This window comes from Paenibacillus radicis (ex Gao et al. 2016) (assembly GCF_014641555.1).
Taxonomy (GTDB): Bacteria; Bacillota; Bacilli; order Paenibacillales; family Paenibacillaceae; genus Pristimantibacillus; species Pristimantibacillus radicis.
Genome location: NZ_BMHY01000007.1, coordinates 157782 through 215452 on the forward strand (window position 1 = coordinate 157782; position 57671 = coordinate 215452).

The 57671-nt window shown below is 49.6% G+C and carries 54 protein-coding genes, 1 pseudogene and 1 riboswitch (1 of these 56 only partly in view); of the genes and pseudogenes, 48 read left to right on the plus strand and 7 right to left on the minus strand.

The genetic code is table 11. The features are described 5' to 3' along the window. From IEX98_RS29235 to IEX98_RS18615, 13 genes and pseudogenes are all read left to right on the plus strand, one after another. Positions 1-129, plus strand: a pseudogene (locus tag IEX98_RS29235) (peroxiredoxin); the annotation flags it as partial. 181 nt (positions 130-310) lie between these two features. Beyond that, positions 311-727 (plus strand): hypothetical protein, encoded by a 417-nt coding sequence (locus tag IEX98_RS18560; protein ID WP_188890689.1) that lies wholly within the window; start codon positions 311-313, stop codon positions 725-727. Between the two features lie 159 nt (positions 728-886). Further along, on the plus strand, positions 887-1702 hold the full coding sequence (gene sigI, locus IEX98_RS18565; RefSeq protein WP_188890690.1) for an RNA polymerase sigma factor SigI: 816 nt from the start codon (positions 887-889) through the stop codon (positions 1700-1702). Then, positions 1699-3042 (plus strand): anti-sigma-I factor RsgI family protein, encoded by a 1344-nt coding sequence (locus IEX98_RS18570; RefSeq protein WP_188890691.1) that lies wholly within the window; start codon positions 1699-1701, stop codon positions 3040-3042. Before sigI ends, IEX98_RS18570 begins: the two co-directional genes overlap by 4 nt. A 234-nt stretch (positions 3043-3276) precedes the next feature. Then, the gene (locus tag IEX98_RS18575; protein ID WP_188890799.1) at positions 3277-4656 is read left to right on the plus strand and encodes an ATP-binding protein; all 1380 of its coding nucleotides are present in this window, start codon (positions 3277-3279) and stop codon (positions 4654-4656) included. A 56-nt stretch (positions 4657-4712) separates the two neighbouring features. Then, positions 4713-6218, plus strand: a complete 1506-nt coding sequence (locus IEX98_RS18580; protein ID WP_188890692.1) for a leucyl aminopeptidase — start codon at positions 4713-4715, stop codon at positions 6216-6218. 56 nt (positions 6219-6274) lie between these two features. Continuing rightward, the gene (locus IEX98_RS18585) at positions 6275-6619 is read left to right on the plus strand and encodes a YojF family protein (RefSeq protein ID WP_188890693.1); all 345 of its coding nucleotides are present in this window, start codon (positions 6275-6277) and stop codon (positions 6617-6619) included. A gap of 30 nt (positions 6620-6649) precedes the next feature. After that, complete coding sequence (bshB2, locus tag IEX98_RS18590) at positions 6650-7321, plus strand: bacillithiol biosynthesis deacetylase BshB2 (RefSeq protein ID WP_188890694.1); 672 nt, start codon at positions 6650-6652, stop codon at positions 7319-7321. 607 nt (positions 7322-7928) lie between these two features. Next, entirely contained in the window at positions 7929-8618 is a 690-nt protein-coding gene (locus IEX98_RS18595) for a hypothetical protein (RefSeq protein WP_188890695.1), read from the plus strand. Between the two features lie 210 nt (positions 8619-8828). Further along, positions 8829-9518 carry a hypothetical protein gene (locus IEX98_RS18600; RefSeq protein WP_188890696.1) on the plus strand — a complete coding sequence of 230 codons (690 nt, stop codon included), beginning with the start codon at positions 8829-8831 and terminating at the stop codon, positions 9516-9518. 717 nt (positions 9519-10235) lie between these two features. Next, entirely contained in the window at positions 10236-10595 is a 360-nt protein-coding gene (locus tag IEX98_RS18605; RefSeq protein WP_188890697.1) for an IDEAL domain-containing protein, read from the plus strand. After that, a complete protein-coding gene (locus IEX98_RS18610) occupies positions 10567-10773 on the plus strand; it encodes a hypothetical protein (RefSeq protein WP_188890698.1) in 207 nt (68 codons plus the stop codon). The genes IEX98_RS18605 and IEX98_RS18610 overlap by 29 nt, the downstream gene beginning before the upstream one ends. Before the next feature lie 195 nt (positions 10774-10968). After that, positions 10969-11676 carry a DNA alkylation repair protein gene (locus IEX98_RS18615; protein ID WP_188890699.1) on the plus strand — a complete coding sequence of 236 codons (708 nt, stop codon included), beginning with the start codon at positions 10969-10971 and terminating at the stop codon, positions 11674-11676. 102 nt (positions 11677-11778) lie between these two features. Here the strand turns inward: IEX98_RS18615 and IEX98_RS18620 are convergent, their stop codons facing one another. Continuing rightward, complete coding sequence (locus tag IEX98_RS18620) at positions 11779-12381, minus strand: DJ-1/PfpI family protein (RefSeq protein WP_188890700.1); 603 nt, start codon at positions 12379-12381, stop codon at positions 11779-11781. Positions 12382-12627: 246 nt separating this feature from the next. On the opposite strand from IEX98_RS18620, the gene IEX98_RS18625 reads away from it, so the two are divergent. The 5 genes from IEX98_RS18625 to IEX98_RS18645 all read left to right on the plus strand — a co-directional run bounded on the left by IEX98_RS18625 (position 12628) and on the right by IEX98_RS18645 (position 19238). Beyond that, complete coding sequence (locus IEX98_RS18625) at positions 12628-14448, plus strand: sensor histidine kinase (protein WP_188890701.1); 1821 nt, start codon at positions 12628-12630, stop codon at positions 14446-14448. Continuing rightward, on the plus strand, positions 14426-15763 hold the full coding sequence (locus IEX98_RS18630) for a response regulator (protein ID WP_188890702.1): 1338 nt from the start codon (positions 14426-14428) through the stop codon (positions 15761-15763). The genes IEX98_RS18625 and IEX98_RS18630 overlap by 23 nt, the downstream gene beginning before the upstream one ends. A 96-nt stretch (positions 15764-15859) precedes the next feature. Then, positions 15860-16789, plus strand: a complete 930-nt coding sequence (locus IEX98_RS18635; protein WP_374705362.1) for a carbohydrate ABC transporter permease — start codon at positions 15860-15862, stop codon at positions 16787-16789. A 2-nt stretch (positions 16790-16791) separates the two neighbouring features. Next, positions 16792-17667, plus strand: coding sequence for a carbohydrate ABC transporter permease (locus tag IEX98_RS18640; protein ID WP_188890703.1), 876 nt, complete (start codon positions 16792-16794; stop codon positions 17665-17667). A gap of 122 nt (positions 17668-17789) precedes the next feature. Beyond that, positions 17790-19238 carry an ABC transporter substrate-binding protein gene (locus tag IEX98_RS18645; RefSeq protein ID WP_188890704.1) on the plus strand — a complete coding sequence of 483 codons (1449 nt, stop codon included), beginning with the start codon at positions 17790-17792 and terminating at the stop codon, positions 19236-19238. A 512-nt stretch (positions 19239-19750) separates the two neighbouring features. On the opposite strand, the gene IEX98_RS18650 is transcribed toward IEX98_RS18645, so the two are convergent. Then, positions 19751-20767, minus strand: coding sequence for a LacI family DNA-binding transcriptional regulator (locus tag IEX98_RS18650; protein WP_188890705.1), 1017 nt, complete (start codon positions 20765-20767; stop codon positions 19751-19753). 143 nt (positions 20768-20910) lie between these two features. On the opposite strand from IEX98_RS18650, the gene IEX98_RS18655 reads away from it, so the two are divergent. The 17 genes from IEX98_RS18655 to IEX98_RS18735 all read left to right on the plus strand — a co-directional run bounded on the left by IEX98_RS18655 (position 20911) and on the right by IEX98_RS18735 (position 37609). Next, positions 20911-22701: an L-fucose isomerase gene (locus IEX98_RS18655; RefSeq protein WP_188890706.1), complete on the plus strand. Its 1791-nt coding sequence runs from the start codon at positions 20911-20913 to the stop codon at positions 22699-22701. A gap of 102 nt (positions 22702-22803) precedes the next feature. Next, entirely contained in the window at positions 22804-23463 is a 660-nt protein-coding gene (locus IEX98_RS18660) for a class II aldolase/adducin family protein (protein WP_042164109.1), read from the plus strand. A gap of 19 nt (positions 23464-23482) precedes the next feature. Next, entirely contained in the window at positions 23483-24973 is a 1491-nt protein-coding gene (locus IEX98_RS18665; protein ID WP_188890707.1) for a rhamnulokinase, read from the plus strand. Positions 24974-25027: 54 nt separating this feature from the next. Beyond that, a complete protein-coding gene (locus IEX98_RS18670) occupies positions 25028-25456 on the plus strand; it encodes an RbsD/FucU family protein (protein ID WP_188890708.1) in 429 nt (142 codons plus the stop codon). Between the two features lie 253 nt (positions 25457-25709). After that, entirely contained in the window at positions 25710-26594 is an 885-nt protein-coding gene (locus IEX98_RS18675; protein ID WP_188890801.1) for a LysR family transcriptional regulator, read from the plus strand. A gap of 166 nt (positions 26595-26760) precedes the next feature. Further along, the gene (locus tag IEX98_RS18680) at positions 26761-27621 is read left to right on the plus strand and encodes a transporter substrate-binding domain-containing protein (protein ID WP_188890709.1); all 861 of its coding nucleotides are present in this window, start codon (positions 26761-26763) and stop codon (positions 27619-27621) included. Between the two features lie 41 nt (positions 27622-27662). After that, positions 27663-28430: an amino acid ABC transporter permease gene (locus IEX98_RS18685; RefSeq protein WP_188890710.1), complete on the plus strand. Its 768-nt coding sequence runs from the start codon at positions 27663-27665 to the stop codon at positions 28428-28430. Positions 28431-28436: 6 nt separating this feature from the next. After that, a complete protein-coding gene (locus tag IEX98_RS18690; protein WP_188890711.1) occupies positions 28437-29147 on the plus strand; it encodes an amino acid ABC transporter permease in 711 nt (236 codons plus the stop codon). After that, positions 29144-29896, plus strand: a complete 753-nt coding sequence (locus IEX98_RS18695) for an amino acid ABC transporter ATP-binding protein (protein WP_042164089.1) — start codon at positions 29144-29146, stop codon at positions 29894-29896. Before IEX98_RS18690 ends, IEX98_RS18695 begins: the two co-directional genes overlap by 4 nt. 32 nt (positions 29897-29928) lie before the next feature. Next, positions 29929-30942, plus strand: coding sequence for an LLM class flavin-dependent oxidoreductase (locus IEX98_RS18700; protein WP_188890712.1), 1014 nt, complete (start codon positions 29929-29931; stop codon positions 30940-30942). Positions 30943-30971: 29 nt separating this feature from the next. Beyond that, positions 30972-32159 carry an amidohydrolase gene (locus tag IEX98_RS18705; protein WP_188890713.1) on the plus strand — a complete coding sequence of 396 codons (1188 nt, stop codon included), beginning with the start codon at positions 30972-30974 and terminating at the stop codon, positions 32157-32159. Beyond that, positions 32156-33304 (plus strand): N-methyl-L-tryptophan oxidase, encoded by a 1149-nt coding sequence (gene solA, locus IEX98_RS18710; RefSeq protein ID WP_188890714.1) that lies wholly within the window; start codon positions 32156-32158, stop codon positions 33302-33304. Before IEX98_RS18705 ends, solA begins: the two co-directional genes overlap by 4 nt. A 77-nt stretch (positions 33305-33381) precedes the next feature. Continuing rightward, on the plus strand, positions 33382-33855 hold the full coding sequence (locus tag IEX98_RS18715) for a DinB family protein (RefSeq protein ID WP_188890715.1): 474 nt from the start codon (positions 33382-33384) through the stop codon (positions 33853-33855). A gap of 149 nt (positions 33856-34004) precedes the next feature. Then, positions 34005-34538 (plus strand): GNAT family N-acetyltransferase, encoded by a 534-nt coding sequence (locus tag IEX98_RS18720; RefSeq protein ID WP_188890716.1) that lies wholly within the window; start codon positions 34005-34007, stop codon positions 34536-34538. Positions 34539-34621: 83 nt separating this feature from the next. Next, a complete protein-coding gene (locus IEX98_RS18725; RefSeq protein WP_188890717.1) occupies positions 34622-35950 on the plus strand; it encodes an LLM class flavin-dependent oxidoreductase in 1329 nt (442 codons plus the stop codon). Positions 35951-36127: 177 nt separating this feature from the next. Continuing rightward, positions 36128-36631: an RrF2 family transcriptional regulator gene (locus IEX98_RS18730; RefSeq protein ID WP_188890718.1), complete on the plus strand. Its 504-nt coding sequence runs from the start codon at positions 36128-36130 to the stop codon at positions 36629-36631. Between the two features lie 435 nt (positions 36632-37066). Then, complete coding sequence (locus tag IEX98_RS18735; protein WP_188890719.1) at positions 37067-37609, plus strand: GNAT family N-acetyltransferase; 543 nt, start codon at positions 37067-37069, stop codon at positions 37607-37609. 85 nt (positions 37610-37694) lie between these two features. Here IEX98_RS18735 and IEX98_RS18740 read toward each other — a convergent pair whose 3' ends face one another. Next, positions 37695-38096 carry an acyl-CoA thioesterase gene (locus tag IEX98_RS18740; RefSeq protein ID WP_188890720.1) on the minus strand — a complete coding sequence of 134 codons (402 nt, stop codon included), beginning with the start codon at positions 38094-38096 and terminating at the stop codon, positions 37695-37697. A gap of 214 nt (positions 38097-38310) precedes the next feature. After that, complete coding sequence (locus IEX98_RS18745) at positions 38311-39528, minus strand: aspartate aminotransferase family protein (protein WP_188890721.1); 1218 nt, start codon at positions 39526-39528, stop codon at positions 38311-38313. 235 nt (positions 39529-39763) lie between these two features. On the opposite strand from IEX98_RS18745, the gene IEX98_RS18750 reads away from it, so the two are divergent. Both IEX98_RS18750 and IEX98_RS18755 read left to right on the plus strand, forming a co-directional pair. Next, the gene (locus IEX98_RS18750; protein WP_188890722.1) at positions 39764-40279 is read left to right on the plus strand and encodes a DUF6886 family protein; all 516 of its coding nucleotides are present in this window, start codon (positions 39764-39766) and stop codon (positions 40277-40279) included. 37 nt (positions 40280-40316) lie between these two features. Beyond that, on the plus strand, positions 40317-40829 hold the full coding sequence (locus IEX98_RS18755; RefSeq protein ID WP_188890723.1) for a GNAT family N-acetyltransferase: 513 nt from the start codon (positions 40317-40319) through the stop codon (positions 40827-40829). 109 nt (positions 40830-40938) lie between these two features. Here IEX98_RS18755 and IEX98_RS18760 read toward each other — a convergent pair whose 3' ends face one another. After that, entirely contained in the window at positions 40939-42066 is a 1128-nt protein-coding gene (locus IEX98_RS18760) for a stalk domain-containing protein (RefSeq protein ID WP_188890724.1), read from the minus strand. 256 nt (positions 42067-42322) lie between these two features. Between IEX98_RS18760 and kduI the strand changes: the two genes are divergently transcribed. From kduI to nikR, 4 genes are read left to right on the plus strand one after another with little or no spacing between them, the layout of a single operon-like run. Next, positions 42323-43156, plus strand: coding sequence for a 5-dehydro-4-deoxy-D-glucuronate isomerase (gene kduI, locus IEX98_RS18765; protein ID WP_188890725.1), 834 nt, complete (start codon positions 42323-42325; stop codon positions 43154-43156). A 1-nt stretch (position 43157) separates the two neighbouring features. Next, positions 43158-43913, plus strand: a complete 756-nt coding sequence (locus tag IEX98_RS18770) for a DeoR/GlpR family DNA-binding transcription regulator (RefSeq protein WP_188890726.1) — start codon at positions 43158-43160, stop codon at positions 43911-43913. Positions 43914-43969: 56 nt separating this feature from the next. Then, entirely contained in the window at positions 43970-44725 is a 756-nt protein-coding gene (gene kduD, locus IEX98_RS18775) for a 2-dehydro-3-deoxy-D-gluconate 5-dehydrogenase KduD (protein ID WP_188890727.1), read from the plus strand. 52 nt (positions 44726-44777) lie between these two features. After that, a complete protein-coding gene (nikR, locus tag IEX98_RS18780) occupies positions 44778-45245 on the plus strand; it encodes a nickel-responsive transcriptional regulator NikR (RefSeq protein ID WP_188890728.1) in 468 nt (155 codons plus the stop codon). A gap of 119 nt (positions 45246-45364) precedes the next feature. Here nikR and lepB read toward each other — a convergent pair whose 3' ends face one another. Beyond that, entirely contained in the window at positions 45365-45976 is a 612-nt protein-coding gene (gene lepB / locus IEX98_RS18785; RefSeq protein WP_188890729.1) for a signal peptidase I, read from the minus strand. A 222-nt stretch (positions 45977-46198) separates the two neighbouring features. Between lepB and IEX98_RS18790 the strand changes: the two genes are divergently transcribed. Genes IEX98_RS18790 through IEX98_RS18810 form a run of 5 tightly spaced genes read left to right on the plus strand, consistent with a single transcriptional unit; the run spans position 46199 to position 51229 of the window. Next, the gene (locus IEX98_RS18790) at positions 46199-47833 is read left to right on the plus strand and encodes an ABC transporter substrate-binding protein (protein WP_229692252.1); all 1635 of its coding nucleotides are present in this window, start codon (positions 46199-46201) and stop codon (positions 47831-47833) included. A 35-nt stretch (positions 47834-47868) separates the two neighbouring features. After that, positions 47869-48843, plus strand: coding sequence for an ABC transporter permease (locus tag IEX98_RS18795; RefSeq protein ID WP_229692265.1), 975 nt, complete (start codon positions 47869-47871; stop codon positions 48841-48843). Then, positions 48844-49689, plus strand: coding sequence for an ABC transporter permease (locus tag IEX98_RS18800; protein ID WP_188890731.1), 846 nt, complete (start codon positions 48844-48846; stop codon positions 49687-49689). An 18-nt stretch (positions 49690-49707) separates the two neighbouring features. Next, a complete protein-coding gene (locus IEX98_RS18805; RefSeq protein WP_188890732.1) occupies positions 49708-50637 on the plus strand; it encodes an ABC transporter ATP-binding protein in 930 nt (309 codons plus the stop codon). After that, positions 50627-51229, plus strand: a complete 603-nt coding sequence (locus tag IEX98_RS18810) for an ABC transporter ATP-binding protein (RefSeq protein WP_188890733.1) — start codon at positions 50627-50629, stop codon at positions 51227-51229. Before IEX98_RS18805 ends, IEX98_RS18810 begins: the two co-directional genes overlap by 11 nt. Before the next feature lie 1423 nt (positions 51230-52652). On the opposite strand, the gene IEX98_RS18815 is transcribed toward IEX98_RS18810, so the two are convergent. Beyond that, the gene (locus IEX98_RS18815) at positions 52653-54005 is read right to left on the minus strand and encodes a TrkH family potassium uptake protein (protein WP_229692253.1); all 1353 of its coding nucleotides are present in this window, start codon (positions 54003-54005) and stop codon (positions 52653-52655) included. A gap of 150 nt (positions 54006-54155) precedes the next feature. Here IEX98_RS18815 and IEX98_RS18820 point away from each other — a divergent pair, with 150 nt between their 5' ends. After that, complete coding sequence (locus tag IEX98_RS18820; protein WP_188890735.1) at positions 54156-55391, plus strand: DUF445 domain-containing protein; 1236 nt, start codon at positions 54156-54158, stop codon at positions 55389-55391. A gap of 103 nt (positions 55392-55494) precedes the next feature. Further along, positions 55495-55701: riboswitch (cobalamin riboswitch) on the plus strand. 157 nt (positions 55702-55858) lie between these two features. Then, positions 55859-57671 carry the 5' portion of a 5-methyltetrahydropteroyltriglutamate--homocysteine S-methyltransferase gene (gene metE / locus IEX98_RS18825; protein ID WP_188890736.1) on the plus strand. It continues 491 nt past the right edge of the window, so the window shows 1813 of its 2304 coding nt (coding positions 1-1813); it begins with the start codon at positions 55859-55861; its stop codon lies beyond the right edge, outside the window.

Sequence of the window (57671 nt, forward strand, 5' to 3'; positions counted from 1 at the left end):
CAAGTTGTTAACCACAACGACGTAGGCCGCAGCGTTGATGAAACGCTTCGCGTACTGCAAGCTTTGCAATCCGGCGGTCTGTGCCCAATGAACTGGAAACCAGGCCAACAGCATTTGACTGCGAAGTAAGATTTGAAGAGAAAGCCCGTGCCTTCCGGCACGGGCTTTTTTTTGGTTTTACTAGACCTTATCCGGGTAAATGTGCTTGTAAAGCAGGAATTTCGACCTCCGGCCTCGAATAAGTTTATTGAAACGAATCATTATCGTTCGCCGGCGTTATGCAGGCAGGCGTATAAGGAGGGAGCCGTCAATGAGCTTCTGCTGCGGTGCAAGTATGATCGGCACGAAGGGAACGTTAAAGCATTTTCGGACCCATATCCATAATGTGCCTATTATGTTCTGTCCGGTGTGTCACCGGGTAGAAATTCATTATCTCATCGAGAACGAATATGAAATATTAGCAGAATACGCGCACGGCGACGGCGCCGCGGAAGTGGATTTTCAAGAGTATGTTGAACAGGAAAACAAAGCGCTGCTGGAAAACTGCGTCAATCACGAGAACGAGGATCCAATGGACGTCGTGCTTAGCCAGATTGATATGGCGCTGGATTTGCTGAGCTTTGCAGGACAGATCGGCGATATGGAATGGCAAGACCAATTGAAGAAACGGTTAGGCACCTTAAACGGCAGACGCAATAAGTTGAGGCAGAGAAGAACTTCTGTTTAATGTTGTTGATTGACCTGTGATGCCTCCTTTTACGGGAGGCTTTTCATTTGCCGCCGCGAGGCGGCAAATGTCCGTTTAAGCCTATTCTCATAAATTTAATATATTACCCCCTAAATCCATAAAACGTTATCGATACATATAACAGAGAGGTGGAGCGGTTTGCTACTCTTATTGTTCAAACGGTTTTTCGGAAAGACCGCTTCTCCGAAATCGGCAAATATGAAACAAAATAAAGCTCCTGAAGCCATTGTGACTCAGATTAGGCAAGGCGATGACAGCTTGCGGGAGCAATTTATTTCCGATTACAGACCGTATATCGCCAAAGTAACCAGCCGGTTCTGTAAACGGTATGTAGACCCGACAAGGGATGATGAATTCAGCATTGCCTTGACGGCTTTTAATGAAGCGATTAATCAGTTCTCAACGGAATCTGGCCGATCCTTTCTTGGCTTTGCCGAGACGGTCATGAGACGCCGGCTGATCGACTTCGTGCGCAAGGAGCAAAGGCATACCCAATCGTTGCCATACAGCTCTTTCGAGATGCAGGATGAGGATGATCAGACCTACAATCCGATTGAGACAAGACAGGCTTTGCAAGCCTATGAACTGAAGCTCGCTTCCGATGAGCGGAAGATGGAAATTCATGAATATAGCAAGGAGCTTGAAAGCTTCGGCATCTCATTCATGGAACTGGTAGACAGCTCGCCCAAGCATGCAGATTCCAGGCAAATGCTGCTCGGCATTGCCTCTACGCTTGCAGGCGAAACGCATCTGTTCGAGCATCTTCGCGCAAGCGGCAAGCTTCCGGTCAAAGAGCTGACAGAGCTTTGTGGCGTATCGCGAAAAACCGTCGAACGCAATCGGAAATATATAATTGCAGTTTCTTTTTTATTACAAGGGTCGTATCCCTATTTATACGATTATTTGAACATACCGGGACAAGAGAGAGATATGAGTGAGGAGGCGGGAAGATGAATCGCGGTGTCGTAATGCAAGTAAACGGGAAACAGGCAGTCTTGATGACAGCGGACGGCAGATTCGTATCTATCCCGCTGAAGGAGAAAGTCCAGATTGGCGAAGAGATTCTCTTCGAAGCGAATACAGGGGCGGGCACCGGTGTTGCCGCTCATAAGCCGAGAAGAAAGCGCAGCTACTGGTACGCTGGAGCTGCAGCCGCGATCATCCTGCTCATCCTGCCGATCCTCTTTTTCGTCCAAAGCGATAGTCATCCTGTTGTCGCTTATGTCAGCATGGATATCAATCCGAGTATCGAAATCGGTGTTGATGCGAAGAAAAAAGTGTGGGAACTGCGTGCTCTGAATGAAGATGGCAATAAAATCATTGAAAATATAGCTTTTAAGGGCAAGCCGATCGAACAGGTTGCCGATTCGATTATGCAAAATATTGCGGGAGCCCATTATTTGAGCGGCTCGGAGAAAGATATCGTTATTACAAGTTTGCTCCTGAATCCGAGTGTTGGTCCCGATTTTGAAGCTGCTTTGGCACTGCAAGTCGACCAAGCGATCAAACGAATGATAAGCCAATTGACGCTCGATACGAAAACTACGATTACGGCGCTGTCGATTCCAGTCGAACTCCGCGATGAGGCGGCTATTAATGGAATCTCCTCAGGAAAGATGGCCGTCTATTTGATGGCAAAGGCAGAAGGCTATGCGATACCAATAGAGTCCTTAAAGCAGCAGTCCATCGATAAGGTGACAGAGCCGATCGGCGGGGTGAATACGATTGTCGAGCAGTCCGATCATACAAGCAAAGAAAAGCTGAAGGAGCTTGTGGACAAAGAGAAGCAGGAGAATGCGGCAAAGAAAGACAAGGGAAATACAGTGCCAATTCCGGTCAAACCAGCAACCGACGGCGGTAAGCAGGCGACCGCAACGATTACGAACAAACCGGGTAAGCCGTCTGCTACGCCCGGCAAATCACCTGTGCGCAAGCCGGAAACGCCGCATAAACCGAATAAGCCAAAGGAACCAGACAAAAAAAGTGACTGGAAGGAACAAAAGGACAGGCATAAAGCAGGAGGATCCGGCAAAGAACGCGAAGGTAAAACCAGAGGCGATCACCGGACCTGGGATGGGCACAAGCGTGATAAAAAGGATAAAGAGGTCCGGGGGAGCAGGAGCGGCGATCACGACTGGAACACGGGCAATGGGAAAGACAAGGGCAAACAAAAGGATAAGAGAGAAGATCAGGACAAGGGGCATAGTAGAGGGAGCGGCAAAAACGGTAAAAACTCGGATAACGAACGTAAGGGAAAAGGCCGTCAACATGGCAATGGAGAAAGAGTCGCGTAGCATGAAATTGTAAAAAATATTAGGCTTGCAGGGGGAAATTTCCTTTATAACGAAACATTCCTAGTACCCTTTAAGTCTAGTATAGGTGTACAGTCACAGGAAAAATGTCACCCATCTATTTCTATCATAACCATATTTCGACAAAGTTTCCGATTGACATCTATTGTTAACAAAATTTATGATTAAATAAATATTTGCAATGATGTCTACAGATTTGCCGGGGAGGAGTTTATGATGCAGCTGATTCGAAAGCGCTATTTCCCGGCGCTTGCCGAATATGTTAAAAGTGGAAAAGAAGTGTCCCTTTACAAGGCATCGGAGCTCGGTACTGATTTGCATGGCATGCATCCAGAGGAAGTTATCGCTATACATGAAGAGTGCATGCTAATCATCGTGGCGAATGTCGATTCCGACGAAGCGATCCAGCTTTATAATCGTTCTTTTATTTTTCTGATTGAAGTAATCGTCACTCTGCGTTTGCATGGTATTCCGGAAAAATCGTCGGAACAGCGTTTTACCGAAATGCGCGAAATGCTGTTTCGTTCCAATCGTTCGTTCGAAATGGTTAAAAATAAATATGAAAATGTGTTGCAGCATATGGATAACGGCATTGCGTTGTTTGACAGCGATGGAATTCTATCTTTTATCAACGTTCAAATGGCAAAGATGCTGGATATACCACGCAAGACTCTAATTGGCTGCAACCTTAATGAAATTTTGACGCATAGGCAGCTCAGTACGGCCACCAAGAAAGTGATCGTGCGGCTTTACAAGGAAATGTTTCTACGCCGAAGCGGGTATTATGAGTTTCAGGACAAGGATGGCAAGCATTTGCTTGTCACCGTTACATACGGCGATCAGCTGGAAGGCGATTTTTTGATCAACGTCAAGGATGTCTCTGAATACAAACAAATCGAGCAAACAGCGCTGCAGAACGACAAGCTGGCTATGCTGGGACGGATGTCCGCAGCTATTGCCCATGAAATAAGAAATCCGTTAACCTCCATCAGAGGTTTTATCCAGCTTCTCCGTCCCTACTTAATGCAGCTTGGCAAGGAAGAGTATGCGCGTATTATACTTGCGGAAATCGACCGGGCCAACGATATCATTTATGAATTTCTGAACTCATCCAAACCTTCTGCTCCTATGAAAAAGTCTGTATCGATCAACCGTCTGATTAATGAAGTGGTATTGCTTTCTGAGAGTGAAGCGTTAATGCGTAATTGTCATTTCCAAGTTGAAACCTATGATGAGGATACCGAAGTGATGGTATCGATCGACGTCAAGCAAATTAAACAAGTGATTCTGAACATTTTGAAAAATTCATTAGACGCCATCGATGAAGTCAGTGACCAGCGAAGGGGGAGAATTGATATCATCACCCGTTCCGACGGTCAGAACGCCGAGATCACAATAAGAGACAACGGCAAAGGAATGGACAGAGCGACATTGGCTCGCCTATTTGATCCGTTCTTTACGACAAAGGAAGCGGGAACCGGTCTGGGTCTGTCGGTAAGTTACCGAATTATCCGCAATCACGGGGGCTCTATCCGTGTCGATAGCCTGGAAGGAAGCGGCACATCGTTTACAATCTATTTGCCATTAACCGAATAAACGATTAGAATCGGGGTATACACCCCGATTTTGTTTTTGAAAGAGAGGAATTTTTGATGAGCACATCATTTACATATGAGACAACGGCTTCGGCCGGTTCGGCAGAAGCTATCGTTCGTCTAATTAGCCCTTCTGAACTGAAGGATCAGGCTGCGCAATGGGTACAGCCGCAAATCGACAACGCTTTACGCGCCGCTCAAACAAAAGGGCTGTTCAGAGGCGAGCTTGAACAAGCGGAGACATTCGCTACGCTGGGACTCCATTCGGCCAACCATATCGTATTCGTTGGCATAGGCGAGGAGGCAGGGCTTGACGAACTGCGGCTAGCAGGTGCTGTTGCAGCTAAAGCGATTATGAAACTTAAAGCGCAATCGGTACAGCTGCTGCTGCCGCAAAGTATTCTGGCAGGCAAGCTGTCGCCGGGAGCTGCAGCCCAGGCGTTGACGGAGGGTCTAAGGCTGGCGGTGCATGACAGGCTGCCTGAGCTGCGTAACGAGAAGCAGCGCTATTCGCTTGCGAAGCTAACCTTTGCTCCAGCAGCTGAACTTGCTGATCCCGAAAGCTTTGCCCGTCAATGGGCGAACGGTATCGCGCTGGGCCATACGGTGGCCGATGGCGTTATTGCAGCTCGTGATTTAACGAATATGGCTGGAAACCGTCTTCTTCCAGAAGGCTTAGCTACCTATGCAGAGGATTTGGCCCGGGAATATGATTTGGATATTGAGATCATCGATGAATGGACAGCACTTGAGCAAGGGATGGGCGGCTTGCTCGCCGTTGGTCAAGGTAGCGTCCACCCGCCGCGAATGATCGTGCTTCATTATAAAGGAGCTCCCGATGATGCAGAGACTTGGGGACTGATCGGCAAGGGCATTACGTTCGATACGGGCGGCATCTCGCTGAAAAAAGCAGCGGGCATGGAGGAGATGATCTCCGATATGGGCGGTGCAGCAGCGGTATTGGGCGCGATGCGCGTCATCGGTGAGTTGAAGCCTTCCGTTAATATTATCGCGGTAGTGCCTACAGCTGAGAACATGCCTTCAGATCGCGCATTCAAACCGGGCGATATCATTAAGATGATGAACGGTTTGACCGTTGAAGTCGTCAACACCGATGCAGAAGGACGTCTAGTCCTTGGCGATGGCTTGACGACAGCAATCCGCCGCGGCGCCACCAAGCTCGTCGATATTGCGACGCTGACCGGTGCTGTTCTGGCTGCGCTTGGCATTGAAGCGACAGGTGCGATAACGAACAATGAAGCACTGATGGAACAAGTGAAGCGGGCTTCGGAGCGGAGCGGCGAGCGGGTATGGCAGCTTCCGGCTTATCCGGAATACAAGAAGCAGTTGAACAGCGACGCTGCCGATTTGAAAAACAGCGGGGGCCGCTATGCAGGCACGATTACCGGCGGCTTGTTTGTCGGTGCATTTGCTGAGGATCTGCCTTGGGTTCATCTGGATATCGCGGGAACCGCCTTTTTGGACCGCAGCAGAGGCTGGGAGCCAAAGGGAGCTACTGGTGTAATGGTGCGTACTTTAGTGGAATTGGTAACGGAAAATTAAATAGGCGGCGGCCTTCTGGCCGCCGTTCAATATTGGCTTTGGGAAGGAGCAACGGCATGCAGCTCATTAATCAGAAGAGAGTCCAGCAACGAATCGATGCCTGGAAGGATCAGTCGCTATATGTACATGTCGAGATGACATCGGGAGCTTATGCAGCTCATAATGACAGTTCGAAGCATCCGGCGGCTACTTTTATTACGAATGCTGTTATTCACTATTCGGCAGGCTCTATTGCAGGAGAAGGTCCGTATCGAGTGGGGCTTAAAGCCGCGACCGGCTGGATCTATTCCGAAGGATTGACGCATTGGGACGAGCTGGATGAAGAACGGCTCATATTAGCTGGTCATGATAGTCAGGGTAAGCTTGTAGTTGCTTTACAGCTAAGTCCAAGCCCGTTTTAGAGAAACAAGGTAAGAGAGGAGCACATATCGATGGCAACTTTTCAACCGTATCAACGCATTCTCGTCATTTTGCCGCATCCGGACGATGAAGCCTTCGGGCTGTCAGGAACGCTGGCTAAAGCGATCGAGAATGGCGCGCATGTCACCTATGGCTGCTTAACGCTTGGCGAAATGGGCCGGACGATGGGAATTCCGCCTTTTGCCAACCGCGTAACACTGCCTAAATTCCGCCAGAAGGAGCTGGAGGAGTCTTGTCTTGCGATTGGTATCCAAGATTTAAGGCTGCTTGGCTTTCATGATAAAATGATTGAATTCGAGGATCAGGACAAGCTGGATGAAACGCTCGATGCATTGATCAAGGAAGTTGCGCCGGAAGTTATCATTACATTCTATCCCGGATACAGCGTCCATCCCGATCACGATGCGACAGGCGCTGCCGTCGTAAGAACAGTGGGCCGGTTGCCAGCCAATGAGCGTCCGCCGGTATTGTGCTTGGCCTTCTCGAGAAATACTGTAGAGAATATCGGTGAGCCTGACGTTCATAATGATGTAAACAACTTTTTGGAGCAAAAGATCGCTTCGGTGCTTGCGCACCGCTCGCAGTTCCAGATCAAGGAGCTTGAAGGGCCTGACAACTGGAAGCGCAAAGAAGTCCGTGAGCGCTTCGGAACTGAACATTTTTGGACGTATAAATTTAAATAAACAACAAGAATCCGCTGGCTGTGAGAGTTGGCGGATTTTTTTTTATTACTAAAGGTATGAAAAGATAGAAGGTTCTTAGCCCATATGCTTCTTTGGGGTGAAAAGCTGCTTTTCCCAACAGATAGTGCATCCGGGAAAAATGGTTACTACTCATACAATGGTCATGGGGATGTAATCTAGATTACGGATAGTACTGGTGCTACTATTAACAAATATGAATATGACATTTGGGGTAACATTTTAACCCAGACAGAAGAAATGTCTAATCCCTTTAAATATACAGGGGAATATTATGATCAACAGAATATCAACAAAGCTATACAAATAACTGTCTTCAGGTCTCAGTAAATATACTGGGGGATGGTAAACTTTATTATGGTGTCGATTTAAACAGATTTCTTAATAGATATGACTACTTGATTCCCAATGCCGCAGCAAATGCATTTGAATCGCTCTTTTACAATAATGCATTTACCAAAGCAGCGTATCGATCGCAGCTAAATAGTGAATACAAATATTATAATAATATGAATTGGTTGAGAAAAAGAGGGACTCAGGCTAAATTTCATATGTTTAGAATTGATATCCTGTTAGGGAGAGAGCCCGGATGATCTCTAGAAGAAACAAACTAATAATAATTGGTGTACTCATTTTGTTGATGCTAGCTATGGTTGTTAGCATACATTTCAGTTTCAAGGGAACGCCTTGGGGGAGAGCGAATTTTACACAAAGGACTGAGCAGTATCTTTCTAAAGTTAATTATAATTTTTCTAGTGAGTATAAGTTATCGACTGTTCACAGTTTTAAAACAGGTGAATATAAGTCGATTATCACACTTCCAAGTGGTATACAGTTTGAAGTGTTAGAGGATTATAGTAATAATTTATTTGATAACTATTATGTTGCCAAAGTAGAACACACTGTATCTAATGAAGCATCCGAAGCTATTAGAGGCATTTTTGATGGTAATCCACGGGTGACTCTACATATCGGGGGAGGGAAGGATACTAATAAAAAACTCACAGAGAGTAGTTCTTATACAAATTTAAATAGCGATATTAAAACACATGCTACCTTTTATGTTAAATTAGAAAATAAATTTACTTTCACGGATGAAAGTATTTTGATTGAACAATGTTCTAAGTTTATTAAATGGATAAAAACTAATAATTATGATGCAAATGTGTTTATATCTTTTAATGACGGATATGTAATAAATATTAGATATGATGAACTGCGGGTGATAAAAGATGGAGATGTTTTGAAACATGCTGTGAAGATTCAGACCAGAGTATAAATCATAGCAGAACGCACATGTGAGCTGTGTTTCCGATGTTAGATGGTACCTAAAAACTGGTGTGCAGCTGAATTGCTCCCTCTAGAATAGACATTGAACTAACCTCCGGGTTTTCCGATGTAATTCTAGGGGGGTATTTTTTATGCTGTTGAAAAAGGTATTCGGAAGAGTTAACGAAATGATTATAAATAAAGGAGGAACTCTTTACTATTGAATAATTGCACTATTAATAGCCAACGCAGGAGCATTGTTCCGATTAGTCATATTTATGAATACGGTAAAGTAAGGGATTTCGCAAAAAACTATATAGGGAATATAGTAACTGGATCAAATTATGCAGATATTACAATTGGAGATGTGACTAATAGATTTTATTTCAATGGAGGTAAAACAAATGCAGGAGGTAGTTATGAGAACGTAAATGGATCATTGATGATGGAACGAGATGATTTTCTTAAAGCAATGGGATTAACATATGAAAAAGGAAAGGATCAGCAGTTTACAATAACTCAAGCCCAAGTCAATTTCGAAAAGGGAGTAGACTATGGAACTGCAATAATTATATCAGCAGTTGGATTTGCTGAGGGATTTGCGATTCCTGCTTTTATAGCAGGTGGGGGGGTTGGATTTTATACTACATTTAGTAAATTTTATAATAGCCCCGGTGACTATACAGTCCATATTTATAAAACACTCTCACCAGATAAAGCTGGCTATACAATAGTTATAGTTGGTTATTATATTGACTCAGATGGTTTGAAGCACGAATATAGAGTTGTGGAGCAGCGTAGTAATATTTCTCCTCTTACGTATCAAGCGTATGTAGTAAATCCTTTTGATGTCAAACCAAAGGAAGAACCAAAGGTTGCGCCGCCACAACCAGGTCCTGGAAGAAGGTGAGAAAGCCTTGATAGGCTTCAATAATCTGATTTGTCCGAAGTGTAATAGTAAGCTTTCTAAAAGGTTGTTGTATAATCCCATACTATTGTCGAATTACAACTGTCATAATTGTAACTCTAAATTGATGTGGAATAAGTTTCGTAGGATTTCCTATTTTTTTCTATCGTTATTGTAATAGGCTATGGGGTTTTCTTGGATAGTATAGTGCATATAAAACATCAAGGTGGACTTTTATATTGGTGCGGTGTTGGTTCCTATATTTTATTAATACTATTATCATATCTACTAACACCGCTGTTATTTCCAAATCCATTACGGGCTGCAGAAAATGACGAGCCTTAACAAAAATTTATGCAACTAAATTTAAAAATAGTGATTAAGTATGTCCGTGAACCATTCTATGTTTGTTTTATAAAAACTAAATAACAGATTAATTATATTTTAGGCTGTTGAGGAATCCCTCCACAGTCTTTTTTATATTCTGATCTTTCAAGTAAATAAAGAATGATAAAGAATATCTTTTATTTTAACAAGTTAATACGTGTTCAACAGTAATGATTTTGCTATCGCATACGTTCTCGTAGCTTAACTTACTTCAAAGTTTAACTTCTTCAAATTTTTCCCCACAACCGCTTGACATCTTCAACTGTGTACTTTATTATTACAGTACTAAATAAAGTTACAGTTTGACTATTCTTGATTAAGGCGGTGGCTGTCATGAAATACGAAGTGAGCGACTGGGTACAGGGGAGAACGGTTAACGGCGAATTCATATTTGGGTTTGTTGAGCAAATAGACGCACTGCAAGGAATCGTGAAGGTCAATGTGGTGAAATCGGATAACGAAGGTTCGATTGGCAAACCGACGGTCGTACGCGAAAAATGGTTGAAAAAACTGCCGGAGCAAATTGAGCAGGATGAGGCTTCCGTCCGCAATCTGATCGATCTTGCGCTTTCGACGTGGGATGAAGCCTGGTTTATGGAACTGACGGAGCAATTGAACATGATCGAAACGGAAGCAAGCCAAAGAAAAGGATATGATGCAGCCTATGAATCGAGATTATCAGCTTTTATTTGAGCATGCTGGCGGCAAGGAAGAATCCCCAATAGCCGGACATGGAGTTGGAACGAACGCCGGACATAAAGGGGCATGCACAACCAAGTCTGCTCCAGGCTCGGAAAACAATTTCAACAAACCCGACCCGATACGGAGAACCGTCGAGCGTACGCCGAACTGGTTCCCAATCGGGGATTAATATAAAAGCTGTCTCGAAACGTTGGATGCAACGGTTTTGAGGCAGCTTTATTATTTTCATCTCGTTGGTAAAACATACGGATTTAACCGGAACATTTGTATTGAGAGAAAGCGCTCTCTCCGATATACTGAACAAGGACAAGCGAACTATTATTATGTTGTTTCGTCAATGGCGAAGAAGGGGACTCGAAACCTAATGACATACGAAGAGGTATTGGAAGCATTAGCTGGAATGGGAACGGAACAAACGAAAAAAACCTACATACGTCATGGGGCAAAAGAGCCGTTCTTCGGCGTTAAAATTGGGGATATGAAGAAGCTCGTTAAGTCTGTTAAAAGGGATCAGCAGCTGGCGCTGCAGCTTTACGAATCGGGGAACCACGACGCGATGTACTTGGCGGGACTGACCGTGAATCCCAAAACCATAACAAAGTCTCAACTTCAAAACTGGGTTGAGAAAGCTTATTGGTATTCTCTTGCTGAGTATACGGTGGCAGGTGTAGCCGCGGAAAGCGCATATGCCCATGAGCTCGCAATTGAATGGATCGAATCACAGGAAGAAATGATTGCGGTATGCGGCTGGAGCACCTACTCCAACTATGTATCGATTACACCGGACGAAGAGCTTGATATCGAAGAAATCCGGGCATATTTGGCTAGAGTACATGCCTCCATCCATACCGAACGGAACCGTGTGCGCTATACGATGAATCAGTTCGTTATTTCGGTAGGCGCTTATGTTAGGGAACTGACGGACCAAGCGAAGGCGGTCGGTGAAGCGATCGGCAAAGTACATGTCGATGTTGGCGATACAGCCTGCAAAGTGCCGCTGGCGAAAGCCTATATCGAGAAAATCGAGACGATGGGCAGAATCGGCAGCAAAAAGAAGACATGCATCTGTTAATCTATTTCTATCAACGGCTAACGGCAGCTAGGGGCGATCTAAATCGAGCATACGCTCATCGCCCAGGCTGCCGTTTATTATGCGGTACGGCGGAAATTTAAGCTACAGCGATAACGCCTCGCTATCACTCTCTTTGCCTGCATTCTCCTCGCGGACAAGCTTCAGAAACTCGCGCATGAAGCCGGGCAAATCCGGCCAAGCATGGCCGCTAACGAGCTTGCCGTCTACGTGAAGCGTATCTTCAGCATAAGTTGCGCCTAGCCGTTCAACTTCTAGCTTGCAGGCGTTATAGGCCGTCAAGGTGCGTCCCTTGAAGTAACCGGTGTCTGGCAGTGCCAAGAATACTTGAGCGCCATGACAAATCGCACCTACCGGCTTGTCTGCGTCAAGGAAATGCTGAACGATGCGCGGCAGCTCCGCATCCTGGCGAATATACTCCGGCGCTCTGCCGCCCGGAATAATTAGCGCTGCGTAGTCGGCGGGGTTCACGTCGGCGAAGCCGATATGGGAGGCGAGCAAATGCGCTGGTTTTTCCGTATAGGTATCCCAGCCTTCGATAAAATCATGAACGACAGTGTGCAGCACTTTTTTCTGCGGGGAAGCGATAACGGCCTCGTAGCCTTCCTCCAACACGCGATAATACGGATAATAGACTTCTAAAACCTCAGCTCCGTCACCGGTTAGAATAAGAATGGGTTTGGACATGGGCTCACACTCCTCTTTATCGATTATCGACATCGAAACAGACTGCCAGAATTATTATGCTTTCTCTGGAAAAGATTGTATATGATTCCAAAGTCACGACTTTGAGGAATGTTTTTTGCTGCATTTGTCGATTGAAGTCGGGATGTGCAAATTCGGTAGAAACAACTACAAAATAAATAAAATTAAACATACTGGATGTTCGCTTTTTTGCTATATTAAGGATAAGAGCTGGGGGTGCAGCACTAGATGAGAGCGGGCTTTAGAAATCCGATGACGAGCATTAAAGTGAGGCAGCAGCTGATTCTGCTGTTTCTGATCCTGGTTATACCGACCTTCCTTCTCCAGTGGTACGGGAACAACAGGGCGGAGCAAATTTTGAAGCGTCATGTAACCAATGCCTATGTCGAGCTCAACAAGCAAAATCATACGCTGATTGAACGGGATATTGATACTGTCAATCGAATTACGACGACAATTATTCAAAATCCGACGACACAGCAGCTGATTCCGAGAGAATCCGATACGGTTATTCAACGCGTACGCAAATATGACAAAATGGATAAGCTGCTTGCCGCCTATTCTACGCCTTTGAACGGCGGAGAGGCGGTCTATTATTCTCTTTATATTTATGATCCGAATGATTACTATTTTTTTGCGCCAAAGCTCCAAGTGACGCCAAGCGGTGTGTATTTCTTTAATAAAGCCAACAAACCTGCATGGTTTGATGCCGCCGTTGAGAAAAGAGGGCAGGGCTTTATGCGCATTACGGAAAGTAATGACATGCTGCTGAAAAGGCAGACGCTCGCTTATGTCCGCGCGGTCTATACAACATCCGAGGGGCACGGCGTCATCGGGGTATTGATCGCCACCAAGATGGAGAAGAAAATTGGCGAGTCGCTGCAGTCGGTCGAGCTGCCGGGCAGTGAAATTTATTTTACCGATACGGATAACAAGGTGCTTGCTTCCAACGAGACGGGCATGATGGGTACGACGCTTTCGCTCCCTGAAAACGTTTACTTGGGCAAAGGTGAGGCTCGTCCCATTATGACGGGTGATTATATTTATGTCATGCATGAGAATGAAACGTCACAGCACCGGCTGATTTATAAAATTCCGGTCAAATCACTGCTTCAGCAGCAGAATGAACTGAAGCGGGTTATTCAATTCATTTCCATCGGATACGCGCTGTTCGGATGTATCCTGATCGTCTATTTCTGGCGATCCCTCATGAGACCGCTTCAGAAGCTGGCTTCCTTCGTTCGCGGCTACGAGCCCGGCAGACGTGTACCGGAGACTCCCGGCGGAGGTCGCAACGATGAGGTTGGTGTTCTCATAGCCGCGATGTACGACATGGCACGAAGATTGAATGTGCTCATCCATAACAATTACAAAATGGAAATTAAACAAAAGGAAAATCAGCTGCAAATTTTGTATCAGCAGATTAATCCGCATTTGCTGTATAACACGCTGGAAAGCATTTATTGGAAAAGCTCGCTGGAAGGCAAGTCCGAATCCGCTGAGATGATTAAGGAGCTGTCCAAGCTGATGAAGATCAGCTTAAGCCGCGGGAGAGAGCTGATCACGCTTGCGGAAGAGCTGGAGCATGCTGCGGCTTACGTCCATCTGCAGTTGAAACGTTATGATTATGATTTCCAAGTGATTTGGTCCGTTCCGGCAGAGATGATGCATCATCTTATTCCGAAGGTCACCTTGCAGCCGTTGATCGAAAATGCGATTTTACATGGTGTGCGGCATATGGGCGAGGATGGGGAGATCGTCATTTCGGCGGCTTACGAGGAAGACAAACTGCTCATTCGTGTAGAGGATAACGGCTATAAGGAAGTGGATTATAAATCCATTGAGGATCTGCTGAATGAAGAACCTTCTAATCCGTCGCCGCTGGGCTACGGAATCCGAAATATACATCAAAGGCTCCGGCTGCATTTCGGCAACTTGTACGGCATTCATTATAGTAAACGCGGCGGCGGCGGTACAATCGTGACGATCGTACTTCCAGCAGCTATTGAAATGGGGGAGCAAAGCGATGTATACGATATTGGTCGTTGATGATGAACCGTTGATTTGTAAAGGGCTTTGCAGCCTTTTGGCCGCTTCCGGCATCGATATTCAAACAATTCACATGGCGCACAATGGATATGAGGCACTGGACTACTTGCGGGCGGAGGATATTGATCTGCTCGTGACTGACATTCAGATGGGAACGATGAACGGCATCGAGCTGATGCAGCAAGCGAAAATGATTAAACCGTGGATTGAAACGATTATTATATCCGCTCATGAGACGTTCCAATATGCACAAATGGCGCTGCGGCTTGGGGCGAAGGATTATTTGATCAAGCCGCTGAACGGCGATCAGTTTCTGGACTCGGTAAGGAATGTACTGCTCAAAATGCGCAAGCCGGAGCCGGCGGGGCAAGATGAACTCATTGCCGGCTTGCGTGAGCATTTCTATATGGCGGAGCCGCTCCCGCAAAGCGTGGATTGGCTGAACCGTCTCGTGGCCGATCCGCGCGGGACAATCGAGCTTGCAGGAAAGCTGGAAGCAAAGCATGGGATCAGGCTGGCTGGCCCATATTTCTCAATGCTGCGTATCAAATTGAACTGGGATGGCGGGCCGGGCGACAGCAAGCGGAAGCTTGTGTCCGGCGACGGCAAGCTGCTGCAGTACGCCGCGCTTAACATTACGAATGAGCTGCTCAACGAGCAGAGAAGCCACACCGCCTTCTATTGCTCCGATCAAGAGATTGGCGTTATTTTGCAATGGAACGAGGAGCAGTACGAGGAAGCGGGAGCCGATCGCGTCAATGAGCTCGATATGATCGGCCGCAGCCTTAATTTCAACATTCATAAGTTTTTAGGCATATCGAGCATGGTCGGCATCAGCCAAATTATGAAAGGGATCGAGTATCTCAATGTGTTGAATGAGCAATCGAATAAAGCGCTGCAGCTTAGCGGGCAGCATCCGGATCATTTCGTCTTTTATTACGGCGATTTCAATTGGAGCCTTTATCCGAAGCAGCCTTCTGAGGAAGAGCTAAGCGCTCAGACGAGCATGATTGTAGACAAAGCGAAGACCTACATCCACGAGCGTTATGCGCAAAAGGGGCTGACCTTGCATGAGGTCGCGCATAACAATCACGTAAGCCCTAACTATTTGAGCTACTTGTTCAAAAAGGAAACCGGTATTAATTTATGGGAGTATGTCATTAAATTGCGAATGGAAGAGAGCCGCAGGCTGCTGCTGCAGACTGATTTGCGGCGCTATGAAATATCGGAGCGGGTCGGGTACGAATCTCCGGAGCATTTTAGCAAAATTTTCAAAAAGTATTTCGGAATTAGCCCTAGCGAGCTAAAGAAGTAAAATCGCCTATCATTAGCTTAGATACGCACCTTATCTAGTAGGGGACTTTTTTTCTACAATGAGATGGAGCGATAGATAAGAAATGAGGGAGACATAATGGAACAATCAACACCAGCTATGTATGGGCCGCCGAATACCGCACCTAAGCGGAAGAGCAGGCTGGCCCGCGGGACAAGGAAATATTTTTGGGGACTCTTATTTCTATTGCCTGCATTTGCGATCTTTATTCTGTTTCTATGGGTGCCGATTGTAAAAGGATTTACGTACAGCTTCTATCACATCGACTTTGTCAAAGGCGACAATTTCGTCGGCTTCGACAACTATAAGGCTGTCTTGAGCGACAGCGATGTATGGATTGCAGTGAAAAATACGCTTTATTATATGTTCTTGGCTCTCGTAATCGGCTTTTGGGTACCGATATTGTTTGCGATTGCCATATCTGAATTGCGCCGGTTTCAAGGGTTTGTACGGGTAGCTGCTTATTTGCCTAACGTCCTTCCCTTGGTCGTTCTCTACGGCCTGTGGCGCTGGTTCTATGATTCTGTTGGACCGATCAACTTCGTAATCACAAAACTGGGGCTTGACCCTGTGGCCTTTATGACCAATACGAAATGGTCGATGATATCGATTGTCATCATGGAAACGTGGCAATCCTTCGGTTCTGCCATGCTAATCTATCTGGCTGCTGTACTCAGCATTCCCCGCGACTGGTACGAGGCGGCAGAGATTGACGGTGCCGGCGTCTGGAACCGGATTCGGTACATTACGCTGCCTTCCATTAGCAAATTAATTGGACTTCTCTTGATTCTGCAAATTATTGCAACGACGCAAGGCTACCAATCTCAATACGCTATGCTTGACGGCGGACCTAACAAAGCGACGCTTACGTATTCACTATACATCGTCAAGAACGCGTTCACGAGACTTGATTTCGGCGTTGCTTCGGCTCTGGGTGTGCTCATGTTCCTCGTATTGGGCGGCATCGGTGTTCTGCAATACAGGCTGCAGCGGAAAGGGGAAAACTAAAAATGAAGCCATTGGATAGGGGGATATTATCCCCGCACGACTTTAAGAGAAGACCGAACCAGATCGGTTACGGCATCATGGTGCTCGTTATTATAGCTATGGTCTTATCCATGCTGTACCCGATATTAATTACGCTGTTCAACGGCTTAAAGGCGAATGTGGAGGTTAACACGTTCCCGCCGCATTTTCTGCCTCAAGATGGATGGCATTTCGAAAATTATAAACGGGCATGGAAATTCATTGAGCTTCCGCTCTTTTTCCGTAATACGATGTTTATCTTCCTGGGGAATATGGCTGTAACCATTGGCGTGCTGGGACTTGCTGCGTTCAGCTTATCCAAGCTTAATGTGCCCCGTAAAAAATTGGTGCAGTTTTTCTTCATGATGACGCTTTTTATTCCTCCAACAACGTACATCATTCCGAACTTCTTGAACCTGAAGGATTTGTCACTTTTAAATACGTTTTATGCACTCTGGCTGCCGGCTGGCGCCAATGCATTTTTCCTGCTGCTGCTTAAAAATTTCTTCGACGATCTTCACTTTGAAATGTTCGAAGCGGCAAGAATCGACGGAGCTTCAGAATGGAGAACGTACACGCAAATTGCCGTACCGTTGTCGCTTCCGATCTTTTCGACACTCGCGATTTTCGTCTTTTCGGCGGCTTGGAATGACTGGTTCTGGCCAATGCTCGTCATGCACAGCAATGAAAAATATCCGCTCGCGACAGCTATTTACAAGTATGTCATTGGCGCACAAAGGCTCGATGTCAACATCCGCTTCGCCATCCTAACGTTTGTCATGCTTCCGCCAATTTTTATATTCTTGCTCTTCCAAAAATACATCATGAGAGGCTTGCATTTGGGCGGAGTAAAAGGTTAATGACAAATTTCACGGAACGTAATGATGCACACAATCGGAATAGGAATACACCTCGTGTTGTATCGTTGCGCTCCATTATGATGAATATGCAACAACATTTCGAAGCGAAAAGGGGAGTTTCCATGCGTAAATACGCAGGCATTTTTATCAGTCTCGTGCTTTTGATCTCCATGCTTTCTGCTTGTAGCGGCGGAAGCAAAAACAACAACGAACCACCAAAAGGGACGGACACGGAAACGCAAAAACCGGCAGCTACGACGGACGCAACGGCAGCACCGGAAGATGACATTACAAAGAAAAAAATTAAAATCAGTATCTACTATCCGCTTCCTGACCAAGTGGAAAACCGCAAGCTGGAAGATGACAAAATTGCTCGTTTTAACGCGGTATACCCAAATGTTGAAATCGTGAAGAGCGATTGGCACTACAAACCAGATGAAATTGGCATTAAAATGGCTGCAAACGAAGCGCCAACGTTCTACAATACATTCGCGACAGAAGCAAGCTTCTTGGTTGAAAAAGGCTGGGCTGCTGATATTACCGATCTGTACGACAAATACGAGTACAAAGATCAAATCAACAGCGTATTGCAAGACACGTTCAACATCAATGGCAAAATTTACGGCGTACCGCAAAAAGGCTATGTAGTAACGACAGTTGTAAACAAAAAAATGCTGGATGAAAAAGGCGTTGCCCTTCCTTCTTATGACTGGACTTGGGATGATATGCTGAACACAGCAATAGGCGTAGCCGACACGAAAAAAGGCATCGCTGGTATCGCTCCTATGGGTAAAGGAACGGAAGCTGGCTGGAACTGGACGAACTTCTTGTTCGAAGCAGGCGGCGATGTGCAAACGGTTGACGGCAAAGTAACAGCTGCATTCAACTCCGAAGCTGGCTTGAAAGCGCTTGAGTTCTATAACAAGCTGAGATGGGAAGCAAACGTTATTCCGCAAGACTGGGCACTGGGCTGGGGCGATGCATTAGGCGCATTTGCAAATGGACGTACAGCAATGGTTATTGCTGGTGCTGAGAACATTCTGGAGCAAGCTTTGAACCAAGGCGGCATGAAAATCGCTGATGTATTAACATACCCGATGCCTTCCGCAGAAAAAGGCGGCAAGCACACAGGTGTATTGGGCGGCGACTACCTAATCATCAACCCGAATGCATCGAAAGACGAGCAAGAAATGGCATTCCGTTATATCACATTTGACTACTTCTCCGATAAGTATCTGCAAGCAATCGAGAAGGATATCCAAGCTCGTAAAGCAGAAGGTAAATTCTACATCCCGCCGCATATCAACTACTATGCTGCTGATTCCGAATATGGTAAAAAAATGCAAGCAATCTTCGATAAATACGACAACGTATACAAATATGATGCCGAATCGAATAAATTGCTGGACGGTAAAGCAGAAGCGCAGTACAACACGCAAGATTACTACGGCGCTATGGCTAACGTCATTCAAGAAGTATTCTCCAAAAAAGGAACTAACCTGCAAGGCCAATTGGATGCTGCAGCTAAGCTTGTTCAAGAGAAATTCTTCGATCCCATTAAAGTTGAGTAGTCTGTTATAAAATGAACCAGGCTGGCCTTTGAGCAGATTTGCTGCTCAAGGGCCAGTCTTTTTTTTTTTTGCTGAGCAGGAGTAAACCAACTACAAGACAGCTATAATGCTGGTTGACACCTCCAGCGAAGCTGCTTCGCTATCTAGCGAAGTCTTATTCGCTATTAGCCTATGTTTGACGCGATGTCGTTCAATTAGCGAAGTGATTTTCGCTCTTCGTGAACCTTGGTTCGCCAATTGCGAAATTCGTTTCGCTCCGCTATGGCAATCACCTCACATTAACTGCTGCAACGAAGTTGTCTTCGTTAAATTGCGAAGCTGCTTCGTTACAAGCCTACCAGCCAGCGGGCAGCCAAGGTTCCCTATTTCATTTACTTGCCTCGAACTAGCTGCGACAAGCGAAAGCGGCTTCGCTTTTTTGCGAAGCCGCTTCGTTATACAGGCATGAGAACGTTAATACAGAAACAGTTTAATTGAGCTGTCCGATTATAAACTGCCCTCCACTGCCTCACTTAGTCCAGCAGCCGCTTCACGGAGCTGCGCACGACGAGCTCGGCAGGGAGAACGATTTTTTTCCAAGGGCCAGCATCCTCACGGTTTTGAATCCGGTCAATGAGCATTTGCATGCCCATGTAGCCAAACTGATAGGCCTGTTGGGCGACCACTGTAATGAAGGGATCGATCTCGGAGTAGGGACCAAAGTCGTCGAAGCAGACAATCGAGATGTCATCAGGGATGCGCAGTCCGCGTTTGCGGAGCAGCCCGATCACTTCGACAGCCAGCACGTTGTTGCCGGCTACGATGGCTGAGGGCATCGGATCCAGCGAGCTGATCCATGCGTCAAGCTCGGTCAGGTCGCTGCGCGGGCCAAAGCTCGTCTCGAACACCCGCTCCTCATGCAGCGGCAGTCCGTTCAGCTTGAGCGCCTCCTCATAGCCTAGCCGCCGCATTCGGGCGCTGGAGACGGAGCTGGAGCCATTGACCAAGGCGATGTGCTGATGGCCTTGGCTGGCTAGCTGATCGACGAGCTGTCTCGCTCCCTCTTTGCTGTCGCCAAGCACGATGTCGCATTCGATGCCTGGCACTTCACGATCGAGCAGCACAAATGGGATATTATGCAGCCTCAGTTGCTCCAAGTGCGGCAGTGAAGGATCGCCAGTAGGGGCGATAAGGACGCCGTCTACCCGTGTTGTCAGAATCGTATTCATGTAGCCGGCTTCCTTCTCCAGATTCTCGTCGCTGTTGCCGAATAGAAGGCGATAGCCGTTTTTCGTAGCGGCATCTTCCGCTCCGCGTGATAATGTCGTATAGAAGGGATTCGTAATATCGGTAATCAGCAGAAATAGAATGCGTGTCTGCTGGAGGACGAGGCTGCGTGCCATCTGATTCGGCACATAGTTCATTTCCTCCATCACTTTCTTGACCTTAGCCTTCGTTTTCTCACTAATTCGCCCTGTGTTATTGATAACTCTAGAAACCGTCATAGCCGATACATTCGCTTTGGCGGCGATATCATAGATCGTAACCATACCGTTAAGCTCCTCGCGTTAAATCATAATTTTATATTACAAGAGAAAGAAGTTGACAGCAAGGTACAGCCTTGATAAATTGGAGTTATCGGTAACGCAAATCATTCGATACCGGCACTCATTTTAACATTGGAGGGTTTATTATGGTGGATACAGCATATCGCTTTCAAAGTGGTTTCCCGAAGATCGGTATTCGTCCAACGATTGACGGTCGTCGCAAAGGGGTTCGCGAGTCGCTTGAAGTACAAACGATGAATATGGCGCAATCGGTCGCCGATTTGATCTCGGAGCACTTGCGCTATCCGAACGGCGAACGAGTGGAATGCGTCATTGCAGACAGCACCATCGGCGGCGTGGCAGAAGCAGCTGCTTGTGCGGATAAATTTGCCCGTGAAAATGTAGGGGTATCGATAACGGTAACGCCATGCTGGTGTTACGGTACGGAAACGATGGACATGAATGCATCGATTCCAAACGCAGTGTGGGGTTTTAACGGCACAGAACGTCCAGGTGCGGTTTATTTGGCTGCGGTATTGTCCGGCTACGCACAAAAAGGCATTCCTGCATTCGGTATTTACGGTCAAGAGGTACAAGAAGCATCTGATACTTCCATTCCTGAAGATGTGAAGGGCAAGCTGCTTTCGTTCGCAAACGCAGGTCTCGTTGTCGCTTACATGCGCGGCAAATCCTATCTGTCGATGGGTTCCGTATCGATGGGTATCGCTGGTTCCATCGTTAATGACGCGTTCTTCCAGGAGTATCTGGGCATGCGCACTGAATATATCGATATGTCCGAATTTGTACGCCGCTTCGAAGAGCAAATCTATGATGTTGCGGAATATGAGAAAGCGCTTGCATGGACGAAGAAGAACTGTCTCGAAGGTCCGGACAACAATCCGGCCAGCATTCAAACGACGCGCGAGCAGAAGGACAAGGACTGGGAGACTGTTGTCAAAATGGCACTCATCGCCCGCGACCTGATGGTCGGCAACCCGCGTCTCGCGGAGCTGGGCTTCGGTGAAGAGGCAATGGGACATAATGCGATCGTCTCCGGCTTCCAAGGCCAACGTCAATGGACGGATCATTTCCCGAACGGCGACTTTATGGAGTCGATCTTGAACTCTTCCTTTGACTGGAACGGCATCCGTCCTCCATTCCTCGTATCGACGGAGAATGACAGCTTGAACGGCGTCGTTATGCTCTTCGGTTACTTGCTGACTAATACGGCGCAAATTTTCGCCGATGTGCGTACGTACTGGAGTCCAGAATCGGTTAAACGTGTGACGGGCCACGAGCTGAGCGGCCATGCTGCCGGCGGTATTCTTCACTTGATCAACTCCGGTTCGGCGACGCTGGACGGCACAGGCGAACAGCAGCGCGACGGCAAGCCGGTGCTTAAGCCATTCTGGGAAATTACAGAGAAAGAAGCAGCCGATTGCTTGTCTGCGACTTCATGGCGTCCGGCTGGCGTGGAATATTTCCGCGGCGGCGGCTACTCCTCGGACTTCCTGACTCGCGGCGGTATGCCGATGACGATGTCCCGTATCAACCTTGTTAAAGGAATTGGACCTGTGCTGCAAATCGCAGAAGGCTATTCCGTTGATCTGCCGGCAGACGTGCACGATACCCTCGACAAACGGACGGACTCCACTTGGCCGACAACTTGGTTTGCACCAATTCTGACAGGCGAAGGCGCGTTCACGACGGTGTATGATGTAATGGACAATTGGGGAGCGAACCATGGCTCGATCAGCTACGGCCATATCGGCGCGGATCTGATTACACTGGCATCGATGCTTCGCATTCCGGTCAACATGCACAACGTGCCGGAAGAGAAGATTTTCCGTCCGCGCGTTTGGGGCTTGTTCGGCACAGAAAGTAAAGAAAGCGCCGATTACCGCGCTTGCAGCAATTTTGGACCTTTGTACAACTAAGCTAGTTTGACGCATGCCGAGCTGTTTCTCCCTACGGAGAGGCGCTCGGCTGCGCTATGCCATTGAACAGATAAACGAAATTAGGGATCGGGGGAAAATAGGATGAGCAGCATGGACATTCGTCAGGAACTGTGCAAATACGCAAAAAAAACGGTAGCTAATAAATTGGTGGTTGGTCCTGGCGGCAATATTAGCGCCAAGCATGAGGGTAAAATGTATCTTTCCCCAAGCGGCTTTGCACTCGATGAAGTGGAGCCGGAGCAATGGGTTGAAGTAGATATAGAGACGGGAGCGATTACAGACATCGGTCTGCGTCCTTCCTCTGAAGTGCTGATGCATCTGTGGGCGTACCGGGCGAACCCGTCGATTGGAGCAATCGTTCATACGCATCCGCCGTATTGCATCGCGTTCACACTCGTGGAAACCGAGCTTCCGATTATGTTCCCGGACCAAGCGGCGCTTGTCGGCAAAACGGTATACGTACCGTACGTATTGCCGACGACAGATAAGCTCGCTGAAGCGCTCGTTGAGAAAGTGAACGACGCAAGCTCGATTCTTCTTGGCAACCATGGACTGGTTACGACAGGCCGTAATTTGCGTGAAGCATATTACCGGACTGAAGTGGTTGAGGAAAGCTCAAAAATTTTCCTGATCGCAAAAGCGATTAAAGAGCCAAAGGTGCTCACTAAAGAAGAGTTTGAGGAAATCGCCTCGCTGGAGAGCGAAGCGTACCGGATTCAACTGCTGCAAAAAATGCAATAAGGAAAGGGGCGGCATAACGATGTTGCTGTCAACCGTATTGGCTTTCGATCTGGGAGCAAGCAGCGGACGGGCGCTAATCGGCAAACTCATGCAAGCGGAGGACGGGCAGCGAGAGCTGAAGGTCGAAGAAATTCACCGTTTTCCGAACCATGCCATTGGGGTCGGCGGCCATTTGCATTGGGATATTTTGCGGCTGCTGCATGAGATGAAGAAGGCGATCCGCAAAGCGTTCCAAGAGGGGCATCGCCCGGAAACGTTTGGCATCGACACCTGGGGAGTCGATTTCGGTTTGATCGATGCGAACGGTGAGCTGCTTGGCAACCCGTATCATTACCGCGATCCGCAGACGGAGGGGCTTATTGAGGAAGTGATCGGCATGGTCGGCAAGGAAGCGCTGTTTCAGCAGGGCGGACTTCAATTCATGCCGTTCAACACGATCTATCAGCTTTACGCGATGCGGAAGGCTGCTTCTCCCAAGCTGGACGCAGCTTCGTCGCTGCTGCTGACGCCGGATTTGCTCGTCTATTTCTTGACGGGCCGCAAGGTGTGCGAGTTTACGATGGCAACGACGACCCAGCTGTACCATCCCGAGCAGCAAGCGTGGAACACGGAGCTGATGGACCGATTAGGTATTCCGTCCGGCATTTTCTTGGATCCCATTCATCCGGGAACACGTATCGGCTCATTGACGCCCGAAGTATGCGAGGAGCTGGACGTGCCGCCGATCGAGGCGGTCGCTGTCGCTACGCATGATACGGAATCCGCAGTAGCCGCAGTACCGGCAGGCGAAGGAGCATTTGCTTATCTCGTGTGCGGAACCTGGTCGCTGCTTGGCACGGAGCTGGATCAGCCGCTCGTAACGGCAGAGGCGATGGCGCATGACTTTTCCAATGAGGGCGGCGCTTTCGGCAAGTACCAGCTGCTCAAAAACATTATGGGCCTGTGGATTTTGCAGGAATGCAAGCGGGAATGGGATGAGAGCGGGAATGTCATTTCGTTCGCCGAGCTTGTTGATTTGGCGAGTCAGGCTATCCCGTTCCGCAGCTTGATCAATCCTGATGATGCACGTTTTTTTGGCCCTTCCGATATGGTTGAGAAGGTCCGTTCGTTTTGCGCGGAGACGTGGCAGCCGGTACCGGAAACGGAAGCCGAGATTGCCCGCTGTATTATGGAGAGTCTGGCGCTCAAGTACCGTCATGCGCTGGAGAAGATGGAGCAGCTGACCGGCAATGCCTACGCTGGGATGCATATGGTCGGCGGCGGTATTCAGAACCGGCTATTGTGTCGTTTGACCGCAGGCGCGCTGGGACGTCCCGTATGGGCCGGTCCGGTAGAGGCGAGCGCAATCGGCAATATGCTGATGCAGCTAGTGGCACAGGGGCATTGCTCCAGCTTGGCGGAAGCGCGCGAGCTGTCGGCAGCTTCTTTCCCTGTGGAGACATACTTGCCGGATGAAGCGGAAGCAGACGTCTGGAATGAAGCGTATGAGGCATACAAGCAATTGCTATAAAATTCTTATTTGAGCATGATGAGTGAATCCAACCCAAAGGAGGCGTGAGATAAAATGCTGATTGGAATCTCCAAGCTGATTTCCCCCGAGCTGTTGAAAATATTGATGGAAATGGGCCATAGCGACGAGATTGTCATCGCTGACGGCAACTTCCCAGGCGCAAGCCATGCGCAGCGCCTTGTTAGAGCGGACGGGCATAACATTCCAGAATTGCTGGATGCCATATTGCAGCTTTTCCCTCTCGATCAGTATGTCGAGAAGCCGGCTGCACTGATGGGTGTCGTGCCAGGCGATACGGCGGAGACACCGATATGGGCGGAGTATGGCGCCATTATTGAGGCGCGTACCGGACTGAAAGAGCCGTTCGAGGAAGTGGAGCGTTTCGCTTTCTACGAGCGGGCAAAAAAGGCCTATGCCGTTATCGCGACCGGTGAAAGCGCGTTGTACGCAAACCTGATCTTGAAGAAGGGCGTTATTCAATAAACGCCGGTGAATAGTTGGAATCCCGTTGACCTTACAAGTCAGCGGGATTTTTTTTATTTACGAAGAACAAGCGTCCAATAGTGCAAAACATTTCTGCCAAAGCGGATTGCCCCAAAGCGGACATTGTCCAGCGTTCACCGGAAATTCCAACTGTTGACACTTTAGCTTACCTGATCTACTATTAATCCAATCAACTAATTCCTAGTTATCTAATTGGAAAAGTGCACAAAGAGCTGGCAAGGGGGAAACGATGATGAATATCGACAATATCGAGGCGTTTGTCTATGTCATACATTACGGAAGCTTTAACAAAGCCGCGGAAATTTTGTTCCTGTCGCAGCCGTCGGTTACGGCACGTATTCAATCGCTGGAGCGGGAGCTGGACTGCAAATTATTCGACAGGCTCGGCAAGCAAATTCAGCTGACGGAGGAGGGCAAGCGGTTTTTGCCTTACGCGCAATCGATCCTTCAAACGCTGCAAAAGGGAAGGCTTCATCTGCATCAGAAAAAAGCGCTCCCGAACGAGCTGCGCATCGGCTGCACCGTATCGGTATCCAATTACGTCCTGCCGCATCTGCTGCCGGCCTTCAAGGAGATCTATCCGGACATACACTTTAAAGTCATTACGAGCGGAACTGACGATATCGTCCATAAGGTGCTGGGCAAAGAAATCGATATCGGCTTCGTGCGTCATACCAATCATCCGAATCTGCAGTCGGTAAAGCTGTACGAAGATCCCATCCGGCTTCATGTATACGAAGGCCATCCGTTCATCGGCGATCCGGATCTGACGATCGAGCGAATCGGTCATGATCCGTTCGTATTCTTCGAATGCGGCGCACTGGATTGGATTCGCATTCACCGCGCTTTCGAAGAGTTGAATGAGCCGCCTGCAATCGTCTATCATACCGATAATTTGGAAACGGCCAAAAAACTCGTGCTGGAGAAAGCGGGCATCAGCTTCCTGCCCAGTCTGTGCGCATTCGAAGAAGTGAGCAGCGGTAAGCTGTTCCCCATCGACTTCCCGGAGGTCGCCGGCATATCGCTGCAGACGAATATGATCGCGCTCGGCGGCGAGCATACGACGTACTTTAATTCGCTTCAGAAGCTGGCTAAAGAGCATCCTTTTTTCCGCTAACATCAAGCCCTGACAGCCTGTATTGGATTGTTGAATTCTCTTATAGAAAAACTCTATTATCTGGCTTATTGACGGCGGAGATGGCGGATGATAAATTATTGTCAAATCAATTCTTACAAAAACAGTAGGAATTATAGGTTTAATAAAAGTTCATGGGGGAATTGAGATGAAAAAGTTTTCGATAGCAGCGGCATTGATCGTATTGGCACTGGTCGTGTCCGCTTGCGGAGCGAAGAGCGGAGGCGGCGACGGTTCAAGTGCTGCATCGGGTTCAGGCAATAATGGCGGAACGAAGGCAGTTAAAAAAATTATCGTCGGCACCGGCACACAGTTTCCGAATGTTTGCTTTATCGACGACAGCGGTAAGCTGACCGGGTTTGACGTTGAGCTTGTCAGAGAGTTGGACAAACGTCTGCCGGAATATGAGTTCGAGTTCAAGACGATGGATTTCTCCAATCTGCTGCTGAGTCTGGAAACGAATAAAATCGATTTTATCGCCCATCAAATGGAGAAAAACCCGGAGCGGATCGAGAAGTTCCTGTTCAACAAAGAGCCTTACAGCATTTTCTTGACGAAGGTAGCTGTAGATAAAAACAATACAACCATTCATTCAATCGAAGATTTGAAAGGCAAGAAAGTATATACAACGCCAACGAGCAACGCGGCCTATTTCCTAGAGCAATACAATAAAGACCATGACAATGCGCTTAACATCGTTTACTCGAGCGGTGCAGCCAACGACCTTGTCAATATTATTCAGAGCAAACGCGTCGACGCTACCATGTCAACCGACTTTGCATTGGCGTTCTATCCTGGAGCGGACGGCCAGCCGGCTTTGAAAACAGTAGGCGAACCGCTTATCCAATCCGATGTGCTGTTCGTACTTCGCAAAGACGGCCAAGAGTTGTCCGATAAGCTGGACGAGGCGATCAAATCGGTGAAGGAAGACGGTACGCTGTCGAAGCTTAGCATTCAATGGCTAGGTCAAGATTTCACGAAATCATTGGACGAAGCAACGACGAAGTAAGAGGTTAGCTTAATTATTTGGGTATAAGGTGAGGTGTGAAAATGGGCAAAAAATTCGACATAAACTACGTGCTCGACTTTATACCCAAATTGCTGTCTTATTTGGACATTACGTTGTTTATCGTTGCAGCGTCGCTTGTGTTTGGACTGCTAATCGGCTTTCTGGTGGCGCTCCCGAGGATGTACAACGTTCCGGTACTGAAACGCATATCACAGGTTTATGTATCCTTTTTCCGCGGCACTCCGATTCTTATTCAGTTGTTCCTTGTCTATTACGGCGTGCCGGAGCTGTTCAAACTGGTGAATATTGATCTATCCCGGACAGATGTACTTGTGTTTGTTATTCTATCGTACTCGCTGCACAGCGGTGCCTTCATTTCCGAAGGCATTCGGGCGGCGGTCAACGGAGTGGACCGGGGGCAGGTTGAAGCAGCCTATTCGGTGGGGATGAACGGTTTTCAGGCCTTTACCCGAATTATACTGCCGCAAGCGCTGGCTATATCGGTGCCGATTTTCGCAAACCTCACGATTGCCAACTTGAAAGATACGTCGCTTGCCTTCACATTGGGTGCGATGGAGATGACCGGGAAGTCGCAGACGCTTGGTACGGCGACGCAGCATTTTATCGAAACCTATATTGCTCTATCGCTCATTTACTTCGTAATCAGCACGGTGCTCGAGCGGATGTTCCTTTATGTGGAGCGCAGACTGCTGAAGCATGAGAAACAGCTGGTCCAGCATGAGTCTAGAGCGAGAAGACGGGGCTTATGGAGAAAACCGCTCGTGCCGCGCATCGAGGAAGGGGGCTAGATCAATATGCAGCTTGATTTCAGCTTTATCGGAACGGCATTGCTGAGTTTGTTCAAAGCACTTCCGAACACGCTGTTAATTACGGCAGTTTCAGTTCTGGTCGGCTTTCTGATCGGGACAGCAGTAGCGTTAATCCGGATTTACCGCGTTCCCGTTCTTCATCCCATTGCTTCCGGCTACGTCCTGTTTGTCCGGGGGACGCCGATGCTCATGCATCTGCTGCTCATTTATTTCGGACTTCCGATGCTGATCGACAGCATCGCCGGAGCACTTGGCTGGGGCTTTCGTTCAACGGCCATACCGCTAATCGGATTCGTATATATTTCCTTCTCGATAACAGCCGGCGCTTATATGTCTGAGGTCGTCAGAGCGGGTATTACGGCCGTTAACCGGGGCCAGTTGGAAGCAGCCTATTCGATTGGTATGACAACGCCGCAAGCGTTGCGCCGGATCGTAATGCCGCAGGCACTCGCTGTCAGCCTGCCTAACCTGTCGAACAACTTAATCGGGATGCTGCACGGGTCGACGCTTGCGTTTACTGTATCGGTAGTTGAGATTAATGCACAAGCGCAGATCGTAGCGGCAAGCAATTGGAAATTTCTTGAGGCCTACATTGCAGCAGCGCTCTTGTTCTGGGGAATGACGATCTTAATCGAACGGGGCACAGCGCTGCTGGAGCGCCGGATCAACAACTATAATCGAGGTGGTGTAGCATGATCAAGCTGAGTCGGATTTCGAAATCTTTCGGGAAAAATCAGGTGCTTAAAGATATTACCCTTTCTGTAGAAAAGGGCGAGGTCGTTGTCATTCTGGGCCCGAGCGGCTCCGGCAAAACGACATTGCTGCGCTGCCTGAACTATTTGGAGCGGCCTAATGACGGCACGATTGCAATCGGCGATTATACCGTAGACTGCAAGCATGCCGGGAAGAAGGACATTCATCAGCTTCGCCAGAAATCGGCGATGGTGTTCCAACATTACAATCTGTTCAAGCATAAGACGGCGCTGGAGAACGTCATGGAAGGCCTCGTCATCGTGCAAAAGCTGCCGAAGGAAGAAGCCCGCAAACGAAGCGTTGAGGTGCTGGAGAAGGTAGGGCTCGGCGCAAAGCTGGATGCTTACCCGAGCCAGCTTTCCGGCGGACAGCAGCAGCGGGTTGGTATCGCCAGAGCGTTGGCTCTCAATCCGGAAGTCATTTTGTTCGATGAACCGACGTCGGCGCTGGATCCCGAGCTGGTCGGCGAAGTGCTGGACGTCATTCGTAAAATCGCCAATGAAGGGATCACGATGATCGTCGTGACTCATGAAATGAGCTTTGCCCGCGAAGTATCCAACCATGTCGTCTTTATGGACGGCGGTGTCATCGTTGAGGAAGGCAAACCGAATGAACTGTTTGGAGCGCCGAAGGAGGAGCGGACGAAGCAATTTCTGAAGCGAATCACATCGGACTGGGTCTACAATATTTAGTACAGCGCTTGCGCAAAAGGGAGAGGGTACCGATGACGATCAAGCTTAGCATTTTGGATCAAAGCCCGGTGTTTGAAGGGGAGACACCTGCGGATGCATTCCGCCACACGGTAGAGCTTGTTCAACAAGCGGAACGTCTTGGCTATCACCGGTTTTGGGTGTCTGAGCATCATGACGGTTTTCTGGCCGGCTCATCGCCGGAGGTGCTGATTGCGTATCTGATTGGCCAGACGGAGCGGATTCGTCTCGGTTCCGGCGGCATCATGCTGCAGCATTACAGTTCGTATAAGGTTGCGGAGAACTTCAATATACTTGCTACGCTGGCTCCAGGAAGAATCGATCTTGGCATTGGCCGCGCGCCGGGAGGACTGCCCCGTTCGACCAAAGCTTTGCAGAAAGGGATTACGGAGCCGCAGACGTTGTCGGAGAAGCTGGAGGAGCTGTCGCATCATGTGAACAACACGCTCCCGGATACGCATGCGTTAGCGGGTATTCAAGCATCGCCAATTCCACAGCAGCCGGCTGAAATTTATTTGCTTGGAACGAGCGTCAGCAGTGCGGAACTGGCCGCGGAACAAGGTCATGCTTACGTATTTGCCCAATTCATCAACAGCGACCCGGTTGTCGCTGAGGAAGCACTCACCCTTTACCGCGAACGGTTTAATTCGGCCACCGGAAACAAGCCTAGAGCGATTATTGCATTATCTGTAATCGTATCGGATACTGATGAAGAGGCGGCGCTGCTCGCCACAGATATGAAAAATGTCCGGATTACACTCGCGGACGGCAAAACGTTGAATCTCGGAACGGTTGCGCAAGCCGAAGAATTCGGCAAACAGTCGGGTCAGGAATATACGATTACGGAGAGAGACGCCGAGGTGACTAAAGGCTCGAAGGAAACAGTTCGGCGCAGACTGCTGGAAATCCAGCAGCAATACGGCGTAGACGAATTTATCGTAACGACGGCTGTGAAAGATTTTGGGCTGAGGCTGCGATCCTACGAGCTGCTCAGCGAGGCGTTCTCCGAATTGTCGGTAGGCAGCTAATAAGGCTGCGGAAAGAGGAGGAGCTGCATATGGCTAATCAAGCACGGAATGCTGCGCCGGATTTTGATCAATATTTGATCGATATTCGGCGTCATTTACATCAATATCCGGAATTGTCGAATGAAGAATTCGAGACGACGGCAGCCATTCGGCGATGGCTCGAGGAAGCAGGAGTACGTATTGCGGATTATGGACTCGCCACTGGCGTAATCGCCGAGATTGGCAAGCCTGCTGGCGAAGGTCCGCTCATTGCCATCCGCGCTGATATCGATGCGCTGCCGATTCAGGAGGAGACGGGATTGCCGTTCGCTTCTCGCATAGAAGGAAAGATGCATGCTTGCGGGCATGATTTTCATACAGCTTCCATCATTGGTGCGGCTGTGCTGCTGAAGCAGAGGGAGCATGAACTGAATGGAACGGTTCGTTTCTTGTTCCAGCCTGCAGAGGAGAAAGCGCAAGGAGCGCTTAAAGTGATTGAGAGCGGAGCGCTTAACGGCGTGCAGGCGGTGTTCGGCATGCATAATAAACCGAACCTGCCAGTCGGCGTTGTTGGCGTGAAGGAAGGGCCGCTAATGGCGGCGGCAGACGGCTTCATCGTTGAAGTCGATGGTGTGGGCACGCACGCAGCGGTGCCGGAAGCCGGCAATGATCCGGTTGTAACGGCGGCTCATATCGTCACCGCGTTGCAATCGATCGTCAGCCGCAACGTCGGTACGCTGCAAAGTGCAGTCGTCAGCGTGACGAAGCTCAACAGCGGCACCACTTGGAATGTAGTTCCTGACAAAGCAGTGCTGGAGGGAACGATTCGCACATTTGAAGAGGATGTGCGGCAGAAGGTGCTAGCCCGGTTTGAAGAAGTCGTCATAGGCGTAGCTTCCGCATTTGGAACAACGGCCAGAGTACGATGGATTCAAGGGCCGCCGCCGGTCTATAACGACAAACAGCTTGCTGTCGTAGCCGAAGAGGCTGCTGAAAGAGCAGGATTGACGGCAATTGTGCCGGTGCCTTCGCCGGCTGGCGAGGATTTCTCCTTTTACCAGAAGCAAGTACCAGGTGTCTTCGTCTTTATGGGAACAGCCGGACCGCAGGAATGGCATCACCCGGCGTTTGATCTGGATGAACGGGCGTTGCCGCTGAGTGCCGGTTATTTCACGGAGCTTGCGCTGCTCGCACTGGAGCAATTGAAGGAGACGACGGCAGGGAGGGCGAACGGGTGAGCACGGCTTCCTATGATGTGATCGTAGTTGGCGCAGGCTCCATGGGCATGAGTGCCGGCTACCATCTGGCGAGCCGGGGAGCCCGGACGCTGCTGATCGATGCATTTGATCCGCCGCATAATAACGGCAGCCATCATGGCGAGCCGCGCCTCATCCGCCATGCCTACTCGGGTGGAGCAATTTACACGGAGCTGGCGCTCCGGTCGCATGAGCTGTGGAATGAGCTTGAGGATGCGAGCGGCGAGAAATTGCTCGTGCAATCTGGCGTCATCAATATGGGTTCCCCCGGCGTTTATTCGTTGGAGGACAAGCGAGATCGTTCGGCTGCCTTTAATGTCGAGATTGAATATTTGGATGCAGATGAAATTCAGAAGCGCTGGCCGGGTATCCAGCTGCCGGAGCATTATCAAGGGCTTTACGAGCCGAAAGCCGGCTACTTGTTCAGCGAGCGCTGCGTAGCGGCTTATCGGAAACAGGCGCTGGCCGCAGGGGCGGAGCTGCTCGTAAACACCCTCATCCGCCACATTGAAGCGGACGGCGAAGGCGTTGCTGTACACACACCTAGCGGAATTATTCGCGCTGGCAAGGTCATCGTAAGTGCGGGTGCATGGTTCAAGACGCTAGAGCCCTTCATCACGTTGCCCATCCGTCCCGTTCGCAAGACGGTTGGCTGGTTCGAGTCGGCGGAGACGTTATTCAATGAATCGGTCTTTCCTGGGTTTACACTCGGTACGGAGAACGGAGGCTATTATGGCTTTCCGAGCATTGGCGGCGCCGGAGTGAAGATCGGCCGGCATGATACCGGAGTACCTTGGCTCCCTGGTGAGGAAGTTAAGCCGTTTGGCAGTTATCCAGAGGATGAAGGCGATATCCGCCGAGCGCTGGAGACCTTTATGCCGCAGGCGGCAGGCAAGCTGCTGCGCGGAGCAGTGTGCAAATATGAGTTTACGCCGGATGAGGATTTTATTATTGATGTCCATCCGGAACAGCCTAATGTTCTGCTTGCCGGAGGTTTTTCCGGTCACGGCTTTAAGTTTTCCAGCGCCGTCGGCGAACTTTTAGCTGACTTGGCTTTGGATGGAAGTACGAAGCGGGATATCGGACTGTTCTCGCTGGCTCGCTTTCAACAAGCCCCGTCGCGGTAAGAACTCAGAAATGATGAAATCAATGGAATAGCAAAATAAAGAATGCGGTAAAAATCCGATTATTGGAGGCATAAACAATGAGCAATCAGCCAGTAGACGTACAAAGCTATTTAGATACGCATGATCAATTGCAGGAAGCGATCGCGGGCTTGGATGAAGTGCAGCTGAAATGGAAGGAAACGCCGGAGAAATGGAGCGTGACGGAGGTGCTGACGCATCTGGCCGATCACAATATCGTCGTATCGTTCCGAATCCGGGATATACTGGCAGATACGAAAGCGACGCTGCCTGCTTTTAACCAGGATCTATGGGTTAGCGGACAGTCAGGCAATGAGGGCGAGGTATCGGATGTGCTGGCGTTGTTCAAAGCGCTGCTCGTCTACAACAGCCTCTTGTTTGGCAGACTAAGCGAGGCAGATTGGGAGAAATCAGGCATTAACTTTAAAGGCGATACGGTTAGCGTTGCCGCAGCGGTTCGAGGGTTCACCAATCACGTTAAACACCACATCGGGCAAATCGACCGCATTAAAGCAGCCTATTCAAAAATTTAATACATCGATCGAAAAGGTTGATTTTACGGCTAGGCCTGGCTCATGATAAGGTGATATTATATTAATCTTACTTATTTCATGGGAATTATAAGCTTTCCAGGATAGCTTTGCTTCAAGCTAGCATTGCAGATAGGGAGGATGTTGATCCGATGGCGGAAAATAACGGTATTGTAATCCGTGATGCGGAGGAAAAGGATAGGGATGCCATTCTGGCACTTATGCTGGAATCCTACGGTCAATATGAGAAAGTAATGCCGGGCGACGGCTGGCTGCAATATGCAGAGAGCATCAGGGAGTCCGTCGACCGCGATGGCCCGATTGCCCGTATCATTGCGGAGCTGGACGGCGAAATTGTCGGAAGCGTTCAGATGTTCACTTCGTCAGAATCTGCTTACGGCGCACCAGAGCTAGGCATCTTAACTCCGATTATCCGGCTGCTTGCCACCTCTCCGAAAGCGAGAGGCAAGGGCGTTGCAACGGCGCTTATTAAGGAAAGTGCCCGCAGGTCCATTGAGCTTGGCTCTGACACGCTGCATTTGCATACTTCCGATATGATGGAGTCGGCAGTCCGCTTGTATGAGCGGCTTGGCTTCGAGCGTGCTTACGACAAGGAAATGCAGAAAGGCGATGTGCTGGTCAAATGCTACCGGCTGCTTTTGAAGGAGACGGCTTTGTTAAGTTAATTCCAGCAGGCAACGGATTGCACTTGTGTTGTGCGATCAGATTCGTAAACGGTTTGATTACTATATAATTGGAGGGAATCATAATGGCTAAACGCAAAAAACTGAAGCTTGGAGCACTCATTCACGGTGTCGGCGGACATATAGGCGCATGGAGGCATCCTGAGGCGTTGACGGACGCTAGCGTTAATATCGAATTTTACAAGCAGCAGGCACAGAAGGCGGAGGAAGGCAAGTTCGACCTAATCTTCATTGCAGACGGCCTTTATATTACCGAGCAGTCGATCCCGCATTTCTTGAACCGTTTTGAGCCGATTACCATTCTGTCCGCTTTGGGTGCAGTGACGAAAAATATCGGTCTTGTGGGTACGCTCTCGACCTCCTATAGCGAGCCGTTTACGGTCGCCAGACAATTTGCCTCTCTGGATAAAATCAGCGGCGGCCGCGCAGGCTGGAACGTCGTAACCTCTCCGCTGGAGGGCTCGGCTAAAAACTTCAGCAAGAAAGAGCATCCGACGCATCCTGAGCGCTACAAGATCGCCGAGGAATATTTGGAAGTCGCAAGAGGACTTTGGGATTCATGGGAAGATGACGCGTTCGTCCGCGATAAAGAATCCGGCGTGTTCTTTGATCCTTCCAAGCTTCACCGCTTGAACCACGAAGGCGAATATTTCTCGATCCAAGGGCCGCTCAATATTGCGCGTTCGAAGCAAGGGCACCCGGTTGTATTCCAAGCGGGTTCGTCAGAAGCGGGTAAAAACTTGGCAGCGAAAAGCGCTGATGCTGTCTTCACCGGTCATGAGACGATTGAGGAAGCTAAGCAGTTTTATGCCGATGTGAAAAGCAGAGCTGCTGCCTATGGCCGTTCAGGCGATGATATCGCAATTCTGCCAGGCTTCGGACCGATTGTCGGTCGGACGCAGGAGGAGGCCGAAGCGAAATACGAGGAGCTGACTAAGCTCGTTACAATCGATAAGGCGCTTGCCTACTTGGGCCGTTTCTTCGAGCATCATGACTTCTCGCAATATCCGCTGGATGAGCCATTCCCGGAACTGGGCGAGCTTGGCGGCAACAGCTTCAAGAGCGGCACCGACAAGATCAAACGCGTCGCGAAGGAGCAAAATTTGACGCTGCGTCAGGTTGCGCTTCGCTCGGCTACGCCGCGCACGCCGTTTATCGGCACACCGGAAAAAGTTGCCGACCTCATTCAGCAGTGGCATGAGGAAGAAGCAGCCGACGGCTTTATTTTCCACGCGGCTACGCCTAAAGGACTGGATGAGTTTGTGGAATTGGTCGTCCCTATTTTGCAAGAACGCGGTATTTACCGGACCGAGTATGAATCCGACACGCTGCGGGGTAACCTGGAGCTGCCGGTTCCTGACAACCGTTACACCAAGGTAAAGGTAAATAGTTAATATAGGCATGGACTCGCCTGGCGGGCAGATCGGAAGAAGCGGAGCGATGTGGCTCCGCTTTTTTCGTGTTGTGAAAGGCGCGCGCAGCGTAGGCGAGCTTAGTTGGCTTGCGCATAAGCGGCAAATTACGATACACTTAATTGTATACACTTTCATGATTCATAAGGAGGATATGCCATGAATTCGCGCAGCATACAAGTCGGTCCACCGCGGTTCGGAATAGCCGTTCATGCGCTTATCTGGTTAGCTCAGAGCGGAGGATTCGTTACAAGCGCATCGATCGCCGGGAAAGTTAATTCCCATGCTACTTTTCTTCGCAGAGTGCTCGCGCTGCTGTCACAATCGGGTATTGTGGAAGCGAGAGAGGGCCGGGACGGCGGTTACTGTCTGAAGGTAGTGCCGGAGAAGCTTACGCTAGGCGACATCTATATGGCGGTGAAATCCGAAGATTGTGGCGGAGGCGAGCCGGTTAAAGGAACAGAATGCAAGCAAGAGCTCGAGTCTGTCAAAAGCACAGAGTGCAATCAAGCCGGAGAAGCGATCATGAAGCTGGATGAAGCGTTAGGCAGCATTATGGCCGAGGCGGAGCAGCAGACGATACAGCTTCTGGCAAAATATACGTTAAGCGATCTGATGAGCCATGTTGACTTTTGCCAGCTGGCCGAACAGATTTCAGAGTGAGAAAAACGGCCGAAGAGGCCGTTTTTTAGTTGTTGCTCGTTAATGGGTTTCTACGGGCCTTACAGCTTTAGATAGCGTATATAGCGAAGCTGCTTCGCTGTGCAGCGAAGTGAAGTTCACTGTTTGGTGATGTGAGGTGTGCGGATGGATAGTTAGCGAAGGCAGCTTCGCTTTTCAGGAACCTAGCTTCGCCAGTAGCGAAAATCAGTTCGCTGTTAGCTTTCTCGGAGGGTGGGGATGGTTGATTAGCGAAAGGGGATTCGTTACATAACGAAGCTGCTTCGCTCCAAAGGCAGGTTCAAGGAAACTAGAAGCTTAGCTTGGTTAATTGCCGCAGGACTCCTCCACCTTTTGCTCATATGCTCCTTTGTAACTATTGTTTTTTCCACAAATTGCACTATAATCGTTGGAAATAGAAGACAAAGGGGGATGGCAATGCTGCCTACATTAGAAACTGACCGTTTAATATTGAGGCCATTTGAGATATCGGATGCAAGCGAGGTTCAACGGTTGGCCGGTCACATTGAGATTGCCCAGATGACGCTGAACATTCCCCATCCGTACCCGGATGGCGGGGCGGAGATATGGATTCGTTCCAGCAAAAATAACAGTCGCGAGGGCAGCGGTTTTCCTTTCGCGGTTGTTACGAAGGATGACGGCCAACTAATCGGCTGTATAAGCCTTAATTTGTCCAAGCCCCATCGTAAAGCAGAGCTCGGCTACTGGCTTGGCAAGCCGTATTGGGGGCACGGATATTCGACGGAAGCAGCTAGGCGGGTGCTTTCTTTTGGTTTTGAGGAGCTTGGACTTAATAAAATTTACGCCATTGCGATGGTCAAAAACCCGGCGTCCACGAATGTAATGAAGAAGATCGGGATGCAGTGGGAAGGCGAGCTGAAAGAGCATATTTTGAAATGGGATGTGTTCGAGGATATTGTCTACTACGGCATCCGAAAATCGGACTACGAGTCGCTGTAATTGCAAAGTGCAGTATGTATAAATGAAGCGTGCAGAGGGGTAAGCCCGTCAGCACGCTTTTTGATTTGCATTCTATTTGTCATCATTAAAGCCCGGCTTCGAAAAGCCTTCTAAGCTCGTCCGGCACCGGACGGCTTTTTCTAGTTTGAGGATCCATTGCGACGCTCGTGACAAGCGCTTCAGCACAAAGTACGGCTGCCTCATTGTAGATTCGCTGCTCCAGGACGAAGCTGCTGCGTCCGACGGTTTTCGGCTCAGTTGTTACCGTCAGGCGGTCTCCCTGTACACATTCATGCCGATAGCTAATATTGATGTTCACCGTAACCGTCTGCACCCCTAGATCTTTCAAAACGTCGTAGTGAAGGTTGCTGGCTTCATACCATTCCTCACGGCCCCATTCGAGATATTCCAAATATTTCGCATTGTTCACATGACCGTTTACGTCAATTTCGGTTGGACGTACGATAAGCTCCAATTCTGTTTTCATAGTAGGTAACACCTGCTTTCCAGTCAGTCATTATTGCTGAAAATTATATCATTCTTTGTCTCATGGCGAAATGAAACGCTCATCTTGGGAAAAGGTTTATTGAAAGTAATCAGGAACTTACAAGTTGCTTTATGTAGTCCCGATTTAAAACACAAATACCCCAACTGCTCCTTTTCGCGAGAAGGAGCAACTGGGGTGCACAACAAGCATAACGCTAGGAAGCTGACAGGCCGATACCCGTCATTGCCTTTTGGAGCAAGCCAATCATCTCATCGATATCAGATTTCGTTGCAATCAACGGCGGCATGAAGCGGATGGTAGCAGGCTTTGGTGCATTGATGAGCAGCCCATCCTCCATACATTGAGCAACGAGCGGCTGGGCAGTGCCATCAGGAACATCAAAGGCAAACAGCAGTCCTTTACCCCGAATATTGGAGATCGGATAGGTGCGGGACAGCTCTTGCAGCTTGTTGATCGCGTAGCTCCCGACTGCCGCAGCCTGTTCTGCAAGTCCAAGGCGCAATATTTCTTGAACGACGGCGAGACCGACTGCCATTGCAAGCGGCGCTCCATTGTAGGTTCCGCCTTGATCACCTTGTACGAACAGATCGAATTTATTCGTCGTTAACATAGCGGACAGCGGATAGCCTCCGCCGATCCCTTTGCCAAGCGTTAACACGTCAGGCTGGATATCGTAATGCTGGAAAGCGAAAAGTTTGCCGGTTCTAGCCAGCCCAGTCTGAATCTCGTCAACGATCAACATAATGCCGTAAACGTCGCAAGCTTTGCGAATCGCCTGCAAATAAGCGGAATCGACCGCATTCACGCCGCCTTCGCCCTGTACAAGCTCCAGCATAATCGCGCAGGTTTTGTTGCTTATTGCCGCAAAGCAAGCGTCAAAGTCATTAATGGGCACATGGATAAATCCGGGTACCTTCGGCTCGAAAAGCGTATCCCATTGGGCTTTGCCCGTGGCTGACATCATAGCAAGCGTTCTGCCGTGAAAACTGTTGGTCAGCGTAATAATCTCATACGCGCCGCCCAAGTGAAGCGCACCATGCTTGCGCGCCAGCTTCACGGCGCTCTCATTAGCTTCGGCCCCGCTGTTTGCGAAGAAAACTTTGTCAAAGCCGGAAATATCGGTCAGCAGCTGTGAAAATTCAATCATCGGTTTATTATAAAAACCGGGACTCGCATGAACGAGCTCTCCGGATTGCTTCATGAGCGCGTCCCGCAGAACAGCAGGTGAATGACCAAGCGACGTAACCGCCCAGCCTCCTATAAAATCCAAATACGACTTGCCCTCCGTATCCCATAGTTGCATACCCTCGCCGCGTTCCATGACGACGTTCGGACGTTTCGCCGTAAATAGCACCGATTGCTCCGCAGCAGCCAACAGGTCGGCCGTTTGCGATTGCACAGCTTTCGTCATCCTCATCAAACCCCCATCACGTATTGATTATTGAATAAATATACACTTAAACGAATAAAAATACAACCATCAAATATGGAGCTCAGCAAAAATATTTTCATCTCGAAAGCAGGAGGGAGCAGGCTCTCACACTGCGATGAACCATTAATATTTTAATAGTAATAGCAAGATTGTTATTGTATGATGATCTATACCGAAAAAGAGGGAATACCATCCAATTAAGGGAGGGCGACAGTTGCTCTATCATATTAGTGATGAATCGGACATCGAGCTTTTTAGGCCTAGGCCGCCAGCTGCTTATCCGGGAATGTCCCCGGTCGTATGGGCGCTGGATGAGGCGCATCTTATTAACTATCTGTTTCCAAGAGAGTGCCCTCGTATCATTTATGCGTTATCAGACGGGGTAAGCGACGTGGATCGGGAACGTTTTTTCTCTTATACGACTGCAAAGACCGTTATTGCGGTAGAAAGCGGCTGGTATGAGAGAATCAATCAGGCGAGGCTTTATCAATATGCTTTTGACCTTGTTGAGTTTGAATGCTTTGACGAGACTGCAGGTTATTATATTTCGAAGAACACAGTGAAGCCGCAATTCGTTGAAGCGATTGACGATCTGCTCCATAAAATAACGGCTTCAGGAGCTGAACTGAGAGTAACGCCTAACCTGCATCTGCTCAGAGATGCCGTTCTGTCTTCCACTGTGGATGATTTCTCTATTATCAGATTTCGTAATGCAGCGGCTCATTCCTAACATTCAATAGAAGCTCGGTAAGGGAGGAAGAGCACGAATGGAAATTACATTAACAAGGCTATCCACCCGCGAGGAAGCGGCCATTCTGGATCAAGCTTTTTCTGCTATATACCCGTGGTATAGCTCCAGCGATTATTATATGAAATGCTTGGGTGAAAATCAGGAGGGAAAGCGAGTAACCTTGATCGCTTATTATGGAAAAGAGTTGGCCGGGTGCTGCCATCTGCTGTACAACTCCGCCTATCCGGATTTTAATCGTAACCAAATTCCCGAAATAAACGATTTGAACGTATTCCCGGCATACAGGCGCAAAGGAATCGCCCATGCAATGTTCGACGAACTGGAGGCTACCGCTGCCAAGACTGGCAATAAGATCGGCTTGGGTGTGGGTTTATACAAGGACTACGGAAACGCTCAAAGGATGTATACGACACGCGGCTACATGCTGGATGGGAACGGTATTAGGTATGGCAATGAGGAAGTGAAGCCCGGAGCTACTGTCACCGTAGATGATGATTTGCTGTTGTATTTGGTTAAAACACTGGGCTAGCAGCGCGTTAGACCACATCAATAGAAGCAAGAAAAAGGCTGCCGGGATCGCAAGCGATCCGGCAGCCTTTTTGCGCCAATATTTTATTCACGCTTTATTAATAGAAAGATTACTTGCGGATATTGTAGCCAATGAACGCTTTCGTCTCGAAATCGAATACGGCTGTCAAAGGCCCGATCAATTCGTCTTGGTCCGTGTTGTAGGTAACGGTTACGAGATTACCGTTAGCGGCTTTAATTTCGGCAAGCCGTTTTTTCTGCTCATCGCTGGAAGCCATAACGCCGGATTCTTTAGCGGAGACGATTTCAACGACTGCCTCATCTTTTTTTGTTTTAATGTGCTTCGCTTGATCGGACACTTTTTCCCAAGCCAAATCACGGTATTGCTGAGCAGCTTCAGGCGTCATTTTACCAGCAGGAGTCTGGATGTCCGACAGCACCACGAGGTAGAACAGCGGACTTTGCGGCGGAAGGCTCTTCGTCTCGAATGGGCCGTAGTAAGCGCGGACCTTTGTGCCGGCTTTCAGATCTTCCCATTTCACGGATTCGCCTTGAGGCGTAAGAACGCTCGTTTCTTTGCCTGCATTCAGCGTTAGCGTTGGAACGGCTTTGCCGTCTTTCGTCTCACCGAATTGAATCTGCCAGCCGTCATCCGTATGCTTCACCGATTGAATGACATCTTCCTTCACCGCACGGTCAGCTTCGACCGTAATCTTGGCGGCGTGTGATTGGCCAGGGAAGCTCATCGTCATAACCGGACCGTATTCCACATTGATTTGCTGGCCGGCTTTCAAATCTTTAGCCGCTACTGTTTTCCCGGCCTGATCTTTAATGACCGTTTTTGCGTCGGCGAACAGAATAACCCATGCGTTGGAGCCTTTGCCCAGCAGCTCAATCCGGTACTGCCCTTTGTCCTCCGCCACATTGACAATAACGCCGGTGCCGCGCATATAATCAGCCTCTTCCTGGCCTTTGCCATTCAGCTCGATTTCTTTGTTTTTTGCATCATAATTCAGAGTGTATCCGAGTTCGGCAGCAGCGCTGCGTACAGGAATATACGCTTGTCCATTAATATAGACCGGGGTCAGCGAAGTGCTCTCTCCATTGACGACAACTTTAACGTCCTTATGCAAAATCCCCGTTACTTTCTCAACCATTCCAGCAGCTCCAACTACAGCAGACGTGCCCAATAAGCCAGCCGTGGTCAACAATACGATCAGTTTTTTCTTATGTGTCATACAAGCAGCTCCTTCCGTATTTACCGAGAATGTATGTCAAGTAGTTTGACACCCCATCAGACGTGAACAAGTTTTGAAAGGTTGCAGAGAAGTGTATCAATAGCCAAAAAGGCGGATAAGGATTAGACTTTTGGAGGAATCGTACATACTTGTTGATAGGGGGATGAAAACAAACCACTGTTTAAGTTCGTAAATGTATGTTATTATAAAAACGAACATTTTCGAACATTCATATATAAACGAGGAGGAATTTACAATGGAAGTGCGTCACGCAACGAACCCGACAGATTTCAAAACATACACAACTGAACGATTGAGAAAAGATTTTTTGATTGAGGGCCTGTTCGTTCCCGATCAAATTTCCATGACATATAGCCATTATGACCGTATGGTCGTAGGCGGTGCCTTTCCGATTCAAGAGAAGCTGGAGCTGGCAGATCCAGACACGCTGAAAACCGATTATTTTCTGGAGCGCCGCGAAGTCGGTTTCTTGAATATTGGTCAAGGTACAGCTGTCATCTCGGTAGACGGCGAAATCTATGAGCTGGACAGGCTGGATGTATTATATGTCGGCAAAGGCAAACGGGAGGTTCTGCTTGCCAGCAAGGACAGCGCCAACCCTGCGAAGCTGTACTTCTGTTCCACGCCTGCCCATAAAGAAATTGAGACGCGTAAAATGACGATGGAGCAGGCGAATCCGACACATCTGGGCTCACTTGAGACATCCAATGAACGGGTGCTTTACAAGTATATCCATGCCGACGGCATTCAAAGCTGCCAGCTGATGCTTGGCGTGACCAGCCTGAAGACAGGAAGCATCTGGAACACGATGCCGTCTCATCTGCATGACCGCCGGATGGAAGCTTATCTGTACTTTGACTTGAATGCAGATGCCCGCGTATTCCATATGATGGGCGAGCCCTCGGAGACGAGGCATCTGGTCGTAGCCAACGAGCAAGCGATCCTTTCTCCGCCATGGTCGATCCACTCTGGGGCAGGAACGAGCAACTATACGTTCTGCTGGTCGATGGCTGGCGAGAACTATACCTTCACCGATATGGACGTCGTAAAAATGGACGAGTTGAAATAACATGCTTGCCGCCGAACGTCATCGACATATCGTCAAGCAGCTGGAGGAGAAAGGAAGCGTCAAGGTTTCGGAGTTAAGCGAGTCGTTTGGGGTAACGGAGAAAACGGTACGTGAAGACTTGGAGAAGCTGGAGGAGAAAGGGCTTCTCAAACGGATTCACGGCGGCGCCGTCATGGCTCAGGATGGTGAAGACAGCCTGCTGCCGCTTCAATTTCCGAACAGCAAGCATCAGAAGGAAAAAGCGGCCATCGCCGAGCTTGCGATTTCAGTTATCGAGCCGGACGATATTATCGCGTTAGATGCAGGAAGCACGACGCTTGAAATCGCGAAGCGGCTGAAAAACATGCCGATTACGGTGTTGACCAACGACTTGCTCATTATTCGCGAGCTGACGGCCAAGGACCAGGTCCGGCTGGTCGTGCCTGGCGGTTACCGCCATCATAATTTGCTGATCGGCAATGAGTGGCATGAATGGATTAAGCGGCTTAACGTACACAAGCTGTTCTTATCAACGACAGGCATTCATATGGAATACGGCTTGACGATCTTTACCGAAGAGCTGACCAAGCTGAAGCAGGTCTATATGGAATGCGCCAAGCAAATTTATTGCGTAGCCGACCATAGCAAATTTGACCGGGGTGCGCTAATTACTTATGCGGAGCTGGATGCGGTTCATTGCATTATGACTGACGCCGCCATCGATGATGACGTCGTACGCAGATATGAGGAGCGGGGCATCCGGATTATGAAGGCATAAGCACAATCAGAACAAGGCAGACAGCCCGAGATAAGTGTATTGGAGGAACGTGTAAAATGAGTTTTTTTGATCTAACAGGAAAAACCGCAATCGTAACGGGCGCAGGCCGCGGTCTTGGTTCGGCGATTGCGATCGGTTTGGCCAAAGCTGGAGCTGATATTGCGCTTGTGACGAACAGCACACCAGCTTCAGCTGTCAAGGCTGAGATTGAAGCGCTGGGCCGCAAAGCGATTACGATTCAAGCGGATGTGTCCGACCGCAGTCTGCTGCCAGGAATCATTGAGCAGACGCTGGATGGACTGGGCCGTCTCGATATACTCGTCAACAATGCAGGCATTATTCGCCGTACACCTGCTGCCGAGCATCGCTTTGAAGATTGGCAGGATGTACTGGATGTGAATTTGAATTCTGTATTTGTACTCTGCCAGTTGGCCGGCAATCATATGATCAGCCAAGGCTCGGGAAAAATCATCAACATCGCTTCCATGTTAAGCTTTCAGGGCGGAATCAACGTTCCTGGCTATACGGCGAGCAAGCATGCGGTAGCTGGCTTGACGAAGGCGCTTGGCAATGAATGGGCATCGAAGGGTGTACAAGTGAATGCGATCGCTCCGGGTTATATGAGCACAGACAATACGGAGGCGCTTCGCGATGATCCTGTGCGGAGCAGACAGATTCTGGACCGCATTCCGGCAGCGCGCTGGGGAACGGCGGAGGATTTAATGGGGCCGGCAATCTTTCTTGCATCGCAAGCGTCCGATTACATGGCGGGTCACGTATTGTGCGTGGACGGCGGCTGGATGAACCGGTAGAACTGTGGTAAACTTTGGACAATTATACGGTTAGACTAGGTGGTTGTCCAATATGGCGGATAAAGAGGAATTAACAAGGTTCGGAGTATCGTTTCCGGCGCCTTTGATTGAACAGTTTGACGAGTATGTCGAGGAGCAGGGCTATGCAAATCGTTCGGAGGCGATACGGGATCTGGCGCGCAAAGCGCTATTGGAGCCGTCGCGCTTGAAGTCCGAGCAGCTAGTCGCGGGTACTATCGTTATGGTGTATGACCATCATGCGAGGGAATTGCCGCTGCTGCTGATGGAAATTCAGCATGACTATCATCGGGATATTATTTCGAATATGCATGTGCATTTGAATCATAACCAGTGTCTTGAGATCATCGCGGTTCGGGGGCAGCTTGCCAGGCTGCGCCAATTGCATCAGCAAATTCAGGTGCAGAAAGGTGTAACCTACGCGGAGCTGTCGGTAACGTTCGCGGAGGAGGAGCATGCCGGGGATCAACATGATCATCATCAGGGGCATGGGCACCGATAATGGAAGAAGCTCCTTGCATGGCCGGGTAACGGCTTTACAAGGAGCTTTTTTTATGGCTATTCAGTGCTGTAAAGCCAGCAGTATGATTGATTGTGAACTACGTTTATTTTTTGAACGGATCATCGTTGCGGATGGACTGTGCTTATTTGATTTCTTCCCGTCCAAGCGACAACCTGGCCCTGAATGGCGGATTCAGATACCGGTCCTTGGACGATGCTGCTATAGAAGCTTCTCCACCACAGATCACCGAGCAGAAAATAGTGCTCCTCGGGCAGCGTCAGCTCCATATTAATCATTTCGGGAGATTTCACGCCTTGCAGCCCAAATGCTTCCTGTCCGTAAAACGCATCAAGCCTCATGCCGTCGATATAAATCTTGCTTTGTTTGATACGTACGACTTCTCCCGGCAGTCCAATGATTCTGGCAATGTCGAATTCTAAATCAGCCGCTGGCGTTTTATAATAAACGACATCTCCTCTGCGATAGATCTGCGCCTCGTATTTCGGCTCAACGACAAGCAGCGAACCTGCGAGATATTGTTCCGTATCCCGGAGCATGCCATCGCTTCGCAGCGGAACGACCAATAGATCCTCATTCGGTTTATTGATAATGGGCAGTTCATAGGGGGTATAGGAGTCGGTAATCGTTTCCTCTTCTACTTTGGCTGTACAGCCAGCGAGCAATAATAGGAATAGAGCTAACATAAGAATAACTTGTTTGTAAGCAGGCATGTCATTCCCTCCGAGGTAAAGCCTCAATTTCCATTATAAACCAACAAAAACTATGATACTACTAATATATTAGATTGACGTTAGGTTTTCTAACTTTACAAGCAATTTTATGGGAAAAAGGGATGTTCGTTTCGATTTTCTGTGTTACAATTTTGTTAAAACGTGGCACGATTGAAGGGGAAAGCTAGATTTTGAAATGATTTTTCTAATAGGGGGAGCAAGATGAACAAGATGAGCAAGAAGCAAAACTGGCAGAGGACAACGGTCATTTTCGCATTATGTACATTATTGTTTTTTTTATCGGGATGCTCGGGAGCGGCAAAGCCTGAACGTCAGCCTGCAAAAGCAGCAGAGACTAAGGATGAATTGCTGCTGGCTGTAGGCTCAGAGCCGGAAGGGGGCTTCGATCCAACGGCTGGATGGGGGAGGTACGGATCTCCAATGTTCCAGAGCACGCTGCTTAAGCGAAACAGCGATATGAGTATCGGAACCGATTTGGCCAAGCAGTATAAGCTGTCAGAAGACGGCAAGCAATGGACCGTCGAGCTTCGCGATGACGTGAAGTTTTCTGACGGTGAACCGCTGACCGCCTCCGATGTGAAATTTACGTTCGAGACAGCAGGGAGCAAAGGCTCTACAATCGACGTAACGAATGTAGAGGCCGTCACCGTAAATGGCGATCACGAAGTTGTGTTTTCCCTTAAGGAACCGCAGTCAACCTTTATCACACTGTTAACGTCGCTTGGCATCGTTCCAGAGCATGCTTACGGTGATGATTACGCGTCGCATCCGGTCGGTTCGGGCCCTTATAAGCTCGTGCAATGGGATCGCGGCCAGCAGGTTATTGTTGCCTACAATGATCTTTATTACGGGGACAAGCCCTTTTTCAAAAAGATGACGTTCATGTTTTTGAGCGAGGATGCGGCATTTGCAGCGGCCAAATCAGGCCAGCTTGATGTGGCTTACATTCCTTCGGCATTCAGCAAGCAAGAAGTAAACGGGATGCATGTTGAAACTGCGAAATCGGTCGATAATCGCGGCATTATGCTGCCTTACGTTATGCCGGGCGAAAAGACAGACCAAGGCTATCCGATCGGCAATGCGGTAACGGCGGATCTTTCGATCCGGCAAGCGCTTAATTATGCAATTGACCGCAAGGCACTCGTGGACGGTATTCTCGAAGGCCATGGTACTCCGGCGTTTACAGTCAATGACGGGCTTCCATGGTGGAATCCCGATACGGTATTCCAGGACGGGGATCTTGCGAAAGCTGCCAAACTATTGGCAGATGGCGGCTGGAAGGATACCGATGGAGACGGCATCGTTGAAAAGAACGGCGTCAAAGCGCAATTTTCGCTGCTGTATCCCGCAGGGGATATGACGCGCCAGTCGCTGGCTCTTGCGGCGGCGGATATGGCGAAGGCGGCCGGCATTCAGATCGATGCAGCCGGAAAAAGCTGGGACGATATCGGCAAGCTGATGTATTCGAACGCGGTCATGTACGGCTTTGGCAGCCAGGACCCCATTGAAATGTACAATCTATACAGCAGTAAATTCCGCGGCGTTGATTACAATAACTCCGGCTATTACAGCAATGCGGCAGTGGATGAGTGGATGGATAAGGCACTTCGGGCAACGAAGGAGAAGGATGCGATGGACTACTGGAAGAAATCCCAGTGGGACGGCAAGACGGGCACAAGCGTACAAGGCGATGCGCCGTGGGCATGGCTTGTCAATATTGATCATTTGTATCTCGTTAAAGATGGGCTGGATATCGGTACGCAAAAAATTCATCCGCATGGGCACGGCTGGCCTGTTACGGACAATATCGAGCAATGGCGCTGGGTAACGGAGTAATGCGAAGCCGGGATAATCATTCGCTTTTGAGGTTGATGAAGGCGCTGCTGTGGAAGGCATTACGGCTTGCTTCGCTGCTTGCCGCGATTAGCATCGTATCGTTTATCCTCGTCAGCAATTCCCCGGTAGACCCGGTTCAGGCCTATATTGGTGCAGACATGCTTGTCGTCAGTCACGAGCAGCGCGAGCTTATCGCCAGCTATTGGGGGCTGGACGATCCGCCAGCGGAACAGTTTTTCCGCTGGGGCTCGGCACTGCTGCACGGCGATATGGGCGTCTCCATGATCTATCAGCAGCCGGTAACAGAAGTGATTGGCGAACGGTTTGTCAGTTCCTTGTCGTTAATGGCTGTATCCTGGCTATTGTCCGGTATTATCGGATTTACGGCAGGCGTGCTTGCTGCAATGAACAAGGGACGCTGGCTTGATCGGATCATTAAATGGTATTGCTATGCGTTGGCCTCCACGCCAACCTTTTGGATGGGGCTGGTACTGCTCATTGTTTTTGCGGTATGGCTCGGGTGGTTTCCGGTTGCGCTTGGTGTGCCCGCAGGCAAGCTTGCGGAGGATGTATCCTTGCTCGACCGGCTCCGTCATATGATTTTGCCGGCCTTGACGTTGAGCATTGTGGGGATCTCGAGTATCGCGCTGCATACGCGGCAAAAGCTCATCGATGTCTTGGAGAGCGATTATGTCTGGTTTGCCAAAGCGCGCGGAGAAAAGGGCTTTACGTTGTTTTTCAGACATGGCTTGCGCAACATTGCACTGCCTGCGTTAACGCTGCAGTTTACGTCGTTTGGCGAGCTTTTTGGCGGCGCAGTGCTGGCTGAGCAAGTATTTTCCTATCCCGGACTAGGACAGGCTACCGTTGAAGCCGGGCTGCGCGGAGATGTTCCGCTGCTGCTTGGTATCGTACTGTTCACCGCGATATTCGTATTTGCGGGCAATGCAATTGCCGACGTTCTCTATAGGACTGTCGATCCGAGAATGAAAGAACGGGGGACGCTGTAGATGAAATCGGTGTCGGTATTAAAGCAGGGATCGTTCAGCGGCCGCCGTGCTCTATGGTCAGGAGGCATTTCGATTCTGTACTTGACGCTTGCCGGGGCAGGAGGACTGCTGCTCAGCAGTGAAGCGTTGACTACGCATTTGGAGAGCCGGAATTTAGCGCCTTCCCTGTCTCATTTATTTGGAACGGATTGGCTGGGGCGCGATATGTTTACCCGGACGGTAAAAGGGCTTGGCCTTAGCATGGCCGTCGGCTTTCTCGGAGCGATTTCGAGCAGCATAATCGCAGCGATTGTCGGTCTGCTTGCCGCGACAATGGGGAAAGCGGTCGATCGTTTTTTAAGCTGGATGATTGATTTGTTTCTAAGCGTGCCTCATCTGGTAACCTTGATTCTTATCGCCTTCGTTTGCGGCGGCGGACTGAAAGGTATCGTGATCGGCATTGCCTGTACGCATTGGCCAAGCCTCGCCCGGGTCATCCGGGCAGAAGTGATGCAGCTGCGCAGCGCCGAATTCGTGCTGGTGTCGCAAAGACTGGGCAAATCACGCATCTGGATTGCCTTGGATCATATGGCGCCCCATTTGGTTCCGCAGCTTCTTGTCGGAATGCTGCTGCTGTTCCCGCATGCTATTTTACATGAAGCGGCAATTACGTTTATCGGACTTGGCCTGTCGCCGCATCAGCCTGCGATCGGCATTATTTTGTCAGAATCGATGCGTTATTTATCGACCGGCATGTGGTGGCTCGCTTTTTTTCCAGGACTGTGTCTGCTGTTTACGGTACGGGCCTTCGGTACGTTTGGCGAACTGATGAAGCGGCTTGTGGACGCCAAAGGGTTGCATGACTAGACAGGGGGGGCGGCATGAATGGCGCTATTGGAAGTAGAAGGCTTGACGGTAGCCTTTCGGCGGCAAGCCGGTTTGTTCAGGCAGAGGACGATGGAAGTCATTCACGGGCTGGAGCTGACGGTCGATGCCGGGCAGGTGGTAGCGGTTGTCGGTTCAAGCGGCTCGGGCAAAAGCCTGCTGGCCCATGCGATCATGGGCTTGCTGCCAGACAATGCCCATTGCAGCGGAAGTATCCGCTATGATGGCACGCTGCTTGATGCAGCCAGAGTGTCGGAGTTGCGAGGCAAAGAGATTGCGATTGTGCCGCAATCTGTTACGTATTTGGACCCGTTAATACGGGTCGGGAAACAGGTGCGTCATGCCGCATCAGCGGGAGGCGGCGAGGGTGAACGGCTGCAAAAGCAGGTGTTTGCCCGCAACGGATTGGCGGAGGAAACAGCGCGGATGTATCCCCATGAGCTGTCCGGCGGCATGGCGAGAAGGGTATTGGCGTCGACGGCAATCATTAGCGGAGCAAAGCTGATTGTGGCTGATGAGCCGACGCCGGGGCTTAACGAAGCGGCTGCATTGGAGACGGCGCGGCAGTTTCGCGAGCTGGCGGATGCAGGCTGCGCTGTGCTGTTCATCACGCATGATATTCAGCTTGCATTGAGCTTCGCGGACCGGATCGTCGTCCTTTATGCCGGAACCGTAATGGAGAACGCGGCTGCTGCTGATTTTGCAGGTGATGGAGAACGGCTGCGGCATCCATATACGAAGGCGCTGTGGCAGGCGCTGCCGGGCAATGGCTTCAAGCCGCTAGGCGGCTCCCAGCCCCATCCGGACATGCTGCCGCCGGGCTGTCTTTTTGCTCCACGCTGCTGCCATGCTTCGGAAGATTGCACGTCGCAACGGCCGGAATTCATGCCGTTGCGGGACGGAGCGGTGAGGTGCTTCCATGCTTCTTGAAGGAGTAGGGCTGGGGTATCGATATGGCCGTCGCGGAGATTGGGTATTCCGCGATAGGAGCCTGTCGCTAGCTGCCGGAGAAGTAGTCGGGATTGCGGGGCCAAGCGGCTGCGGCAAGACGACCTTCGCGAAACTGCTCGCGGGTTGCGCGATTCCCGGGGAAGGCGAAGTGCGGCTCGGCGGCGTGCCGTTGCCCCGCACCGGCTACAGTCCGGTGCAGATGGTGTTTCAGCATCCCGAGCGGGCTGTCAACCCGCGCTGGCGGATACAGCGGATTGTAGAGGAAGGCGGGCTGCCGGAGCCCGGGCTGCTGGAGGCGATGGGCATCGCCGAAGAGTGGCTGGGCCGGCGGCCTGCCGAGCTTTCGGGCGGCGAGCTGCAGCGGTTTTGCATCGCCAGGGCGCTTGGTAGCGGCACCAAGATGCTGATCGCCGACGAGATGACGACGATGCTCGACGCCTTAACGCAAGCGCAGATCTGGAGCGCCGTGCTGGACATTGCGAGGCAGCGCCAGCTTGGTCTGCTCGTCATCAGCCATGAGCGGCCGCTGCTTCACCGGCTATGCGATCGTATTGTAGAGTGGCAGCCTTAGCAGCAGCTATGCTATGTTTGATTGCAAGAACGCAGTCTGGAGCATCAAGGGTAATAGGGCGTCTAATGCTAGAGAAGAGGTCAAGAAAAGCAGCCATTGCCGTCGGCTTATGCCGAAGAAAAATAGAGGCTATTGAACGAAAGAAGCAGGGTGCAGGGGCAAGTAAAAGTAACATCTCATCTGGCGCTAAGAGGCGGGTTAATCCTCCTCTTAGCGCTTATTCGTGATATATAGCGGATGGAGCAAGAATGGTGCTAATGGGCGAAAGAAGTAGCAGGCAGGGTCAGGAAAAAGTAACATCGCATTAGACGTTAAGAGGAGGCTGCTCTCTCCTCTTAAAGCTTTTTTTCTATTCATTGGTGGTTTAGCGAATCAGGTTCGCAAATTAGCGAACTGAATTTCGCTACAGACCGCAGAGGAGGGTACATCGTCTCTACAGCGAACCGATTTTCGCTATTCGAGAACCAAGGTTCACGGATAGCGAAGCTAGCTTCGCTGTAGCTCGCCGCTGGGATAGTGTACTTAAGAAGAGCGAAGTTACTTTCTTTAAATAGCGAATCAGCTTCGTTGTAACGCGGGTTGCTGCTGGGCGTTTGTGTAGGGCGAAGTTAGTTTCGCTAATAGCGAAGAAGGTTCGTTATAGCGAGGTTGGCCGCAGTGTAGATGAGAATAGGAGAGATAGCGAATCAGGTTCGCAAATTAACGAACTGAATTTCGCTGCAGACCGCAGAGGAGGGGAGTATCGTCTCTACAGCGAACCGATTTTCGCTATTCGAGAACCAAGGTTCACGGATAGCGAAGCTAGCTTCGCTGTAGTTCGCCATCAGAGCATAGCGCCTTTGAAGAGCGAAGTTACCTTCGTTAAATAGCGAATCAGCTTCGTTGTAGCGGGGGTTGCTGCTGGGCGCTTAGGTAGAGCGAAGTTAGTTTCGCTAAATAGCGAATCAGGTTCGATATAGCGAGGTTGGCCGTAGTTTAGATGAGAATAGGAGAGATAGCGAATCAGGTTCGCAAATTAACGAACTGAATTTCGCTGTAGACCGCAGAGGAGGGGAGCATCGTCTCTACAGCGAACCGATTTTCGCTATTCGAGAACCAAGGTTCACGGATAGCGAAGCTAGCTTCGCTGTAGCTCGCCATCGGCGCATAGCGCCTTTGAAGAGCGAAGTTGCCTTCGCTAAATAGCGAATTAGCTTCGTTGCAGCGAGGCTGGTAGTCTGGAGCCATAGAAAAACGAAGTTACCTTAGTTAAATAGCGAAGTTGCTTCGTTGAAGTGACGTTGGTTGCTTAGCATCTGCGAACAGCGTAGTTAGTTTCCTAAATTAAGCGAATCAGCTTCGTCGTGAGCATAAACAGGAAAAGAGCTGGAACACGTCGCAACGTGTTCCAGCTCTTTTCCGTCATCACTAGCTAGTCGCGAGACTAGCCAATCATTATTTTCCCCTCCGGGTAGCGGTACAGCTCTTTCTCCCCAGGAGCGAGTGTGAACGCGAGAGTCAGCGGGCCAAGGCGGCCGATAAACATCATCGTGATGATGAGCACCTTGCCGAGTGTCGTCAGATGAGGAGTTAAGCCCATGGATAAGCCCGTTGTGCCGAACGCCGAGGTGACTTCGAACATCGCGGTCAAAATCTCAACGTTCTCCGTGGCGCTTATTAACATGGTGAACAGGACGATGGCGGATAGTGCAACGATGGAGATCGTCAGCGCTTTATGAACGCGGTCTTTTGCCAGTCTTCTATTGAAAAAGACGACGTCCTCCTTGCCGCGGATCATCGCAATGACGGCGCCGACGAGAATGGCGAAGGTCGTTACTTTAATGCCGCCGCCTGCCGAGCCTGGTGAGGCTCCGATGAACATCAGCAGGACGATCAGAAACTGGGTCGCGCTTCGCATCGCGCCGATGTCCAGCGTGCTCGCCCCGCCTGAACGAGGAGAGATCGACTGGAACAGCGAGCTGTAAAGCTTGCCGGTAATGTCCAGCGGCTCTAACGTTCTAGCATTCGTGAATTCAAAAATGAAAATAAGAACAGCCCCGGCGAGAAAGAGGACACCTGAAGTGGTCAGCACCACTTTGGAATGCAGGCTGAGCTTGCGAACCTTGGAGAAGTCCCACAGTTCCGCCAATACGATAAAGCCGATGCCGCCGAGAAAGATCAGCATAATAATGACGAAATTGACGATTGGATCGTCAACGTGGCCGACAAAGCTGGAAAATGGGCCATTTACCGTTCCGAGCACGTCGAAGCCAGCATTCGTGAACATGGAAATACTGTGGAAAATGCCAAGGTAGAGCGCTCTGCCAATAGGCATCGTTAGCGAAAAACGCATCGCAAGCAGCAGCGCGCCAACGATCTCGATGACGAATGCATAGACCAGCACCCGCCGGATGAAGCGGACGATGCCCTCCAGCGAAGCCTGATTCATCGTCTCTTGAAGCAGCAGCCTTTCACGCAGCGAAATGCGCTTACGGAAAGCGAGCGCGAGCATCGTCGCCATCGTCATAAAGCCCAGGCCGCCGATCTGCATCAACGTTAGAATGACGACTTGTCCAAAAATCGTAAAATGGGTACCTGTATCTACAACGACAAGGCCGGTTACGCACACCGCCGAAGTGGCTGTGAACAAAGCATCGATGAATGGAGTACGTATTCCATCGGTACTTGCGGCAGGCAGCGAGAGCAGCAGCGAGCCTATGCTTATAATGATAATGAAGCCAAGCGTCAAAAATTGAGGCGGTGTTATTTTAAGCAAAATTGCTTTTGTCTTGGTCAATGTAATTCTCCTTTTATCCAATAAAAAAGACGCATTGCGCCGGATTGAAATGTTCACTTTATTATCTGGTATAATTAGGCTAGATGCAACCGAGATTAACGCTGACCGCATGGTTTGCAGGACAGTCGTTTCAGAAGGGAAGTAAGCTTGATGAGAACAAGGTATATTGCAACGATTTCGCTTGCCGCTATGGGGGCGGGATTTATCGTCACCAAATATATGCTGCCGGATGCAGGCTGGTCCAGAATGCTCGAAAGCGGCTTTGAAGCAGGGCTTGTCGGAGGTATTGCCGATTGGTTTGCGGTGACTGCGTTATTCCGCCATCCGTTTGGCATTCCGATTCCGCACACATCGCTGCTGCTCAAAAATCGCAATAAAATCGTGAATTCGCTCATATCGGCTATGGAGAACGAGCTATTGAACAAGGACAGCATTAGCCGCAAGCTGAGTGAGCTGAAGCTGTTCAACGGACTTGCTTCAGGAGCCGTAAGGCTGATCGGCAAACGCAAAACGAGGCTGAGTCTCGTCCAATTCGCGCAAACCTCGCTTGATCGGCTGCCGTTGGAGCGTTTTAGCGGCATTATTCGCGGATTTGTCGCTGATTATGTGCGGAAGCAGGACATTCGGCCAATCGTTCAGAAGCTGACGGACAAGTTTGCTCATGACAGCTGGGACGAGAAAGCGCTCGATTATTTGCTTGGAGCGGGCAAGCAGTGGGTGTCGAAGCGAGAAACGGAGCAGCTGCTCGGCAAATTAGCCCATAGCAAGCTGGAGGAGCTGCAGGTTGGCGGCTTTATGGGCTTTGCGGTCCAAGCCTTTATCGGATTCATGAGCCCGGAAAAGCTGGGGCCGATGGTGCAAAATATGCTGCTCTCCGCCATCCGCGATTTAAGCCAGCCTGGCAGTGAGAACCGCGTGAAGCTGTTGAACGAAGTAAAGTCTGCAGTGGAGAAGCTTCATGAGAATGAAGCGCTGATGGAGCAGCTTAAGCAATGGCTGGAAAGCGGTGCGGACAGCGTAGAGCTGGAACGGTTTATTCATCTGCGCCTGGAAGAGCTGCGTCAATTGCTGCTGGACAAGCTGGAGGAAGAATATAGCCGAGGCGGCCGTAATGTGGTGAAAGGCGTTCGTTATTTGACGGACCGTGCCAAAGAGAAGGAAGAGCTGCTTCAGCAGTGGGAGCGGTCTATTCTCGATTACGCGGTACATTTCATTGAACGCAATCATTACCGGATCGGCATGCTCGTCCGGGACAATTTGGATAAAATGGATGATAAAGCGCTCGTCGAAATGCTGGAGCAAAAAATCGGCAATGATTTGCAATGGATTCGCGTTAACGGCGCGATTTGCGGCTTCGCCGTCGGAATTGTGCTGTCCTTCTTTTAAGAAAACGTGTATAATTCAAAGCATTCAGGTATGAAAAAAGAATTGTATAAATATATGTGATACCGTATGGTTATACATGTTCCATTCTAACTTGAAAACCAAACTTCATATGAAGGAAACAGGTGCTCTTCTCCGGTTGAACTCGGATTTGAGCTTAAAAGGGAAGTCCGGTTCAATGCCGGCGCGGTCCCGCCACTGTAACAGCGGAGTCCATTCGCACGTGAAAAGCCACTGATCCGGTCGGGATTGGGAAGGCAGCGAAGGATGTTGAGGCTGAAGCCAGGAGACCTGCCTGTTTCGACAGCACTGCTGTACCTACGGGAGATAGGGAGGTGTTAAGGATAGCCATCGTTGCTTATACGAGGGGCGTCTTTACCTATGCTTCTTTTAAACTTGGGTAAAGATGGCTCTTTTTTTGTTGCATTTATTTATTCAAATTTTACGAATCGATTGGGAGGCTGGAATCATTGACTACATTAAGAAGCAGCAATTTGGGTTACCCGCGTATTGGTGAAAACAGAGAATGGAAAAAAGCGCTCGAAGCTTTCTGGGCAGGCAAGCTGGAAGAAGCTGAGCTGTTGACGCAGCTGAAGTCGATCCGCTTGAAGCACCTGCAAGTACAGAAGGAAGCGGGAATCGACCTTATCCCGGTTAGTGATTTTTCGCTATACGACCACATTCTTGATACAGCGACGATGTTTGGCGTCGTGCCGGAGCGTTTCGGCTATTCGGGCCATGGTCCAGTTCCGGTATCCGTCTATTACGCAATCGCTCGCGGCAACAAGGATGCTTCGGCGTCGGAAATGACGAAATGGTTCAATACGAACTATCACTATATCGTGCCTGAACTTAACGGCGCTTCGCCTAAGCTGGTTGAGAACCGTCCATTGAACGCTTACCGCGAAGCGAAGCAGGAGCTTGGCATTGAAGGCAAACCAGTCATCGTTGGTCCTTATACGTTCCTCAAGCTGTCGAAAGGCTATGAGCCGTCCCAATTCGCCGCGCTTGTCGACCAATTCGTTCCGCTCTATGCTCAATTGTTGAAAGAGCTGGAAGCAGAAGGCGTGCAGTGGGTACAAATTGATGAGCCTTCGCTCGTAACGAGCGTTTCGAAAGAGGAGTTTGAGCTGGTGCAATCGATTTATGCGCAGTTGAACCAAGCAGCCCCAGGCTTGAACCTGCTTCTGCAAACGTACTTCGAATCCGTTGAGCAATATGAAGCGATAGTCGCGCTGCCTGTACAAGGTATCGGCCTTGACTTTACGATTGGCGAACGCAGCCTGAATCAGCTCGAGACGGCTGGCTTCCCGGCTGATAAAGTTCTTGCTGCTGGTATTGTAGACGGCCGTAACATCTGGCGTGCCGATCTTCGCGACAAAACGGCACTTGTGAACCGTATCGCGGCAGTCGTGCCGCAAGAGAGACTTCTTGTACAACCTTCGTGCAGCTTGCTGCATGTGCCGGTATCGGCTAAAGGCGAGGTTGGTCTTGCTGCGGAGTTGTCCGATGCGCTTGCATTCGCTAACGAGAAGCTGGAAGAAGTGGTTGTTATTGCTCGCGCGGTTCGCGAAGGCGAAGCTGCTGTGCAAGAACAACTGGACAACAACGAAGCTGTACTTCGTACCCTGAATGAATCGGCTTCCCGCAACCGGAAAAGCGTTCAAGATGCTGTAGCCGAAATCGGCAAACAGCCATCGTCGAGAAAATCCGTATTTGCATCGCGTCAAGCGGCGCAAAAAGCGCGCTGGAATCTTCCATTCCTTCCGACGACGACGATCGGCAGCTTCCCGCAGACAGCCGACGTTCGTGCTGCACGTCAGCAATGGCGCAAAGGCCAACTGCAGGATGAGCCATATAAAACATTCATCCGCGAGCACATTGCGAAATGGATCAAGCTGCAAGAAGAAATCGGACTGGATGTACTCGTTCATGGCGAATTCGAGCGTACCGATATGGTTGAGTTTTTCGGCGAAAAGCTGGACGGATTTGCTTTCACCCGCAACGGCTGGGTACAGTCTTACGGTTCCCGCTGTGTGAAGCCGCCGATCATTTACGGCGATGTGCAATTCAGTCAGCCGATGACTGTCGAAGAAACGGTGTACGCGCAGTCGCTGACATCCAAGCCGGTAAAAGGAATGCTGACTGGTCCGATTACCATTCTGAACTGGTCCTTCGTCCGTTCCGATATTACGCGTGAGCAAGTTTCGTATCAAATTGCTTTGGCGCTTGCAGAAGAAGTGAAAGCATTGGAAAACGCGGGCATCGAGATGATTCAAGTGG

Bases quoted from the DNA above. Each gene is read 5' to 3' on its own strand.
- IEX98_RS18745 (WP_188890721.1), bottom strand. From the start codon at position 39,528: ATGACGAAAGCTGTGCAATCGCAAACGGCCGACCTGTTGGCTGCTGCG.
- IEX98_RS18665 (WP_188890707.1), top strand. From the start codon at position 23,483: ATGTTGCTGTCAACCGTATTGGCTTTCGATCTGGGAGCAAGCAGCGGA.
- IEX98_RS18705 (WP_188890713.1), top strand. From the start codon at position 30,972: ATGGCTAATCAAGCACGGAATGCTGCGCCGGATTTTGATCAATATTTG.
- IEX98_RS18560 (WP_188890689.1), top strand. From the start codon at position 311: ATGAGCTTCTGCTGCGGTGCAAGTATGATCGGCACGAAGGGAACGTTA.
- IEX98_RS18660 (WP_042164109.1), top strand. From the start codon at position 22,804: ATGAGCAGCATGGACATTCGTCAGGAACTGTGCAAATACGCAAAAAAA.
- IEX98_RS18650 (WP_188890705.1), bottom strand. From the start codon at position 20,767: ATGGTTACGATCTATGATATCGCCGCCAAAGCGAATGTATCGGCTATG.
- IEX98_RS18645 (WP_188890704.1), top strand. From the start codon at position 17,790: ATGCGTAAATACGCAGGCATTTTTATCAGTCTCGTGCTTTTGATCTCC.
- nikR (WP_188890728.1), top strand. From the start codon at position 44,778: ATGGCGGATAAAGAGGAATTAACAAGGTTCGGAGTATCGTTTCCGGCG.
- IEX98_RS18570 (WP_188890691.1), top strand. From the start codon at position 1,699: ATGAATCGCGGTGTCGTAATGCAAGTAAACGGGAAACAGGCAGTCTTG.
- IEX98_RS18675 (WP_188890801.1), top strand. From the start codon at position 25,710: ATGAATATCGACAATATCGAGGCGTTTGTCTATGTCATACATTACGGA.
- IEX98_RS18625 (WP_188890701.1), top strand. From the start codon at position 12,628: ATGAGAGCGGGCTTTAGAAATCCGATGACGAGCATTAAAGTGAGGCAG.
- lepB (WP_188890729.1), bottom strand. From the start codon at position 45,976: ATGCCTGCTTACAAACAAGTTATTCTTATGTTAGCTCTATTCCTATTA.
- IEX98_RS18655 (WP_188890706.1), top strand. From the start codon at position 20,911: ATGGTGGATACAGCATATCGCTTTCAAAGTGGTTTCCCGAAGATCGGT.
- IEX98_RS18755 (WP_188890723.1), top strand. From the start codon at position 40,317: ATGGAAATTACATTAACAAGGCTATCCACCCGCGAGGAAGCGGCCATT.
- IEX98_RS18795 (WP_229692265.1), top strand. From the start codon at position 47,869: ATGAAGGCGCTGCTGTGGAAGGCATTACGGCTTGCTTCGCTGCTTGCC.
- IEX98_RS18685 (WP_188890710.1), top strand. From the start codon at position 27,663: ATGGGCAAAAAATTCGACATAAACTACGTGCTCGACTTTATACCCAAA.
- IEX98_RS18680 (WP_188890709.1), top strand. From the start codon at position 26,761: ATGAAAAAGTTTTCGATAGCAGCGGCATTGATCGTATTGGCACTGGTC.
- IEX98_RS18575 (WP_188890799.1), top strand. From the start codon at position 3,277: ATGCAGCTGATTCGAAAGCGCTATTTCCCGGCGCTTGCCGAATATGTT.
- IEX98_RS18760 (WP_188890724.1), bottom strand. From the start codon at position 42,066: ATGACACATAAGAAAAAACTGATCGTATTGTTGACCACGGCTGGCTTA.
- IEX98_RS18580 (WP_188890692.1), top strand. From the start codon at position 4,713: ATGAGCACATCATTTACATATGAGACAACGGCTTCGGCCGGTTCGGCA.
- IEX98_RS18610 (WP_188890698.1), top strand. From the start codon at position 10,567: ATGAATCGAGATTATCAGCTTTTATTTGAGCATGCTGGCGGCAAGGAA.
- IEX98_RS18595 (WP_188890695.1), top strand. From the start codon at position 7,929: ATGATCTCTAGAAGAAACAAACTAATAATAATTGGTGTACTCATTTTG.
- IEX98_RS18670 (WP_188890708.1), top strand. From the start codon at position 25,028: ATGCTGATTGGAATCTCCAAGCTGATTTCCCCCGAGCTGTTGAAAATA.
- IEX98_RS18730 (WP_188890718.1), top strand. From the start codon at position 36,128: ATGAATTCGCGCAGCATACAAGTCGGTCCACCGCGGTTCGGAATAGCC.
- IEX98_RS18700 (WP_188890712.1), top strand. From the start codon at position 29,929: ATGACGATCAAGCTTAGCATTTTGGATCAAAGCCCGGTGTTTGAAGGG.
- IEX98_RS18605 (WP_188890697.1), top strand. From the start codon at position 10,236: ATGAAATACGAAGTGAGCGACTGGGTACAGGGGAGAACGGTTAACGGC.
- IEX98_RS18770 (WP_188890726.1), top strand. From the start codon at position 43,158: ATGCTTGCCGCCGAACGTCATCGACATATCGTCAAGCAGCTGGAGGAG.
- IEX98_RS18725 (WP_188890717.1), top strand. From the start codon at position 34,622: ATGGCTAAACGCAAAAAACTGAAGCTTGGAGCACTCATTCACGGTGTC.
- IEX98_RS18820 (WP_188890735.1), top strand. From the start codon at position 54,156: ATGAGAACAAGGTATATTGCAACGATTTCGCTTGCCGCTATGGGGGCG.
- IEX98_RS18800 (WP_188890731.1), top strand. From the start codon at position 48,844: ATGAAATCGGTGTCGGTATTAAAGCAGGGATCGTTCAGCGGCCGCCGT.
- IEX98_RS18790 (WP_229692252.1), top strand. From the start codon at position 46,199: ATGAACAAGATGAGCAAGAAGCAAAACTGGCAGAGGACAACGGTCATT.
- IEX98_RS18810 (WP_188890733.1), top strand. From the start codon at position 50,627: ATGCTTCTTGAAGGAGTAGGGCTGGGGTATCGATATGGCCGTCGCGGA.
- IEX98_RS18585 (WP_188890693.1), top strand. From the start codon at position 6,275: ATGCAGCTCATTAATCAGAAGAGAGTCCAGCAACGAATCGATGCCTGG.
- IEX98_RS18690 (WP_188890711.1), top strand. From the start codon at position 28,437: ATGCAGCTTGATTTCAGCTTTATCGGAACGGCATTGCTGAGTTTGTTC.
- IEX98_RS18640 (WP_188890703.1), top strand. From the start codon at position 16,792: ATGAAGCCATTGGATAGGGGGATATTATCCCCGCACGACTTTAAGAGA.
- IEX98_RS18630 (WP_188890702.1), top strand. From the start codon at position 14,426: ATGTATACGATATTGGTCGTTGATGATGAACCGTTGATTTGTAAAGGG.
- IEX98_RS18740 (WP_188890720.1), bottom strand. From the start codon at position 38,096: ATGAAAACAGAATTGGAGCTTATCGTACGTCCAACCGAAATTGACGTA.
- kduI (WP_188890725.1), top strand. From the start codon at position 42,323: ATGGAAGTGCGTCACGCAACGAACCCGACAGATTTCAAAACATACACA.
- IEX98_RS18620 (WP_188890700.1), bottom strand. From the start codon at position 12,381: ATGTCCAAACCCATTCTTATTCTAACCGGTGACGGAGCTGAGGTTTTA.
- IEX98_RS18735 (WP_188890719.1), top strand. From the start codon at position 37,067: ATGCTGCCTACATTAGAAACTGACCGTTTAATATTGAGGCCATTTGAG.
- IEX98_RS18635 (WP_374705362.1), top strand. From the start codon at position 15,860: ATGGAACAATCAACACCAGCTATGTATGGGCCGCCGAATACCGCACCT.
- IEX98_RS18695 (WP_042164089.1), top strand. From the start codon at position 29,144: ATGATCAAGCTGAGTCGGATTTCGAAATCTTTCGGGAAAAATCAGGTG.
- bshB2 (WP_188890694.1), top strand. From the start codon at position 6,650: ATGGCAACTTTTCAACCGTATCAACGCATTCTCGTCATTTTGCCGCAT.
- IEX98_RS18615 (WP_188890699.1), top strand. From the start codon at position 10,969: ATGACATACGAAGAGGTATTGGAAGCATTAGCTGGAATGGGAACGGAA.
- IEX98_RS18715 (WP_188890715.1), top strand. From the start codon at position 33,382: ATGAGCAATCAGCCAGTAGACGTACAAAGCTATTTAGATACGCATGAT.
- kduD (WP_188890727.1), top strand. From the start codon at position 43,970: ATGAGTTTTTTTGATCTAACAGGAAAAACCGCAATCGTAACGGGCGCA.
- IEX98_RS18805 (WP_188890732.1), top strand. From the start codon at position 49,708: ATGGCGCTATTGGAAGTAGAAGGCTTGACGGTAGCCTTTCGGCGGCAA.
- IEX98_RS18720 (WP_188890716.1), top strand. From the start codon at position 34,005: ATGGCGGAAAATAACGGTATTGTAATCCGTGATGCGGAGGAAAAGGAT.